Origin of the sequence: Rosettibacter firmus, assembly GCF_036860695.1 — a bacterium.
GTDB lineage: Bacteria > Bacteroidota > Ignavibacteria > Ignavibacteriales > Melioribacteraceae > Rosettibacter > Rosettibacter firmus.
In genome coordinates this window covers 980,416-1,038,086 of sequence record NZ_JAYKGJ010000001.1, presented here as the reverse complement: position 1 = coordinate 1,038,086, position 57,671 = coordinate 980,416, and the positions used below count along the sequence as shown (strand labels likewise).

General features: G+C 30.3%; 39 protein-coding genes, 1 tRNA gene and 1 pseudogene (2 of these 41 only partly in view). 27 read left to right on the top strand and 14 right to left on the bottom strand.

Annotation, left to right across the window (positions count from 1 at the left end; genetic code table 11):
• Nucleotides 1–1,604, bottom strand: partial view of a PD-(D/E)XK nuclease family protein gene (locus VJY38_RS04505; RefSeq protein ID WP_353679474.1) — the 5' portion only. It extends 1,525 nt beyond the left edge of the window; only the first 1,604 of its 3,129 coding nucleotides appear in the window; the start codon lies at nucleotides 1,602–1,604; the stop codon falls past the left edge of the window.
• Nucleotides 1,579–2,094 (bottom strand): CYTH domain-containing protein, encoded by a 516-nt coding sequence (locus VJY38_RS04500; RefSeq protein WP_353679473.1) that lies wholly within the window; start codon nucleotides 2,092–2,094, stop codon nucleotides 1,579–1,581. The genes VJY38_RS04505 and VJY38_RS04500 overlap by 26 nt, the downstream gene beginning before the upstream one ends.
• Nucleotides 2,095–2,202: 108 nt before the next feature.
• Between VJY38_RS04500 and VJY38_RS04495 the strand changes: the two genes are divergently transcribed.
• Nucleotides 2,203–2,844: a porin family protein gene (locus tag VJY38_RS04495; protein ID WP_353679472.1), complete on the top strand. Its 642-nt coding sequence runs from the start codon at nucleotides 2,203–2,205 to the stop codon at nucleotides 2,842–2,844.
• Nucleotides 2,841–3,569, top strand: coding sequence for a DUF2461 family protein (locus VJY38_RS04490; protein ID WP_353679471.1), 729 nt, complete (start codon nucleotides 2,841–2,843; stop codon nucleotides 3,567–3,569). The genes VJY38_RS04495 and VJY38_RS04490 overlap by 4 nt, the downstream gene beginning before the upstream one ends.
• A gap of 59 nt (nucleotides 3,570–3,628) precedes the next feature.
• Here the strand turns inward: VJY38_RS04490 and VJY38_RS04485 are convergent, their stop codons facing one another.
• Complete coding sequence (locus tag VJY38_RS04485) at nucleotides 3,629–4,168, bottom strand: thioredoxin family protein (protein WP_353679470.1); 540 nt, start codon at nucleotides 4,166–4,168, stop codon at nucleotides 3,629–3,631.
• 101 nt (nucleotides 4,169–4,269) lie between these two features.
• Here VJY38_RS04485 and VJY38_RS04480 point away from each other — a divergent pair, with 101 nt between their 5' ends.
• The 4 genes from VJY38_RS04480 to rpsU all read left to right on the top strand — a co-directional run bounded on the left by VJY38_RS04480 (nucleotide 4,270) and on the right by rpsU (nucleotide 7,051).
• Nucleotides 4,270–5,661 carry a M14 family zinc carboxypeptidase gene (locus VJY38_RS04480; RefSeq protein ID WP_353679469.1) on the top strand — a complete coding sequence of 464 codons (1,392 nt, stop codon included), beginning with the start codon at nucleotides 4,270–4,272 and terminating at the stop codon, nucleotides 5,659–5,661.
• 28 nt (nucleotides 5,662–5,689) lie between these two features.
• Nucleotides 5,690–6,310 (top strand): sigma-70 family RNA polymerase sigma factor, encoded by a 621-nt coding sequence (locus VJY38_RS04475; protein ID WP_353679468.1) that lies wholly within the window; start codon nucleotides 5,690–5,692, stop codon nucleotides 6,308–6,310.
• Nucleotides 6,311–6,322: 12 nt separating this feature from the next.
• Entirely contained in the window at nucleotides 6,323–6,784 is a 462-nt protein-coding gene (locus VJY38_RS04470; RefSeq protein WP_353679467.1) for a universal stress protein, read from the top strand.
• 63 nt (nucleotides 6,785–6,847) lie between these two features.
• Nucleotides 6,848–7,051 (top strand): 30S ribosomal protein S21, encoded by a 204-nt coding sequence (gene rpsU / locus VJY38_RS04465; RefSeq protein ID WP_353679466.1) that lies wholly within the window; start codon nucleotides 6,848–6,850, stop codon nucleotides 7,049–7,051.
• Nucleotides 7,052–7,102: 51 nt separating this feature from the next.
• Here the strand turns inward: rpsU and VJY38_RS04460 are convergent, their stop codons facing one another.
• The 3 genes from VJY38_RS04460 to VJY38_RS04450 form a co-directional block, all read right to left on the bottom strand.
• Nucleotides 7,103–7,909 (bottom strand): LOG family protein, encoded by an 807-nt coding sequence (locus VJY38_RS04460; protein WP_353679465.1) that lies wholly within the window; start codon nucleotides 7,907–7,909, stop codon nucleotides 7,103–7,105.
• A gap of 90 nt (nucleotides 7,910–7,999) precedes the next feature.
• Nucleotides 8,000–8,332, bottom strand: a complete 333-nt coding sequence (gene secG / locus VJY38_RS04455; protein ID WP_353679464.1) for a preprotein translocase subunit SecG — start codon at nucleotides 8,330–8,332, stop codon at nucleotides 8,000–8,002.
• Between the two features lie 22 nt (nucleotides 8,333–8,354).
• A tRNA-Met gene (locus tag VJY38_RS04450) sits at nucleotides 8,355–8,428 on the bottom strand.
• A 246-nt stretch (nucleotides 8,429–8,674) separates the two neighbouring features.
• Here VJY38_RS04450 and VJY38_RS04445 point away from each other — a divergent pair.
• Both VJY38_RS04445 and VJY38_RS04440 read left to right on the top strand, forming a co-directional pair.
• The gene (locus VJY38_RS04445) at nucleotides 8,675–9,115 is read left to right on the top strand and encodes a hypothetical protein (protein ID WP_353679463.1); all 441 of its coding nucleotides are present in this window, start codon (nucleotides 8,675–8,677) and stop codon (nucleotides 9,113–9,115) included.
• A gap of 80 nt (nucleotides 9,116–9,195) precedes the next feature.
• Nucleotides 9,196–10,515, top strand: a complete 1,320-nt coding sequence (locus tag VJY38_RS04440) for an MptA/MptB family glycosyltransferase (protein ID WP_353679462.1) — start codon at nucleotides 9,196–9,198, stop codon at nucleotides 10,513–10,515.
• Here the strand turns inward: VJY38_RS04440 and VJY38_RS04435 are convergent.
• The 6 genes from VJY38_RS04435 to VJY38_RS04410 all read right to left on the bottom strand — a co-directional run bounded on the left by VJY38_RS04435 (nucleotide 10,502) and on the right by VJY38_RS04410 (nucleotide 19,534).
• Nucleotides 10,502–11,869 (bottom strand): MBL fold metallo-hydrolase, encoded by a 1,368-nt coding sequence (locus VJY38_RS04435; protein WP_353679461.1) that lies wholly within the window; start codon nucleotides 11,867–11,869, stop codon nucleotides 10,502–10,504. The genes VJY38_RS04440 and VJY38_RS04435 overlap by 14 nt on opposite strands.
• A gap of 3 nt (nucleotides 11,870–11,872) precedes the next feature.
• The gene (locus tag VJY38_RS04430; RefSeq protein WP_353679460.1) at nucleotides 11,873–12,850 is read right to left on the bottom strand and encodes an RHS repeat domain-containing protein; all 978 of its coding nucleotides are present in this window, start codon (nucleotides 12,848–12,850) and stop codon (nucleotides 11,873–11,875) included.
• Nucleotides 12,851–12,882: 32 nt separating this feature from the next.
• Entirely contained in the window at nucleotides 12,883–13,320 is a 438-nt protein-coding gene (locus VJY38_RS04425) for a hemerythrin domain-containing protein (RefSeq protein ID WP_353679459.1), read from the bottom strand.
• Nucleotides 13,307–14,227, bottom strand: coding sequence for a YihY/virulence factor BrkB family protein (locus tag VJY38_RS04420; protein ID WP_353679458.1), 921 nt, complete (start codon nucleotides 14,225–14,227; stop codon nucleotides 13,307–13,309). Before VJY38_RS04420 ends, VJY38_RS04425 begins: the two co-directional genes overlap by 14 nt.
• Nucleotides 14,220–16,448: a phosphoribosylformylglycinamidine synthase subunit PurL gene (gene purL, locus VJY38_RS04415; protein WP_353679457.1), complete on the bottom strand. Its 2,229-nt coding sequence runs from the start codon at nucleotides 16,446–16,448 to the stop codon at nucleotides 14,220–14,222. Before purL ends, VJY38_RS04420 begins: the two co-directional genes overlap by 8 nt.
• A gap of 188 nt (nucleotides 16,449–16,636) precedes the next feature.
• Entirely contained in the window at nucleotides 16,637–19,534 is a 2,898-nt protein-coding gene (locus tag VJY38_RS04410; RefSeq protein ID WP_353679456.1) for a CotH kinase family protein, read from the bottom strand.
• 461 nt (nucleotides 19,535–19,995) lie between these two features.
• On the opposite strand from VJY38_RS04410, the gene VJY38_RS04405 reads away from it, so the two are divergent.
• From VJY38_RS04405 to VJY38_RS04315, 19 genes and pseudogenes are all read left to right on the top strand, one after another.
• Entirely contained in the window at nucleotides 19,996–21,543 is a 1,548-nt protein-coding gene (locus VJY38_RS04405) for a sodium:solute symporter family transporter (RefSeq protein ID WP_353679455.1), read from the top strand.
• A gap of 29 nt (nucleotides 21,544–21,572) precedes the next feature.
• Entirely contained in the window at nucleotides 21,573–24,752 is a 3,180-nt protein-coding gene (locus VJY38_RS04400) for a TonB-dependent receptor (protein ID WP_353679454.1), read from the top strand.
• 19 nt (nucleotides 24,753–24,771) lie between these two features.
• Complete coding sequence (locus tag VJY38_RS04395; RefSeq protein WP_353679453.1) at nucleotides 24,772–26,931, top strand: hypothetical protein; 2,160 nt, start codon at nucleotides 24,772–24,774, stop codon at nucleotides 26,929–26,931.
• Nucleotides 26,932–26,954: 23 nt separating this feature from the next.
• Nucleotides 26,955–27,929 carry a PorV/PorQ family protein gene (locus VJY38_RS04390; RefSeq protein ID WP_353679452.1) on the top strand — a complete coding sequence of 325 codons (975 nt, stop codon included), beginning with the start codon at nucleotides 26,955–26,957 and terminating at the stop codon, nucleotides 27,927–27,929.
• A 14-nt stretch (nucleotides 27,930–27,943) separates the two neighbouring features.
• Nucleotides 27,944–29,167, top strand: a complete 1,224-nt coding sequence (locus VJY38_RS04385; protein ID WP_353679451.1) for an IPT/TIG domain-containing protein — start codon at nucleotides 27,944–27,946, stop codon at nucleotides 29,165–29,167.
• Nucleotides 29,168–29,192: 25 nt separating this feature from the next.
• Nucleotides 29,193–30,827 carry a T9SS type A sorting domain-containing protein gene (locus VJY38_RS04380; RefSeq protein ID WP_353679450.1) on the top strand — a complete coding sequence of 545 codons (1,635 nt, stop codon included), beginning with the start codon at nucleotides 29,193–29,195 and terminating at the stop codon, nucleotides 30,825–30,827.
• A 103-nt stretch (nucleotides 30,828–30,930) separates the two neighbouring features.
• On the top strand, nucleotides 30,931–32,841 hold the full coding sequence (locus tag VJY38_RS04375; protein WP_353679449.1) for an SGNH/GDSL hydrolase family protein: 1,911 nt from the start codon (nucleotides 30,931–30,933) through the stop codon (nucleotides 32,839–32,841).
• 237 nt (nucleotides 32,842–33,078) lie between these two features.
• Nucleotides 33,079–35,034, top strand: a complete 1,956-nt coding sequence (locus VJY38_RS04370; RefSeq protein WP_353679448.1) for a sodium:solute symporter family protein — start codon at nucleotides 33,079–33,081, stop codon at nucleotides 35,032–35,034.
• Nucleotides 35,035–35,136: 102 nt separating this feature from the next.
• A complete protein-coding gene (locus tag VJY38_RS04365; protein WP_353679447.1) occupies nucleotides 35,137–36,171 on the top strand; it encodes a glycoside hydrolase family 5 protein in 1,035 nt (344 codons plus the stop codon).
• Between the two features lie 14 nt (nucleotides 36,172–36,185).
• A complete protein-coding gene (locus VJY38_RS04360) occupies nucleotides 36,186–38,624 on the top strand; it encodes a glycoside hydrolase family 94 protein (RefSeq protein WP_353679446.1) in 2,439 nt (812 codons plus the stop codon).
• 76 nt (nucleotides 38,625–38,700) lie between these two features.
• Nucleotides 38,701–39,540, top strand: a complete 840-nt coding sequence (locus VJY38_RS04355; protein WP_353679445.1) for a hypothetical protein — start codon at nucleotides 38,701–38,703, stop codon at nucleotides 39,538–39,540.
• A 112-nt stretch (nucleotides 39,541–39,652) separates the two neighbouring features.
• A complete protein-coding gene (locus VJY38_RS04350) occupies nucleotides 39,653–41,590 on the top strand; it encodes a glycoside hydrolase family 127 protein (RefSeq protein WP_353679444.1) in 1,938 nt (645 codons plus the stop codon).
• Between the two features lie 140 nt (nucleotides 41,591–41,730).
• A complete protein-coding gene (locus tag VJY38_RS04345; RefSeq protein ID WP_353679443.1) occupies nucleotides 41,731–44,226 on the top strand; it encodes a glycoside hydrolase family 95 protein in 2,496 nt (831 codons plus the stop codon).
• Between the two features lie 104 nt (nucleotides 44,227–44,330).
• A complete protein-coding gene (gene galB / locus VJY38_RS04340) occupies nucleotides 44,331–47,096 on the top strand; it encodes a beta-galactosidase GalB (protein WP_353679442.1) in 2,766 nt (921 codons plus the stop codon).
• Between the two features lie 67 nt (nucleotides 47,097–47,163).
• Nucleotides 47,164–47,958, top strand: a pseudogene (locus VJY38_RS04335) (alpha/beta hydrolase); the annotation flags it as partial.
• A gap of 20 nt (nucleotides 47,959–47,978) precedes the next feature.
• Entirely contained in the window at nucleotides 47,979–50,576 is a 2,598-nt protein-coding gene (gene xyl3A / locus VJY38_RS04330) for a xylan 1,4-beta-xylosidase (RefSeq protein ID WP_353679441.1), read from the top strand.
• Between the two features lie 128 nt (nucleotides 50,577–50,704).
• The gene (locus tag VJY38_RS04325; RefSeq protein WP_353679440.1) at nucleotides 50,705–51,844 is read left to right on the top strand and encodes an AraC family transcriptional regulator; all 1,140 of its coding nucleotides are present in this window, start codon (nucleotides 50,705–50,707) and stop codon (nucleotides 51,842–51,844) included.
• A gap of 194 nt (nucleotides 51,845–52,038) precedes the next feature.
• Nucleotides 52,039–54,285, top strand: a complete 2,247-nt coding sequence (locus tag VJY38_RS04320) for a family 43 glycosylhydrolase (RefSeq protein ID WP_353679439.1) — start codon at nucleotides 52,039–52,041, stop codon at nucleotides 54,283–54,285.
• A gap of 71 nt (nucleotides 54,286–54,356) precedes the next feature.
• The gene (locus VJY38_RS04315; protein WP_353679438.1) at nucleotides 54,357–55,910 is read left to right on the top strand and encodes a glycoside hydrolase family 43 protein; all 1,554 of its coding nucleotides are present in this window, start codon (nucleotides 54,357–54,359) and stop codon (nucleotides 55,908–55,910) included.
• Between the two features lie 150 nt (nucleotides 55,911–56,060).
• On the opposite strand, the gene VJY38_RS04310 is transcribed toward VJY38_RS04315, so the two are convergent.
• Complete coding sequence (locus VJY38_RS04310; RefSeq protein WP_353679437.1) at nucleotides 56,061–57,395, bottom strand: MFS transporter; 1,335 nt, start codon at nucleotides 57,393–57,395, stop codon at nucleotides 56,061–56,063.
• A 52-nt stretch (nucleotides 57,396–57,447) separates the two neighbouring features.
• A protein-coding gene (locus VJY38_RS04305) for a M28 family metallopeptidase (protein WP_353679436.1) crosses the window boundary here: on the bottom strand, nucleotides 57,448–57,671 show its final stretch. 1,363 nt of this gene lie beyond the right edge of the window; 224 of the gene's 1,587 nt are visible here — the last part of the coding sequence; its start codon lies off the right edge, out of view; the stop codon is at nucleotides 57,448–57,450.

Here is a 57,671-nt window from a genome sequence, read left to right as displayed (position 1 = left end):
TGATCCATAAAAAAGTGGAGAGAATATTTTTCATCTTTTCCTTTTTCTTCTTCAAGTAAATCGAAAATTTCATTTATTGTTTCTATGAATTTATTAAAACCTCTAATGTTTTCTTCCTGATTATATTCTAACGATAATAACTTTAGCGGCAATCCTGATTTTATAATTAAATTGAAAAGATTTTCTCTGAATTGATTTATAGTTTGTTTTTGTTCGAAAGGTTCTAATAAAGTTGTAATCAATTTAATATCTTCTAAAGCTTTGGTTAATGCTGCAATTTTATCTTTTCTATTATCATTTTCATCATATGTTTCTATGTTGTTGAGATGATCATTAATAATATTAATCCAGTTTTCTTTTCCAGAAACAATTTTTAATTCCGAAGAAATTTTATACAGATTAAATAAATCGATATTGTTTAGATTTATAAATCCACTGTTTAATGCTCGAAAAATATTTTGATAGTAATAATCATTTTCTGCTATCTCAAGTAAATTGATTATTGCTTTGACTGGATTTGAATTGTCAAGTCTGAGTCTATCAGTAAGATTGAAAGGGATACCATTTTTTGAAAAAACATCTCTTACAATTAATGAATAGTTCTGTATTAAATTAAATGCAACACAAATTTTATCAGGATTTACATTTTCGGTACGTATTAAATTTTTTATTTGTTTTGAAATCAGTTCTACTTCATTTTCTCTATCGAATCCAATTATTTTATAAATATTGTGTCTATAATCGTATTTTTTTTCTTCTGGAAATTGTTTAAATAACTCATTCCGAATTAACATTCTAAATTCAGGCAGGTGCGATTCACTTATATCTTCTACATTTTTAAAACCTAAATCGACAAACTTTCTATAACACTTATCCAGATGAGAAAAAAGAAGTTTATTATTTTCATTGTAATCTAAGTTGATGTAAAGTTTAATCTTACTAAAATGTGAAAGACGATTTATTATTTCTATTTCAGGATTTGTAAATTCATTAAATCCAGTTATGATTACTATTTTTACTTCTCGATATAAAGATGAAAAATGTTTGCAGAACACTTCTTGGTTTATGTTAAGTAGATTTGTATACACATCACCTATATCAAATGAATTGACAGTATAACATTTGTTAATATACTTTTCGTATATATCTGCTATATCGAGAGTTTTAAATTTTTCTGACTTATTAAGTTTTTCTGCTTCTTCCCGTAGATGAGACGGTGTTATTCCATGACGTTTATATTCAGTAATTACATTCTTTATTCTATCAAGTGTACCGAAAGGAACTTCATTTTTGTAGATAGAAAAATATTTTGGTTTTATTTCTGTAAAACATTGTTTGATAAAAACAATAGATGCTGCTTCACTTAATTGTCTAAAAGGTTTTATATGATTTAAAATTTTAGATGAAAAAGTGCCCAATGTTTCTATATTTAATTCTACAGCAGAACGTGAAGGCATTAATGAAATTATATCTTTCTTGAGATTTCTTACTTTTCTATTTGTCGGTACAATAAGTAGAAGCTCAGATACTGTATTATCTGTTATTTTTTCATTAATGAGATAATCAATATCAACTTTTTCAATGTTTAATTTTGTTAGAATCATTTTTTAATAATTCTTTATATGATTTTCTAATTTGATTCGATAAATCAATTTCAAGAAAATTAACTACTTCTTTAAATTCTTTCGAAGCTTCTTTTTTGTTACTATTAACAACTGATTCTAATTCTAAAAACCAGCCCAGATTTTTTACATTATCTATGTGGATTCTTGTATTTTTATAAAGATATAATTTCCTTGTTTTTTCTATTATATTCTCGATACAAAAAATATTCGATAAAAATTTTTCTGGATTTTTCCCTTTTAATTCAAGTATTTCATAATTACTCCATCGTTTACCAATTTCATTTCTTAAGTACTTGATTAAATAATATTTGTTTTTTTCAATGCGTAATTTCAAAAGACTATCATTGTATTTATAATAAATATCTTTTTGTTTTAATGTTTGAATGTGTTTAATTCCATTAGTTTTTAATTTTCTCTCGTAAGGAATTGGCGAATCAATTTTAATTTTTAATTCAAGATTAGTTGCCATCTGAGAACCTGACGAATTATTAGTTTGTAAAACATTTAAAAATTCCTTTATTGATTTTTAATATATAAAATATAATTTTAATAACAAGTTTATGAAAGAGATGAGAATATGAAAAAATTTATTTATTTATTGGCTATAATTACATCGGTGCAAATTAGTGCTCAAAGAATAGGAGAATTAGCACCAGAAAAAGAACCTGAAAAATTTCCAGAACATAGCTGGGGAATTGATTTAATGTTTGGAGAAGGGGGATTTGGATTAGGTGCATTCATTAGAAAGAATTTTACTCCAACAATAACTGGCTTTGCAGATATTTCAATCTCCGAATCAAAAGATGAACGTGAAGTTGAATATGTTGATTGGTATGGTAATACATTTGTACTGGGAAAAGTAAATAATGTTTTTTTAATACCATTAAATTTTGGTGTTCAATATAGATTGTTTTATGATATTCTTACAGATAATTTACGACCATATATTAATGCAGGAATTGGTCCTACTTTTGTAGTTTCAAAACCATATACAACAGATTTTTTCTCGGCATTTAATAAAGCAAAAATGCATTATGCTGTTGGGGGATATATAGGACTTGGTGCTAATTTTGGAATTAGTAAAAAAAATCTTGCTGGTATAAATATCAGATACTACTATGTTCACCTTTTTGACAAAGGTGTTGAAAATATGAAGGATAGATTTAGAAAAAATTTTGGACATTTTTATTTAACATTAAATCTTGGAATAATGTATTGAAAAGCAATACAAAGTTTAATGGATTTAGTGAAGAAGTATTTAAATTTTTCAGAGATCTCGAAAAAAATAATAATATAGAATGGTTTCATAAGAATAAATTACGATATCAAAAATATTTAATTGAACCTGCTAAATCTTTTATTTCTGAAATTGCTCCTTTCTTAAATAGATTAAATCCTGCTATTCGCTCCGAACCAAAGTTTAACGAAACGATAATGCGACTTAATAAAGATATGCGATTTGCAAAAGGGGAGCCGTATAGAACTTTTTTGTTGATTCATTTTGGTAGATTTAAACTTGACAGTGAATTTTATCTTTACTTTGATTCACGAAGTTTTGCTATGGGAATGTTTATTAATCGTAAAAAGGGAAATAATCTTTATTTCGGACAAAATCTTTTAAGGTACAAAAAAGAAATTATTAATATATGCAACAAATACAAAATTGATAACAACTATTCTCTTTCTGATCTTGAGAATAATTCACAATTAATAGTAAAAAAATTCAATTCACAAAATCATCTTCATTTTTTAGAAAATATTGATTTTATCCTTTTAGAAAGGAATAAAAATATTCCTGATAAAATTTTATTCTCTGATGAAATTATACTTGAAACAATAAAAATGATTACTCAATTATATCCACTCTATTGTTTTGCAATTTCACCACAACCATTAAAAGAAATTCAACATTATGAAGATAATTTTGGTGAAATTTTGTTATAAAATTTTATAATCCCTGATTTTTACTTTTTATTTACACTTATTATTTAGACTCTTGAGTTTTAAGTTTTCCACTTGATAGTACAACCAATTGTAAATGTTTCAGGGACTGAAATTGCTTTTCCAGATAGTAATTCATCGATTGCATTTCTAAGATATGGAGTTTTAACTTTTTCTGGTTCCTGCCAGTTATCATCTATCTTTCCGTGAAAAACAAGTTTACGCTCTTTATCGAATAAAAATATTTCAGGAGTGTGTGTTGCACCATAAGCTTTTGCAATTTCCTGAGTCTCGTCTCTCAAATAAGGGAAATTAAATTTTTTTTCTTTTGCTCTTTTTATCATCTCTTCGAAAGAATCTTCTGGATAATTTTTAGTATCATTCGAATTAATAGCTACAATTTGTAGTTTGTCTTTATAATCATTCTGAATTTGAATAATTCTATCTTCGTATGCACGAACATATGGACAATGATTGCAACTAAAAATTACAATTAAAGCTTCCTTGTCTTTAAATGAATTTAGAGAATAGGTATTACCATCGACTGCAGGTAAATTAAAATCAGGTGCTTTTGAGCCTATTTTTAGTGTATCAGTTGACATAATAGCTCCGTATTTTTTATTGTACTTTAATAATTATAACTTGCTAATTAAATTTGCATTAAGTTAGTAACATAAATCAATAAATAAAACATAAATTAAATATGATGAGTTTCAAATCAATTTATGAAAATTACGAAAAGTATATAGAAAAAAAATTATCGCTACCTTTATTAAAACATTCACAAATAAAAAATTTGATTGAAAGTTTAAAAGAGAAAAATAATGTTAGTGTAGAATTAGCTGGTTATTCAATTGAAGGTAGAGAAATTTATTCTATTTCGCTTGGGGAAGGAAATATTTGTGTTCTTGCATGGAGTCAGATGCATGGTGATGAACCTACAGCAACAGCAACTATATTTGACTTGATAAACTTTTTTCTTGAAGATGATGAGTATAAACACGAGAAAGAAATGATTCTTAATAAATTAAAAATATTTTTTATACCAATGTTAAATCCAGATGGAGCAGAAAAATTTCAAAGAGAAAATTCACTTAATATTGATTTGAATCGAGATGCTATAAGATGTGAATCGTATGAATCAAAAATTTTATGGGATATTGCAAATAGAATAAAACCTAAATTTGCTTTTAATCTTCACGACCAGAATAATTATTACACTGCTGGTAGAAGCAATAACTTAGCAGCAATTTCTATGCTTGCACCACCATCAGATTTTGATAAAAGTATTACAGAAACTCGTAAGATAAGTATGAAACTCATCGTTAAAATATCAGAAATATTGAAAGAATTTATTCCATTTAATATTGCAAGATATGATGATGACCACGAACCAAGATCATTTGGAGATAATTTTACAAAAACAGGCATAAGTTCTATATTAATTGAATCAGGTTTCTTAAGAGAAGATCCGACAAAAACAAAAATCAGAAAATTAAATTTTATTTCTTTACTTTCTGCTTTTTATTTTATTGCCACAGAAAAATTTAATGAAAGTAACTATTTAGATTACTTTTCAATTCCAGAAAATAATCAGTTGCTGTTCGATTTGCTTTTAAGAAATTTAAAAATCAAAAAGAATGATAATTCCTTTACAGTAGATATAGGAATTAATAGAGAAAGAAAATATGATAGTGAAACCAATAACTTTTATTTTGTAGGTAAAATAAAAGAGATAGGAGATTTATCAATTAAATTTGGTATCGAAGAATATATACTTGATGGTTATAATGTTGATGTAACAAAAATTTATTCAGCTACAGAACAAATGGATTTTGAAAAACTTCAATATAAATCTTTACTTTCTGCTGGTTATGGATATATTAGATTTAATAATAAATTTACAAAGGACTATATTAATTTACCGATTAATATGTTATGTTATGATAACTACAAACCTCAATTAGCTGTGGATGAATATGCAAATTTGATCATCAGCAAAGGAAAAGATAAAACTTATATTGTTATTAATGGATTTTTTCAAATTCTGAATGATTCAGAAACAAGAATATTAAATAGTCTTATTATTCATTAATTTTACATATATAATTTATGAAATTGAAATGCAAGAACTGGAAAATGAAATATCGAACGATAGGTTAAAAGAGCTTTATGAAGATTTTCAGAAAGAAGCTATTCCTCATATGAATGCGTTGTATAATTTTGCTCTCAGATTAACTGGCGACGAAGAAGATGCCGATGATCTTGTTCAGGAAACTTATTTAAAAGCATTTCGATTTTTTGACAAGTTCGAAAAAGGAACAAACTGTAAAGCCTGGCTTTTTAGAATAATGAAAAATTCCTTCATCAACGATTATAGAAAACATATTAAAGAACCTAACAAAGTTGATTATGAAGATGTTCAGAATTTTTATGAAACAATAAAATCAGATGAAGTTCAATCTAATCATTACGAAGAAGATGCTTTTAGTAAAACACTGGACGATGAAATCTCCGAAGCAATCAACAAATTGCCAGAAGATTTTAGAACTGTAATAATTCTTAGTGATATTGAAGGATTTAGTTACGAAGAAATAGCTGATTTTGTCGATATACCAGTTGGAACAGTAAGATCAAGATTGCACCGTGCACGAAAAATGCTCTATTCTTTATTGTATGATTATGCTAAAGATAAAGGTTATATTTTCTCCAAAAGAAAAAATAAAAGTTTTGATAATAATTAAATAGAGTTAATTATGTTTGACATTAAAAACATAATAATACCAACAGATTTTAGTTCATTATCTTTTTCTGCATTCGATTATGCAGTAGATTTGGCAGAAAAGATAGGAGCTAAGATTCATCTTATTTATGTATTGGAAAAGACTCCACCATTTCTGGCTGTTCATTCTCTTGATGTTTCCGAAGATGAAATAATGAATAATATGGAAGAAGAAGCCAAAAGACAGTTAAATGAAACAGCCCAGAAACTGCAAAATGATTCAAATGTAGAAATAATTCAGGTCTTAAGAAAAGGAATTGATTATGAAGAAATAGTTAAATATTCTAATGAAGTAGAAAAAGGTTTAATTGTAATTGCAACACATGGTAGAACTGGAATTTTGCATACACTACTTGGAAGTGTAGCTGAAAAAGTTATAAGATATGCTAAGTGCCCTGTCCTTGTAATAACACCCCAAAGTAAGGTTGACAATTAAATTCGAAAAGATTAAGTTTGGTGCACAAAATTTTAAAAACTAATAAAAGGAAGGTGATATAGAGTGGTAGGAATTACAGTTCAAGAAAATGAAAGTATCGATAAAGCTCTAAAACGCTTTAAGAAAAAATACGAACGTTCAGGGATATTAAAGGAATTCAAAAAAAGAACCTTTTATGTAAAGCCATCAATTGAAAAAAGAATGGATTTAATTAAAGCAAAACGGAGAGCTTCAAGAGAGCAGGCACTCAAAGAGAAGAAAGGCTGATTTTTTTGGCAATTTGAAAGGAAGACCCGTTTTAAACGGGTTTTTTTATTTTTAGAGAAAGTATTTTTTAAAATGATTAGTTATTTTTTCGAAAGCTTCATCAATTGAATTACAGAAATCGAATAATTTCATATCTTCTTTACTAATTGTTCCATGTTCAATTAAAGCATCAAAATTTATAATTTCTCGCCAGTAAGCTTCGTCGTAAATAATAATCTTCATTTTTTTAACAACTTTTTTAGTTTGAACTAATGTAAGAACTTCCATAAGCTCGTCCATAGTTCCAAAACCGCCTGGAAAGACTATTAATGCTTTTGCCAAATAAACAAACCATAATTTACGCATAAAAAAGTAATGAAATTCGAATGATAATTCGGGATCTACATATTTATTTACAAATTGCTCATAAGGTATACTTATATTTAATCCAATTGATCGGCCACCTGCTAAATATGCACCTTTATTTGCAGCTTCCATTATTCCAGGACCACCACCTGTGCAAATGATAAATCTATTCCCATTCCCATCTAATTTCATTGACCATTCTGTAAGTCTTCTTGATAACTCAACAGCATCTTCATAATATTTTGACATCTCAAGTAATTTGACTGCTCGTTCAAATTTCTTTTTCAGGGAAGGTGTGTTCCCTTTTTTTGTTTCATTGACTAACTTAAGAGCTTCTCTCCTTGAGATAATTCTTGAAGATCCAAAAAAAACAATTGTGTCAATAATTTTATTTTTTTCGAATCTTGCTTTAGGCTCGTAGTATTCAGCTAAAATCCTTATAGTTCTTGCATCTTTTGAGTTAAGAAATTCGATATTATTATATGCTTTTACAGGTTTTACTTGCTTTTTCATTTTGCCCTTGATTTTTCGATGTGATTTTTGGTGTGCTTCATTATCATTTCAATAAATGGTTGATTGGCTTATACCAATCAACCATTAAATTTATTTTGTTGGTTGAGACGATTGTTGTGGTAATACAGGGGTAGTAGGAATAGTTTGTTGTTCCCCTTGAATTACACTCTCTCTTTGTTCTACTGTTGATTTACCTGGTAAGAAAAATAAATTAATTAAAATAGAAAGAACTATTAAAGCACCTGCTAACCACCAGGTTGCTTTGCTTAGAAAATCAGCTGTTCTTCTTGTTCCAAAAACAGTTCCAAACTGGCCACCACCAAATGTACCAGCTAAACCTCCCCCTTTACTTGATTGAAGCAGTACAACTACAATCAGTAAAAATGAAATAAATAATGCTAATAAAACTAATATTGTATACATCCTTTGTCTCCATTATAAAATGTAGCGAGGGAGGGATTCGAACCCCCGACACGTGGATTATGATTCCACTGCTCTAACCTGCTGAGCTACCTCGCCAATAATAAATTTGGGTTGTAAATATAAAGACTATACATTCAAACTTCAAGAATATGTAAATAAACCAAATTTTTTGAAATTAGTGAAAGTATTTCGTAAAAATTTTTATAGCATTTATCACATACTAAATTTATATTTGAACCGTACTAATAAACAAATTTTTTTAAAATAATTTCTTCACTACTTGCAATCCTGTCATTTATTGACAGGATTTTTTTTATTAAATAGAACTAAACGACTTTAGTTATGAAAAACATCTTATTAATAATATTTTATATTACAATAAAATTAAGTGCACAACCAATAATTAATTTTGATAATTACCAGCAGGAGAGAGATTCATTAAAGAAATTTCAATCAATACTTTTAGAAGAGAAAAAATTATTACAAAAAAACATCGATAGCTTGAAAAAAGAATCTTCATTAATTGATGGTAAAATAGATTTATTAAACCAGGAAATAGAAAATCTTTATATTAAAAAATTTGGTAGGGAGATAGGACGAAGAATTTATAATAAACAGGTATGGAAAGGAATGACAGAAAAAATGTTACTTGCCAGCTGGGGTAAACCAGATAAGATTGAAAAGAATGTTCAAAAGTGGGGGACATTTACTCAATATTATTATGGTAAAGTAACTTTTTACTTTCGTGATAGTAAATTAATTGACTTTGAAGAGGGTAAGTAAGCTTTTATATAAATTGTTATTCTTTTTTAAAATTATATAAACTATTTTTTGATGAGGAATTTATTTGTGATAATTTTTTAATGAAAAAATATCATATCATATTTTTAAGTTTTCTTTTTGTCTTCTTTCTAATAATTCTATCAATTCATTTTTTTTATAGAACACCAGTTCAAACATATACTTTTTCTTATATCTGTTCTTCAATAATTTTTTTAATTCTATCAATTATTATTCTGAAATATGAGTTTGGTAAAAATATTATTTTAATTTCAGCATTATCAGGAATAATATTGAGAATTTCTTTTATTACAACCACTCCAATTGGTTCTGATGATATTTATAGATATATGTGGGATGGTAAAGTTCAATCTATGGGAATTAATCCTTATCAATATGCACCGATAGACTCAAACTTAGCTTCTTTACATTCAGATATTTTACCTGCAAAAGTCAATTTCCCAAATCTCAAGACAATTTATTTCCCTTTTAGTCAATGGATTTTTTTTATAGGTTATAATTTAAGTGGCGAGCACGTATGGGGTTATAAATTACTTTTATTAATTTTTGATTTATTTACAATACTAACACTTTACAATGTTTTAAAGCTATCAGAAAAGTCAACAAAATTAATTTTACTTTATATACTGTGTCCACTCCCAACCTTTCAATTTGCAATTGACTCACATCTTGATGGTTATGGATTGTTGTTAATTGTCTTATCAATTTTGTTTTATTACAAAAAGAAATTGTCCTTGTCATTAATATTTCTTGGATTATCTTTTTCAATTAAACCAGTAGGTATTTTATTAATGCCTATTTTGTTTTTTAGAGAAAAGTTAGTCATAGATAAATTAAAAATTATTTTCATTCCATTTATTACTTTTTTTGTTCAATTTATACCTTATATTTTTTCATCAAATCCATTTGAGTCATTGTTTATTTATGCAAAACACTGGTCATTTAATGGAAGTATTTTTTCTCTACTTAATTCATTTATTGAACATAATCAAAAGACTCGGATTGTTTGTGCAATATTGTTTTTATTAACATTAATCCCTGTTTATTTTAAAAAGTTCGATTCAATAAAAAAATTTTATTACTCAATTTTACTATTATTCATTTTTTCACCTGTAGTTCATCCCTGGTATATAAGCTGGTTAACTGTGTTGATACCACTTATTCCTGTATGGAGTGGAATAATGTATTCGTCGTTAAGTAGCTTAACAGCATTTACTATTTTAAGCTATCAATTAAATGGTGTGTGGAAAGAGTATACTTTAGTTTTATTAGTTGAATATATTCCTGTAATATTGTTTATGTTATTAGAGCTCGGATTGTTCGGGAAAATTACGAACTGGAAACAAAATAATTTATTGTTTAGAAATATTATGGAAGATTAATTTCTTTTCTATTTTCTGCAGAATATAGATTAATATCTTTAAACTTTTTTAGTATGTTATAACCAAGCCAATCTTTAGAATTTATATCTCCATGAACCAGAATGACATTTTGTGCACTGGTTAATTCTACAATTTTTAATAAATCTTCTCTTTTTGAATGAGAAGGAAAGTGAAATTTTTCGATTTCAAAGTTAACAAATTTTGGTGAGCTATATTCGTTAAGATTAATATAATCACCTTTGTGCGAATTTAATACTTTATAGCCAGGTGTTTCTGGATCCATATAACCAACACCAAAAATTGCAAAGTCTTTTTGATTTAACCAGAAATCCAGAAGTTTGTAAGAAGTTGTACCTTCAAGCATCATACCACTTGATGCTAAAACAATTCCAGGATTTTTTCTGAATTCATTGTAGTCTTCAATTTCACTTAAGTTTAATTGTGGTATTTCTTTTAAATCAAGTTCTGGATTTTTTCTTCTTACAATGTAGCGATTATTATCATAAATTCTGGAAATTTCTCTTCCTATTCCACCTGTGTATAAATTAGTTTCAATCAATTTTTTGTTTTTCATCATATTAAAAATTAATGCAAGCATTTCCTGAGTTTTACCGAGTGCAAAAACTGGTACTAAAACAGAGCCCCCATTGTGAAGAATCATATTTAATGATTTGACAAATTTTTTAGTTTCTGATTCCCAGGTACCTAAAGTTTTTGAATCAGTTGAGCCATAAGTAGATTCAAGAATTAAGGTATTTATATTTTTTAAATTTTCCTGTTCAGCACCAATCATTAGTGTTTGTTCACTTAAATTAATATCACCTGTGTAAAGCAATCGTTGATTATCATATTCAATTAAAATTGATGCCGAGCCAAGTATATGTCCTGCATCTATAAATGTTATATTTATTGGCTCAGAAGTATTTTGTCTTAATCCTTTTACAGATATTGTTTCATTATAATCGATACTGATTATACTTCGAACAAGTAGATCAATTTCTTCGTGAGTGTAAATTTTAAAGCTGTTCTCAACATAGCTTTCCTGTAAAATGTTTGCAGCATTATGAAGTGTAACTGATGCTATTTCTTTTGTTTGAGTAGTAGTATAGATTATTACATGAGGATATTGCTGAATTAAAAATGGAAGAGAGCCAATATGATCTTGATGTGCATGTGAAATTAAAACAAAGTCAAGTGGTAGTTCTTTGAGTAAATTAAATTCAGGGAGAGCTTCAATCCCTTTTTTGCGAGGATGAATACCACAATCGAGTAATATTCCAGTGCCATTAATATTTATGTAAAAGCAGGAAGCTCCTACTTCGTCAGCACCACCAAGTGGTATAAATTTTATCATCAATTATTTTTTTCGAGAATTATAAAATTCGTATTCGTATTTAGCTATAAAAGCTGGTCTATCATCATTTGAATATCTAATTTCTTCTTTTTGCAATCCGTTTTCGTAATAAGAAAATGTTATTCTAAATTGACGTGTACCATCAGATAAAAATAATTTGTCTTCTATTAAATTTCCATTGACATCATATTTCATAATTCTTCTGGTTTGCTTATCGGATATTTCAATTAAATTTCCTTTAGAATCATATTTATAATTAATAACATTATTTCCTTGAATTCCATTTTGTGTTTCTTTAATTAAAAATCCATTTGAATTATACTGAAAAGTATTTTCCGAAAGTTGTTTTCCTTCGGCATTTTTTATAGTAGATTTTATCAATAGTTCACCATCATATTCATTTTGTTGTATTGATGCTATTTCTCCTTTTTTGGAATAATTAATTATTTGAATTAGTCTTTTTTCTTGATCGTATTTTAATTCTGTTTTTAATTCTCCTGGATCTCGACTATCAATAATTTTTCTTAGAATCTCATTATTATTTTTATCGTATTGCGATACTTTTCGTCCTTTGAGATTTCCATAGCCATCGTATGTATCCATGGAAATTAAATTTCCATTTTGATCATATTTGAATTCATAATTAAGATCTACATCGCCTGTACTTTTGTATCTAATATGTTTTTTTCTATTCCCATTTTCATCAAATAATACTTCTTCAACAAGTACCATATTCTTTGGATAAGAATTATTGCTACCAAAAAATCCAGCATATTTTTTTCGCACTTTTACTTTTAATTCTTTTGCCTTTTTTAACTCTTTTGCATTTTGATCTATAATCTCTCTTTTTTTCTTAAGTGAATTACTATTTTCTACCTGTGCATTACTTTCGGTATTTATAAAATTAACTACAATAGTTAGAGATATTAATGGCAGCAAAAGAAAAAATAGAGTGAAAAATATTTTAAGAATCTTATTCATAAAAACCTTTCCTTTTATGTGTCAAGTATTTTTTAAATTAATTTATCAACAAGATTATTTAATGTTGATTCATCAAATACTTGCTGAATTCTTTCGAAGAGTTCTCTCTCTTCCATTCGAATATGACTTTCTAATGCAAAACCAAATTCATTCAGCAGGTCTTCAAAATTTTCTTCTGTTTTAATTTTATTAATAAGCGATTTTAATTCAATATGTTCTCTAAGCATCTGGTCGAATAATTTATCAAGTTGTTCATCTTTATTTTTTAATGTTGCCATTAAAATATTTTCTTCGTCATCAAAATGTTTAATTAAATAGTTTTCAAAGAAAGTTATTGTATAATCTTTTTTGCCATTTAAATCAGTAGGCATTCCTTTGTAAGGTGGAGCTCCTTTTTTAATAAACTGTGCTAATATAAGTCCATCGTGATGTTCTTTTGATAGGCGAACTAAACTTTTATATCTTTTCATTTTGTTCCTTTCTTAAAATTAATTTTTCTCGAAATAGTTGACCAATCTCAGCACCAACTATAAAAATGCATGAAGAGTAAAATACCCAGAAGAGTATTACAATTATTAATATAAATGCACCATAAAAAGGATTTGTTCCTAAAAAATTCTGAATATAATAACCAAAAAACATTCTGGCTAATTCCCATAAAATTGTGGTTGAAATAGCACTTACAGCAGCAACTCTTTTAGGTATTTTTTCATATGGAATCAAATAGTAAAGAATAAAAAATAAAATTAACATTATTAGCAAAGTACTGAATCGTACTATTGAATCCCAAACTTCACTAAACTTTGAAAGTACCGATAATGGTGAGTTGCGAGCTATTTCAAAGAATAAATTTAGAACAGGGAATATTAAAGTAGAAAGTGAAATGAAGATAATTAAAAGAAAAACCATTCCAACGTCGCGTATAAGACCAATTAAAGCATTCTTTTTAATATTAGTTTGATATATTTGATTTAGTAAAGTTCTCATGCTACTAAAGATCCAGGTAGATGTTAAAAGTAAACCAATAATTCCAACATATCCAGCAATATTTTTATATACTATAACCTGTGGTAATCGAGTTCTTATAATATTTTTTACATAATCTGAATAAGTAGGATAAGGAATTAATGTTTCAATAATATCATTAATGATTTTATTGAGTGTATCTGGTTCAAATATGTTACCTAATAAAGAAAAAATAAAAAGTATTAATGGAATTAAACTAAGAAGAAGTGAATAGGCTATTCCAGCTCCAGATAAAAAAATATTATGTTCATCAATTCTTTTTAAGAGTCCAGTGAAATAATAACTTAGTGAATGAAAGAACGCTTTTAATTTTATTTTTTCAAAAAATTTTTTCATGTTAATATTAAACATGAATACTCATTTTCTCGGCAATGGAATCGTAGTAAAGATGAGACAGAGTTTTTAGTGAAAAATCATATTGGTCATTTACAATAAATCTTTTTGGAATAGTTTCTCCTATTAGCATGTATGGAGTAAAACTTTTCGAGACAATTTTTTCAAAATTGCTTTTGTTTTCGGGACTAACGCTAACAATAACTCTCGACTGACTTTCTGAAAATAAAGAGAAGTCTTCTCGTGTTTTTATATGAATATTTACCTTTGCTCCAATCATATTTTCAGGATTTAAAATACAGCATTCTGCAAGAGCTGTCATTATTCCACCTTCAGAAATATCGTGAGCTGAATTAATGAGTTTTTGATCAATTAATTGTAAAAGCAATGAATGAAGATCTTTTTCTGCCTGTAAATCAATTTTAGGAATTTTGCCTTTAACAAGTCCATGAATCACTTTTAAATATTCACTTCCACCAATTTCTTCATAATCTTCTCCAAGAACATAAATCAGATCACCTTCATTTTTAAATTCTGCTGTTGTAACATTTTCTAATTTTTCAATCAGTCCAACCATTCCAATAACTGGAGTAGGATAAACAGTTGTATCTGGACTTTCGTTATAAAAGCTTACATTTCCACCAGTAACTGGAGTATTGAAAAATCTGCAAGCTTCTCCCATTCCTTCGATTGCCTGTTTAAATGTCCAGTAAACTTCTGGTTTATAAGGATTTCCAAAATTAAGGCAATTTGTAATTGCAAGAGGTATTGCACCTGAGCAGACCACATTTCTTGCAGCTTCGGCAACTGCGATTTTTGTTCCTTCTTTTGGATTGAGGTAAACATATCTACCATTGCAATCTGTAGAAGCTGCAATAGCTTTATTTGTTCCTTTAATCATTATAACTGCTGCATCTGAACCTGGACCAACAATTGTATTTGTTCTTACCATTGAATCATATTGTTCATAAACCCATCGTTTTGAGGCAATGTTTGGTGATGAAAATAATTTTTCAAAAACATCTGCTATACTATCTGGCTCTGGTAATTCATTAAAATTAAAGTTAGAAACTTCTTTTAAGTATTCTGGTTCTTTAGTTTCTCTTATGTAGACTGGAGCTCCGCCGCCAAGTACAAGTTCGTAAGGTGGAATCTCTGCTTTCTTTTCGCCATGATGATAAATTTTGAGTATTTGTTCATCTGTAACTTCACCAATTATTTCGCAATTCAGATCCCATTTTTGAAAAATTTCTTTTACTTTTTCTTCGCATCCTTTTTTTGCAACAACTAACATTCTTTCCTGACTTTCTGAAAGCATTATTTCATAAGCACTCATTTCGGTTTCTCTCAAAGGAACTTTATCTAAATCTATTTTCATACCCGACTTACCTTTTGCACTCATTTCTGAAGTTGAACATGAAATTCCAGCTGCTCCCATATCCTGAATACCAACTACTAAATCCTGTTTTATAATTTCCAGTGTAGCTTCGAGTAAAAGTTTTTCTGTGAATGGATCTCCAACCTGAACAGAAGGTCTTTTTGATTCTGATTTTTCAGATATTTCTTCTGAAGCAAATGTAGCTCCATGAATTCCATCTCTGCCTGTAGCAGAACCAACAATCATAACAGGATTGCCAGAACCTTTTGCTACAGCCGAGACAATTCTTTTTGTATCGACAATTCCAATAGCCATTGCATTTACAAGTGGATTATTTTTGTAGCAGTCATCAAAATATACTTCTCCACCTACCGTAGGAACTCCAAAACAATTTCCATAATCTGCAATTCCCTTTATAACCCCTTCAAAAAGATATCTTGTTCTTGGATCTTCAAGTGAACCAAATCTAAGTGAATTAAGACAGGCAATTGGTCGAGCACCCATTGTAAAGATATCTCTAAGAATTCCACCTACTCCTGTTGCAGCTCCTTGATAAGGTTCAACTGCTGATGGATGATTATGACTTTCAATTTTGAATGCTATTGCCAGACCATCTCCAATATCGACAAGTCCAGCATTTTCTTCGCCAGCACCCACTAATAATTTTCCACCCGACCTTGGAAGAGTTTTTAATAAAGCAATTGAATTTTTATAACTGCAATGCTCACTCCACATTACACTAAAAATACCAAGTTCTGTGAAAGTAGGAGTTCTACCCAATCTTTCACAAATCCAGTTATATTCTTCTTCTGTTAAGCCGTGTTCTATGGCTAATTGTAAATTAACTTCAGGTTCTTTCATTTTTTTATGAAATATTTTTTATTATTAAATCTAATATAACATATTTCATATTTTTAATCTTTAGATAGGGCAGGCTAAATTCGAAGAATTATAGATGAAAATAGTAATGTTACTTTGCTTTAATATTGCAGATAAATTTTTAATTAAATATTTCTATCAGATATTTTAATTCACTCTTAGAAAAGTCTTCATTTTATAAACAACATTTTTTTTGTGTCTATTTTATTTCCTGCTCTTAATTGATAGAAATAAACTCCGCTTGATAATTGATATTTACTTGCAGAGAATTCGATCCTGTAAGTGCCAGGTAATTTGTATTCATTAATTAAAGTTGCAATTTCATTGCCAAGCACATCATAAATTTTTAATTCAACTTTACAAGCATCCGATATTTTATATGTAATAATAGTTTTTGGATTAAAGGGATTTGGATAATTATGAAATAATTTAAAATCATTTTTTATTGTTCTATCTTTAATGGAAACTGGCAAATCGTCTTTTCCTGGTGACCCATGAATTGAATAAGAAATTCTCCAGTAAGATGGATCATTCATGTTGCCAGAGCCGTTTATATCATTTGCAACTAATGAATAACCGGTGCCATCTGCTTCTGCTGGCCAGGGAGTGGTATCATCATATGTAAAACTAAAAATTGTATCGTTTGTGGCAGTAAGTAGATTTAAAGTTTCACCACCATTATCTAACTTTCCTTTATATTCTCCGTAAGGATAAAATCCATAGCGATTATTGAACTCTTTTCTATTCGATGCTAAAATGAGAAATTGTTTTGGGTTAATGATAGTATTGGGAGGAAATGTATATTGAATACCAGAAGAAAAATATGCGTTCGATAAATTGATGGGGGAATCTCCACAATTTTTTAATTCTATAAATTCATATTCATCATTATTAATTGTATCGTTATCTAAAGGATGATAATGAATTTCTGTTAGTTTTAAATTATCATTGTTTCCGGTAAACAAAGTTATTTCGTTTAATGCACTCCAGGTTGTTCCATTTAGAATTCTTGATTTAATTACAGTGGTTGAATTAATAGTTAATTCAACTTCGTTGCCACCATCTTTTGCAGAAATATTTATAGCTCCACCAATTGCTCTCGGATCGGTTCCATCAATTGTATATTTAATGGTTCCTTTTGTTACATCTGGATTCACTAATTTTATTTTAGTCCCGGGCTCAACAGTTATAAATTTATCTGTTATTTCGTTATTGGAAGTTTTGTAAATGGGAGGATTAATATTTGGATAGAGATTTGCATTTTTCAGTTGATTAAGGACAATATCAGTTCTTTGGGGGAAGTAATTATTAACAATATCATCGATTGCCCATTGCCAATCTTTTTGTGTATATGAAATAAAATTATTTGTATTTCCCCATCTTGCAGATTCAGCAATAATTGCTGTATCGATTTCAGCAGCACGTAAAAGAAATAATCTGGTAGCTTTTTGTGATGTCATACATCCATTATTAAAAAAATGTTTGAATATATGATCTGCAAATAATATTCTATATTCAGGATTACTTGTTAGTTTATAATGAAGCCATTGAGGATGAAAACCAAAAACGTTGTTAACATACATGTTAATATTAACACGATTTTCGTTAAGTCCTATACCTGGACCTTCACCTTGAGTTGTTCTTAATGTGTGTTCTGCATCGTGAATAAAGAATTTAAAACCTTCATTACCATTACGATTGTAGATACAGAAAAAGTTATTAGGCAAATTATCATTTCCAAATTTGGAGGTGGGACTATCAAAATTTCCTGTATAAAATATTATTAACATAAAGTCTATTAAATTATCGATATCGACCAGTACTTTGTAATTAGGATTGCGTGTTCCATCAGGATTTTTCCCGAGTAGTTTGAAATAATTTTCGTTTGAAGTAAATCCTTTCAAGCACATATTCCAAATTTCCTGATATGCATTAAGATTTCCATCAGTAGCTTCAATCTGATGATTATTATCTCCAGGTTTAATTACATCATAATCTTCTTCATTGCCGCCAAAATAACTCTGTGCAAAACTTGCTTCGGGTCTTTCTTGTGTCTGATAAATTCCCCAATAAACTCCATTGATAAATAAATGATAATATCTGCTTCTGGTATAAGGTTGACCAGTTTCTCTTTGTAAGTCTCTTGAAAAGACATCTCGATTCATTGTATTATATTTACTGAGATGTCCAGGGTAACTCCAGGAATAATTCTGACTTGTTCTTAAATCAAGTTTATCAAATTCATCTACACCTTCATTTTCAAAAAGTGGATAATTTAATTTTCCTTTACCATATTCATTTCGGAAAAAAAATCTGAATGCATGTTTAGGATTATCTCCATGACGACTCCAGCCTCCACGTATTCTTACACCGCAATTAATCTGAAATCCTTTTTTCCCATCAGGATAAATCAATTCAATTGATGCTGGTCGTTCCCATTCAATACCGTCCATCATAGCATTCATATAAATTCCAGTTTTAAGATCGAATAAATTTTTTAAATCTGTTACTAATGAAATTGTTGGAATTGATAAAAATGCGTCATCAATTAAATCTTTGTACTGAGGATTATTGACTACATCTGCTGCAAGACCATAATCTATAAATTGAGGATTTGGACTTTTTGTGGGTGCAGGCCAATCAGCACCAGGTTTAAATCCTTCAGGAGATAATTCTACAATTTTGTTTATAAAAATATAAGTCCTGCTTACTGATTGACTGAATTGATTATTGTAGAAAGTGCAAGCCCTTAAAACAACACCTGGAGTTTTTCCTCTATTACCTTCTGTACTTTCTGGATCTATTGTTATTAACACAGGAGAATCTTTAATGATTGCTGTTGGTGAGTGTATGGGATCTGAACCATCAAGTGTATATTTAATTTGTGCACCATTTATTGAGCTAATTTCAACTTCAAAATTATTGTAATAAAATCCTGCAGGCATGGATATATCTGGTGTATCTAATGATTGAGCCATCAAGTAATGTAAGGCAAAGAAAAATTTTAATAAAAAAAGTTTGTTTTTTGAAGTAAGTTTTAAAACCATAAAGTTATCAGTTAATTTCATTGTTCAAATTACAAAATAAAATCGCCTGCAGAAAATTTCTACAGGCGAATTTGGAGTGTGTATGAAGGTAGATTCATAAACTTAATTTTTTGTCAATAATTATACCTGATTCATTTTGTAAATTTTTTTGAATAAATAATTATTATTTGAATATCGTTATATATTTTTGATAAAAGATTGGATAAAATTTTTATCATGCAAATAAAAGCATAAGCAATTTTTCTAAAATTTAATTAAGTAGTTTAATAGAAAATTTTGTATTAAGATTACAACCACTATAGACTCACATAAATTTATTTTATCATTTTGATTTAGCCTGCACATCATCCTTTTATCAATTTGAAATAACCAGCTCATTACTTAAGCGTTTTAATAAGATTTTCTTTTGCTTTTATCTCTTGGTATAATCATTGATTTAAGGCTATTAAACAATACTTCGAGGCAGAGTAAAAGGAGTTAATTTGTTTGAGATATCCATAATAGAATTCATTTTATTTTTTTGTTATCCACTGTTGATGATAGCAGTAAGTATATATTTATCGATTATTAAAGAAATGAATTCGGAAAGATATTTCTTTGCAGATAAAAGTATTCACTGGATAACTCATGGAATCTCTCTAACAGCTGCCACTTTCATCAGTCCTTATATTCTGGGATTAACAAGATCCGGATATCTTGGAGGGTTTCCTGTAATTTATGGAATAATCACAGCATTTTTATTTTATATCTATGGCTGGATATTAATTCCTTATTATTCAAAAATAAATATTAAGACAATCCCACAATACTTTGAAATCAGATATAATAAAACTTTTCGACATATAATTTCTTCAACATACATATTCATAAATATTGGTATTCGACTTGTTTTAGTACTTGCAGCCGGAAATATATTAATTAATTTATTTACCAATCTCGATTCTTACTTTACACTTTTATTCTTTCTCATTATATCATGCATATCACTAATCATCTCTGGATTAAAAGCAGAACTCTACATCAACGCATTTAATATGTTGTTTATTGCACTTTTTACTATTGGATTTGCTTTCTGGTTTTTTCATCAATATCAAGCAGACAAATTCGGGACAAATGAATTTTTATATCTGCCGTTATTGAGTTCTAATTTAAACGTATCAATTATAAAATCATTACTGGCTTTTTTGATATTAGGATTCTGGTTTGTATGTGCCGATCAAATTATGATTCAGAGAACTATTACTGTAAAGAATATTGATTATCTGAAAAGGTCTTCGATAGTTTCGATGTTATATCAAATAATTCCTGTTTTGTTTTTTACTCTTATTGCTGTTATCATTTTTAATTTATTCCCACAAAAAACTTCAGAAGAGATTAAGAATATATTTTCAGGAGAAGGCTTTTTACCAGAGTTCATGAAAGGAGCATTTATAATTACCTTAATGTTTGTGTTAACATCTTTATTATTAAGCTGCTTCAATAATACAGCCTATCTTTTAACATTTGATTTTTATAGTGCTTTAAAACCAAATGTATCAGAACGTGAACTGGTACTGGTTGGAAGAATTACAGTAATAGTATTGTTGTTTATATCGATACTATTACTATCAGTTGTAAGTTATGGCGAAGTTAGATTTTATTTTAATCTATTCAATCTATTTTTCTATGTAATTTCAATTATAGCTGCATTTTTGTTAGGGGGATTATTATTTAATTCTATCCCGAATAGTGCGGCAATTTCAATTTTTCTTTCCGGTTTAATTCTAATAGCCTTTAAAGTTATTTGCGAAATATTTTTCAGCAAATATCAATTTAGTTTTATTGTATTGAAATGGTTGATAAATCTGGATTTTCTTGAGTATTCAATTTTTATCTTCTCATTTTCATTCATTTTATTGCTTCTATTAAGCAAAGCACGATTAGTATTACCTTCAAAATCGGTTTCAAAAAAAAGCATTGAAGAAAAATTATTATTTGTATTCCCGGTTTATATGTTGGTTGTAGATATAACAAATCTACTTAATATATAGAAAAAATTATAAATGAAAAGGAGATGAACATGAGGGAAAAGAAATACAGAATAATTTTAATGATGTTCATTTGCGTAGTTGTTTATGTTGGTATATCGATAGCAGGTACAACAGGAAAAATTGCCGGTCGAATTGTTGATAAACAAACAAAAGAACCTTTAATCGGTGTAAATGTTGTTGTAAAAGGGACAACATTGGGTGCTACTACAGATGTAGATGGTTATTATGTAATACTTCATGTTCCACCAGGGTTACAGACAATTGTTGCCAGTATGGTTGGTTATGCTACTGTTACTGTAAATGATGTTGAAGTAAGAATTGATCAGACATCTACAGTAAATATTGAAATGGTTCCAGAAGCTATTGAATTAGGAAGTATAGTTATAACAGCCGAAAGAGAAATAGTTAAAAAAGATGTTTCGACAAGTGTTGCTACAGTTAGATCAGAAGAAATTACAACTTTGCCTATAACAAGGATTGATAGAATTGCAAGTCTACAAGCAGGAGTGGAAGAAGGTTTTGTAATTAGAGGTGGCAGTGCAACACAATTATTATTTCAGGTTGATGGAGTAACATTAAGAGATCCGAGAAATAATTCACCAATTACAACTTTAGCATTAAGTTCAATACAGGAAATTTCAATTGAACGAGGAGGCTTTAATGCAGAGTATGGTCAGGTTAGATCTGGAATTGTCAACATAATCCAGAAAGAAGGAAGTATCAATAATTATTACGGTGCAGTGAATGTGAAGTATAGCCCACCCACACCAAAGCATTTTGGGATTTCTGTATTTGATCCTAATTCAATGTGGAATAGACCTTATTTAGATCCTGCAGTAGCATGGACAGGAACGGAAAATGGAGCCTGGGATATATATACTCAAAGACAATATCCACGTTTTGAAGGATGGAATGCTATATCGCAGAAATTATTAAGTGATAACGATCCAAATAATGATCTTTCTCCTGCTGCAGCTCAAAAAGTGTGGATGTGGGAAAGAAGAAGAAGGCCTACAATTGAACCAGATTATATTATCGATGCAAGCTTTGGAGGTCCAATACCAGTAATTAGTAAAAGTTTAGGTAATCTAAGATTCTTTACAAGTTTCTGGTATAATCGCGAAGCACTCCTTATTCCTTTAAGTCGTCCGGATTACCTGGAGTATAATTACTCCTTAAAGTTGAACTCTGATATAAGCAATAAACTAAAATTAGTAATAAGTGCAAATACAGGAAAATCCTTTAATGTAGCAATGAATAGAGATGATAGCCAGTTTAATAATCCTGCGTGGGGAATAAATGGTGTTCAGTTCTGGAGTCCTACTGCGTTTATGCGAACACCATATACAATTGCAGAGATAACAAATGAACAAAGACCGAGTCGTATATTTACAGATTCATGGTATAGTCAGGCAATACTTAATCATGCTACATTTGCTGGTAAACTAACAAATTTTCTAAGTGATAAGTCGTTATTAGAAGTAAGTTTTGAACATGTATTAAGAGCTTATAAAACAGGACCAATCAGACAAAGAGATACAACAAAAAAATATGAAATTGTGCCAGGATATTTTGTTGACGAAGCGCCATTTGGATTTGATCCTCGCCCTCTAACTGGTTTAACAGGAATGTTTTTTGGTGGACATTCTTCAACTATAAGAGACACGAGCAGATTAAGTTCAACTCTAATCAAAGCTAATTATACAAATCAAATTACTCATATTCATTTAATTAAAGCAGGAGTTGAGTTTGCTTACTATGATCTTAATCTTAATTATGGAGCTGTTAATACTTACTTTAACGATTTGAATTATGTAAAAGAACGCTGGAATCCTTATCGAATTTCGGCATATATACAAGATAAAATTGAAGCTTTTGGATTTGTTGCTAATGTTGGTGTGAGGATGGATTTAAGTAATCCAAATACCGATTGGTATGATGTTGATCCATTCGATAAAACATTTTTCTCTTCAAGTTATAATCCCAACAAAGAATATCCAAAAAAGAGAGCCAAAATTGATCTTGCTTTTAGTCCACGACTTGGTATCTCACATCCTATTACAGAGAATTCAAAATTGTACTTTAATTTTGGTCACTTCAAACAATTACCAGCTTACGAAGAAATATTTAGATTGGGAAGAGCATCAAATGGAACACTATTGAATTATGGAGATCCGAATTTACAACAAGCAAAAACAATTTCTTATGAATTGGGTTACGACCATTTGCTGTTTAATACATTTTTAATTCAAATCTCAGCTTTTTATAATGATATTTCCAATCAACTTTCATTTACACAATATCTGAGCGATAGAAAAGGGATAGGCTATTTCAGAGCTAATAATAACAGCTATGAAGATATTCGAGGACTTGAAATTACATTAAAGAAAACTGGCGGCAATTGGATAAGAGGATTTTTAACTTATACATATCAGGTTAATACAAGAGGTGCATTTGGTAAGCAGGTTATTAATGAAGATCCAAGTCAACAAAAATTAATAGATCAAAATACAATTACATTATATCAACAAAAACCTGTTCCTCAACCGAGAGCAAATTTAAACCTCACATTCTTTACACCTTCACAATATGGTCCAAGTTTTGGCGGTTTATATCCATTTGGTAACTGGACATTAAATATTCTTGGTGAATGGAGAGCAGGAGAATATATAACTTATAATCCTAATGGTATTAGAGAAATAATTAATAATGTTCAGGTTACAGACTACTGGAATGTTGATTTATTATTAAGTAAGACTGTTGATCTTAAGCCTTTCCAGATTACATTTTTAATTGATGTTAGAAACTTGTTTAATTTCAAGAGATTATCCGGTGCCGGCTTTTATGATAATTTTGATCAATTATTCTATTTGCAATCCTTACATCTACCTCCAAGTCCAGCATATGATAATATACCAGGTAACGATAGAGTTGGTGATTATAGAAAAGAAGGAGTTCCATACCAGCCTATAGAACAGGTTGTAAATGTTTATGAAGTATCCAATCCGAATCCTATAGTAATCTATTATGATAAGACTACAAAGAAATACATGAATTATGTTAATAATGAATGGTCTGAAGTTGATAATGCTAAGATGCAAAAAATTCTTGAAGATAAAGCATATATCGATATGCCAAACAATACTTCGTTTAATTTCTTAAATCCGAGACAGGTGTTCTTTGGTATTAATATTTCGTTTAATCTGTAAACGATAAGGAGCTATAAATATGAAGAAAATTTATTTAATGCTATTGCTTATAATGATAATTGTGACATATAAATCATCTAATGCACAGGTATATGGTACTCAACAGCAAGAAGTCAAATGGATTTCTGTTGGGTCATTACGAAATTGGTTTTCGAGCGCAGGAGCAGAAATTGAATTTGGGCGCAGAGGTAGAAGTGGGTTTGTAAATGTTGATCAATTAGATGGTTTAATCTGGCCTTCTGAATATATTAACAATAAAGGTGTAAGTGCTTCTAAGGCACTCTGGATAGGTACAACAAATTATGTAGAAGAAACAGGAACGCTGAAAGGAAAAACATTTCCATATAAAGTAATTTGTATTGGACCAAGAGAAGTTTACTTAGGAAGCGATGTATATCAGGAGAAACTTAAATTAATTGGAAAATTTGAACATCCACAAGTAATAGTAGATGATATAAATGCATCGAACAGAGATTATGATGATGAAGTAGATGAAGTTGATCCAAATTTACCTGCCGATAGAGTTCTTGAAAATGTTGTTCATACAAATATAGGTATAACAATAAAAAGACGAGTTTTAGCATTTTCTCAACAGTATCACGATAATTATTATATATATGAATATACATTTAAGAATACGGGACTTATAATTGATAACTCTGAGGGGAAACCAAAATTAATAAGCAAACCCAAAAAATTAACAGGTGTAATTTTTTTCTGGGAATATAGATATGGATTTGCAGGCGAAGCATACACAAGAGGATGGTTTCCACAGGGTGCAAGTTGGGGTAGAAATACTATTAATGATGTAATGGGTACACCATATCATCCGGGTCCATTCAGGGCAATATGGGCTTATTATGGTCCTCATTCTAATGGACCTGGAGGAGGGCTTGCAGAAGATATTGGTGAACCGAGACCAGATGGTGCTATAATGGCCGGGACAAATTTTGCAGGTGTTGTTGTATTGCATGCTGACAAATCTGCAAAAGATAAATCAGATGACCCCAATCAACCAATTACTACAATATTTACTGGATCAGATAGCCCTGTTCAACCAGTAGACCAGTATAACGAAAATTTAATGACAAGAAAATACACTGAATTTATGATGGGAGGTCATCTACGCCAGAGTCATGCTGAACAAATTGGTAAAGATCCAGTAACTGGTTTACCTACTGCTTTTGCTAATACTTGGGGAGATGATGCTGGAGGTTATTCTGCAACTCAAGGTTTTGGTCCATATGACTTAGAACCAGGAGATAGTATTCGTATTGTTGTTGCCGAGGCTGTAGCTGGTATAGATAGAACTAAAAATAGAGAGGTTGTAAATAAATGGTTTAATAGAATCCCACCTTATGTTTTACCTGATGGCTCTACAACGAATGACAGAAATTTATATAAAAATTTATGGGTTTTCAGCGGTAAGGATTCACTCTTCCAAGCTTTTAGAAGGGCTATGGATAACTTTAATAGGAATTTTAATATTCCTCAACCACCACCACCACCCGAAAGATTTATTGTAAGATCTGCAGGTGGAGGTATATTATTGGAATGGTCTGATAATGCAAGATCATGGCCAAATTTCAATGGTTATAGAATTTATAGAGCCGAAGGAAGAACTGATACTGTCTTTACATTAATATTCGAGACTGATAAGAATAATACAAATACTACTTTTTTGGATACAACCGCTAAACGAGGTTTCAATTATTACTATTACATTCAATCTAAAGATGATGGTTCAACAAATGACATTGAACCTGGTGTTCCGTTAGTAAGTAGTAAATATTATACAATGACAAACAGAGAAGCATTTCTTACACGTTCACCGGGTAATAATCTTTCAAACATTAGAATAGTTCCTAATCCTTACAATATTAGAGCAAGAGATTTGCAATTTGGCATCGATGCACCAGACAGAATTGCATTTTATGGATTACCTCCCGTTTGCAAAATTAGAATATTTACTGAATCTGGAGAACTGATCGAAACAATTGATCATAAAAATTACAGCGGAGATGAACTCTGGCATTCATTAACATCATCTCGACAGGTGATTGTTAGCGGGTTATACATAATTCATATTGAAGTTACAGAAGATTATAAAGATAGTAATGGCAATTTGATATTTAAGAAAGGTGATAGCGTTTACAAAAAGTTGATTGTTATAAGATGAAAAAAATTGTAGGAGATAATAAAGTGAAAACTTTAATGTTAATTTTTTTATTCATAATTGTTACTAATATAAATGCACAACAGAAGTTAGCTCAAACAGGTTTTAATTTCCTGAGTGTTTCAAATGATGCAAGAGCAAGTGCAATTGGAGAAGCTGTAACATCATTCCAGAATTATTCAGGTGCTCTATTTTATAACCCTGCAAGTATGGCACAAATGGATAAATTCTTTAATGCAAATTTTAGTATAAATCAGTGGATTGCAGATATAAAACACATTACTGCAAGCATGATTATATCTCCATTTAATGGTGATATGGGAGTTATTGGTTTTAGTATCCAATCAGTTGATTACGGCGAAGTTGAAGGTACTATGGTTGCTAATAATGAAAAAGGTTATGTAGATACTAAAATAATGAAACCTACAGCCTTAGCTGTTGGAATTGGTTATGCAAAAATGTTGAATGATAAATTTGGTGTGGGTGGACAGGTTAGATATGTTTATCAAAAATTAGGAGAAAGTATAGTTCCAACAAAAGACGGTACAGTAGAAAAAGAAAACAAAGCAAATGCATTAGCATTCGACTTTGGTACAGTTTATAAAACTGGATTTAAGAGCATTACCTTCGGAATGTCTGTAAGAAATTTTTCTAAAGAAGTTAAATATGAAGAAGAAGGATTTCAACTCCCCTTGAATTTTGTAATAGGCATTTCTGCAAATCTCTTTGATTTTGTTAATGTAGGATTGAACAATCAAACATTACTGGTTTCTATTGATTACACACACCCAAGATCAAGACCAGAACAATTAAAGATAGGAACGGAATATCAATTTATGAATATCATTTATTTAAGAGGAGGCTATATTATTGGTAATTACGAAGATAATATAACATTTGGGGTTGGAATTACTTATTCAGGGTTTAATATCGATTATTCATACACTCCTTATGGAATTTTTAATAATGTTCAAAGAATAACTGCAAGAATTTCATTTTAAAAAAAGGTGAAACCATGAAAGGAAGAAAGTTTGTTATTTTTATTGTAGTTATAACAATTGCTGGTTTGATAAAATGTACAAAGTATGAGGAACCACCATTAATTTTTAATCCAGAAAGTCTGCAATTAGCCCCATCTCCAAAAGTAAGTTCAATAATTCCAAAAGATTCTGCCCGTGCAGGTGTACGAGAAATTATAATTAATGGAGAAAATTTTGGAGTTACTCCAGATAACAATACAATCGTTTTTGTAGGAGGTAAAATAACAGAAATAAAAAGTTTATCACCAAATCAAATAGTAATTTATAGACCTCAACTTGAACTCTCAAAATACAACAAACCTCTTGATGTTGTTATCTCAGTTCAGAAAGCTCTTGAACTGGCTAAAATTAAAAACTATAAGATAAACATTCCTTATGAACAATACGGCGACTTTAATAATTATACATATAATTTGTTTGCAATAGAAGTTGATAAACAGGAAAATTTATATATAGCCACAAGAAGAGCATTGTTAAAATATGATGGGAAAGAAATTGTTAGAGTTGGGGGTCAACTGCCAAGCGACTTTTCAAGAGTTAGTGATTTAAAATTTGGACCGGGTGGATTCTTATATGCATTGGTGAGCAAAAATGTTTTGTACAGATTGGATCCAAATACTGGTGCCGAAGAAAAATATCTTACGCTTCCTAAAGAATGTGATAGATTAGATTTTGATCAATATAATAATCTATACACAGCAAAAAAAGATGGTTTATTTATTGTTAAACCAGATAAATCAATAATCACAACTAATCTTTATCAGAGTGTAATAATTACAGATATAAGAGTTTTTAATAATTATTTATATGTAACAAGTGCAGAAAATATCTGGAAACATAGAATACTCGACAATAATGGCACACTTGGAGATCAAGAACCAGTATTAAATGTAAAAAATCAAGGGGCAGATTTTAGTAGAGCTACAATTAGTTCGATAACTTTTGATAAAGATGGGATGATGCTGGTAGTTCTTAAAAATCATCCTAATTATTCGTTGTTTGTTTTAGAAAGTGATGGAACTTTATCACCTTATTACAAGGCAAATATACTTCCCAAATTTATAGATCAAATTGTCTGGGGCAACTCATTTTATCTCTACTTAAATAGAGGAATTACTTTAACCAGAGATTCTGTTCGTGTTTACAGAATGGGTATGGTGAATACAAGTGCACCGTATTACGGAAGAGATAATTTATAATAACTAACTAAAATCAGGAGGTAATATGAAAAAATTCACTGTGTTGTTAACCACGTTTTTGTTACTGGCAGTAGCTTTTACTCTAAATGCTGGACCTAAAAGGGTTATTAATTTAAAATCAATTGTGAATGATGTTCTAATAATTCCAAAAACAGCAGTTCCACCAGTTATAGATGGTGAGTTAGATAATATCTGGCTTCTTACAACAGCAATTCCATTACAAAAATTTGAAAGTGGCAGTTCAGATACAGATAAAGTATATGATGATCATTCCTCGTTTTTCCGTGTATTGTGGGATGATAATAACTTTTACCTGTTTGTGCAGGTAATTGATGATGAATTAGATGCATCAAACAGGGGAGAGCCATGGATGAATGATTGTGTCGAATTATTCCTCGATGGCGATAATTCAAAAGGAAGTACATACGATGGAGTAAATGATGTCCAGTGGAGATGGGTATATGGTGATGATAAATTAGAACAAAGTCAACGAATTAGCAGTGGTCCTGGAGATTTTGTTTTCAAACAAACCGAGGAGGGTTATAATCTTGAAGTTGCAATTCCAAAAGCTCAGGTAGAACCATATATGCCATTAACAGATGAACAAGAAATTGGATTTGAAATTTCGAATGCTGATAGAGACCAGGGAAATAGAGATCATGTAATTCACTGGTGGACAACAGATGGCAATACCTGGCAAAATGCATCTTTATTTGGTACTGCAGTTCTTGACCCCAATGAAGTTGATGAAGTATTGAAAATTAATTACACTGAGTCGGCCCCAATTATTGATGGTGATTTTGATGATACATGGAATAATTCGCTTGAATACAGTTTAACAAGATTAGAAGGTGCACCACTAAGTGATACAATATATACATCATGGAATGACCATTTGTCTTCATTCTGGTGCTTGTGGGATGACAATAACTTTTATTTGTTTGTTAAAGTTACTGATGAAGAATTAGATGCCTCAAATAGGGGAGAACCATGGATGAATGATTGTGTTGAATTATTCCTAGATGGCGATAATTCAAAAGGGACTACATACGATGGAGTAAATGATGTCCAGTGGAGATGGGTATATGGTGATGATAAATTAGAAGAAAGCCAGCGAATTAGTAGTGGACCTGGGACTTATGTATTTAAGAAAACAGATGATGGTTATAATCTTGAAGTTGCAATTCCAAAAGCTCAGGTAGAACCATATATGCCTTTAAAAGATGATCAAGAAATTGGATTTGAAATTTCAAATGCCGATAGAGATAAAGGTAGTAGAAATGATGTTAGACACTGGTGGACAACAGATGGTAACACATGGCAAAATGCATCTTTATTTGGTACAGCAATTCTAACTGGTAAAAAGACTAGTGTAAGATATGAACCTGTTTTGGTTCAGAATTATAGATTAGAACAAAATTATCCAAATCCTTTTAACCCTACAACTAAAATTACATATGCATTGCCAAATGATGGTTATGTAAAACTTGCTGTATATGATATTCTTGGAAATGAAATTAAAACTTTGATAAATCAGTATCAAAAAGCAGGAGTTTACACCGTTGATTTCAATGCTAATAATATGTCAAGCGGCGTATACTTCTATAAACTTATAACAAATAATGTTAACTTAACACGCAAAATGATGCTGATAAAATAATAATTATTTATAAGCGTCTACTAAATTTAGTAGACGCTCTTTTATGAAAAATTAATTTTATAATTTAATATAAACTGTATCTCTTTTGTTAATTTACCATGCGATGAAAAGATCTAACCAAAATGTTTATAATGAAAATAACTTATCTCCACTAAAACGTAAAGTATTTTGGTTAATAACTCTTTCGATACCAATTATTTTTTTAATTGTGCTAGAAATTTTTTTACAATTGATTAACTATGGTGGTAATCTTGATTTGTTTATTGAAGGTCCTGAAGGTTACGAAAATTATTTAAGATGTAATCCAAATGTTGCAAGACGATATTTTACATATCAGTCAATTGTTCCTACTCCACCAAAACAATTAATGCTTAAGATAAAACCTTCAAATGGATTTAGAATTTTTGTAATCGGTGAATCTTCAACTGCTGGATTCCCTTATGGTAATAATGCTTCTTTCCCGATGTACTTGAGAAGGATATTAAAAAAAACATTTCCTGATAAAGAAATAGAAGTAATTAACATATCTATGGCTGCTATTAATTCATATGCATTGTTGGATCTGGTAGATGAAATTGTTGAGTATCAACCTGATGCTCTTCTAATTTATACTGGTCACAATGAATATTATGGTGCACTTGGAGTTGGTTCAACTCAATCTATAGGTAATTTAAGATGGCTTGTAAGAACTTATCTTGAAATGGAAAAGTTTAGAACATTTTTATTTATTAAAGATATTATCGCATGGCTTAAAATTAAATTCGATGCAATTCTGAATAAGAATAATATTCAAAATCAATCTGCTACTTTAATGGAAGAAGTTGTTGCCGAACAAATTATTCCATATAAAAGCTCAATGTATGAAGAAGGGAAAATTCAATTTAAAGAAAATATTGAACGTATTATTAAAATTGCTAAAGCAAGAAATGTTAAGATTATCTTGAGTGAACTTGTAAGTAATTTAAGAGATCAAAAGCCATTTATTTCAATAAATGATAGGTATGGTAACGCAGATAGTTTTTATCAAAAGGCAAAGTATTATGAAAGTATTGGTGATTATATTAAAGCGAAAGAATTTTATATAAAATCAAAAGATCTGGATGCATTAAGATTTAGAGCACCAGAAGAATTTAATTCTATTCTTCATTCATTGGCAAATAAGTATAACGTTCCTATCGTTCCTTTGGTTGATTATTTCGAAAAAGAATCTCCACATGAATTAATTGGAAATAATTTAATGCTCGAACATCTTCATCCAAATAAAGATGGTTATTTCTTAATTGCAAAAGCTTTTTACAACACTTTGAAAGCTTATAAAATAATTGACACTTTATGGAACGATATAAATCTGGACGAAGAAAAAAATGTTGGCATAACAGAGTTGGACAGTGTCTATGCCGATCTATCTGTTAAGCGACTTAAAAGTAGCTGGCCTTTTGTACCAAAAAACAAACCAAATAGTTTTTTTACAGATTTTGTGCCTTCGAATATTTTAGAAGAATTGTCTATAAAAATATTGAAGGATCCCGAATATAGTATTGAAACTGCTCATATGGACTTGGGCAAGTATTACGAAGAAAAAAATCAATTTGATAAAGCATTACTTGAATATAATGCTTTGATTAATTCTATACCTCAGGAAGTTGAATTCCAGATTAATGCTGCTACTGTATTAATTAAAATGAAAAAATATGATGAAGCATTTAATATTCTTAAAAATTCACTTACATATAGAAGTACTTCTTTTGCTTATAAATGGTTGGGACAGATTGAATTATTAAGAAATAATTTCTCTCAAGCAATTTTTTACTTAAAGAAAGCAAATTTACAGGATCCACAGGTGGTCTTTAATTTGTGTCGAGCTTATTATTATAAAAAACAAGTAATAGAAGGAGATAATTACTTTTATATACTTCAAAATATTGCTCCAAGATCTAAATACTACTTTTACTTGTCAAGATTAAGAACATTAGTTAAAAATAATTATGAAATACCTAAGATAGAAATTAATTGATATTGATTGTATATAAAACTCTTTGTAATGAGATTTATGATCTGGTAAATGAAGTAAGAGAATAGATTTAGTAAAATATAATGCACAAAATCTTTTGAGTGAAGTTTATTTTTATCATTTGTGTGCTGTTGATACAATTAATGCTTAAAAAGAAGATTCTAATAAAAATCTTCGATGCTACTTTATTTGCCTTCACAAAAAGTGAAGGCAAAATTTTATCACTTTTAGGAGTTTAAAATGTACCTTCATATAATCGATATCATTATAATTTTGTTATACCTAACAACAACAATAATTATAGGATTTGTAATTTCAAAAAGGGCTTCTAAGGATATTCATAATTATTTCCTTGGTGGAAATCGTCTTCCATGGTGGATGCTTGGAGTTTCAGATGCATCTGGCATGTTCGATATTGCTGGAACAATGCTCATTGTTTACTGGCTTACAGTATATGGAATGAAAAGTATGTGGATTCCATGGATATGGCCAGTTTTTAATCAAATATTTTTGATGGTTTATTTATCACCATGGCTTAGAAGATCAAATGTTATGACAGGAGCTGAATGGATTAAAACAAGATTTGGAACAGATAAAGGTGCAACACTTTCTCACTTTATTGTAGTTATATTTGCATTAATAAGTGTAATTGGTTTTCTATCATATGGATTTAAAGGAATAGGTAAATTTGCTGCGGCATTCTTACCACCATTAGTAACCGATCCTGAAGTTTTGATGCAATATCCTCAAATTAATGCTAATCTGTATGCATTAATTTTAATGGGCATAACAACTCTTTATGTAGTAAAAGGTGGTATGATGAGTGTTGTTGCTACAGAAGTTTTGCAATATTGTATTTTATCGGTTTCTGCAATTGCACTGGGAATAATTGCAATGTATAATATTTCACCTGAAATGATTAACAATGTTGTACCTGAAGGATGGAAAAGTTTATCATTTGGCTGGAGTTTGAATCTGGATTGGTCTACAGTTACTTCAGAAGCTGCTACTAAAGTAAAAGCATTTAATAACTGGATTCTTAATGATGGCTATTCAATGTTTGGATTATTTTTTGGTATGATGATATTTAAAGGAATATTTGTAGCAGCTGCTGGTCCTGCTCCTAATTATGATATGCAAAGAATTCTATCTACAAGAAATCCTAAAGAAGCTGCTAAGATGAATTCTCTTGTTAATGTTGTTCTTAATCCAACAAGATATTTTATGGCTGCTGGATTAACTGTATTGGCTCTTACAAATTTTGATAACTTATATAAAAGTTCTATAACCAGTCCGGATTTTGAAGCAATTTTACCAGAAGTGCTGGCTCATTATGTCCCGGCAGGTTTACTTGGACTTTTAATGGCAGGTTTTATTGCAGCATTTATGAGTAATTTTGCAGCTACCGTTAATGCAGCTCCTGCTTATATTGTTAATGATATTTATAAACGTTATATAAATCCCGATGCACATCCTAAAAAATATGTTAGAATGAGTTATCTGGCTTCCCTTGGTGTCGTAATTGTTGGTATTAGTATTGGCTTTTTTGTTGAATCAATTAATCAAATAGCATTATGGATTGTCTCTTCTCTCTGGGGTGGTTATACTGCAGCAAATGTTTTGAAATGGTATTGGTGGCGTTTTAATGGTTATGGTTATTTCTGGGGAATGGTTGCCGGTATGTCAACTTCTTTAATTTTACTCATGCTTGAAAAAATTGGGATAATAACTTTTATAAATAATTGGCCATTACTTGCCAATCCCAGTATGAACTCTTTTCCTATTATATTTATTAATTCTATTATTGGATGTTTATTAGGTACTTTTCTTACTAAACCAGTAAACGAAAATGTATTGATGAAATTTTATCATAATGTTCGCCCATGGGGCTTCTGGAAACCAATTCATGAAAAAGTTATCAAGTTAGATCCAGAATTTAAAGCAAATAAAAATTTTAAAAGAGACATGTTTAATATTGTAATAGGAATGGCCTGGCAAATTACTTTAATGTCTTCACCTGTATTTCTGGTTTTAAGAGAATATAAGTCATTAATAATTAGCGTTTCTGTTTTAATTATAACTTCATTGATACTGAAATTTAACTGGTGGGATAAACTTGAAGAAAATTATGGTGGTCAACCTTCAGAATTAGATTTATCTTCAATTGAAAAACCAGCTTTGGTTGAAGAAAAGTAAATTGCCATATAAACAAATATAGTAATAATTACTTTGCATTAATATAAATTCTTCATCTCATAAACAAAGTGAGTAATTTGAAAATTAATTATAGGGGTAGAAATGAGTAAATTACTAAAACCTAAGAGTACGTTTTTATTTTTGTTTTTTTCAATATTCATTTTATTATCAAAAACCTTTTGCATACAAATGGATAGTTCTAAAAGCGTAGTTGAGAAGTTTGGTAATTTGCAAGTAAAAGGAACAAAAATTTTAGACAAAAATGGAAATCCAGTTGTTTTAAGAGGGATGAGTCTCTTCTGGAGTCAATTAATGGGGAAATATTATAATTATGATTGCATTAAATGGCTGCGAGATGATTGGAACTGTACAGTAGTTCGTGCTTCTATGGGAATTGAAGAAGCTGATGGAAAATATGGTTATATAAAAAATCCTGATGAAGAGTTTAATAAAATAAAAACAGTTATCGAAGCTTGTATTGATTTAGGAATTTATGTTATTGTCGATTGGCATGATCATAATGCTCATAAACATCCTGAACTTGCAATAGATTTTTTTAAAAGAATAGCTAAACTTTATGGCGATAAACCAAATCTTATTTATGAAATTTATAATGAACCAATGCAGATTTCCTGGGAAAATGATATTAAACCTTATGCAGAAGCTGTAATTAAAAGCATTCGTGAAATTGATCCAGATAATTTAATTATTGTAGGAACATCCACATGGTCTCAAGATGTTGATATAGCAGCAGATGATCCATTAAAATTTGATAACATCGTTTATGCTCTTCACTTTTATGCTGCAAGTCATAAGCAAGCATTAAGAGATAAAGCAATTAAAGCATTAGAAAAAGGGATAGCAATTTTTGTAAGTGAATTTGGAACTTGTGAATACACAGGGAGTGGTTATCTTGATTACGAAGAAACTGATAAGTGGATTAAATTTATGGAAGATAATCATATTAGCTGGTGCAATTGGTCTATTGCAGATAAAAAAGAAACATCTGCTGCTCTTAAGGTTGATAACAAACCAGATGGTAACTGGCAGGATGATGAACTTACAGATTCAGGAAAATTTATTAGAGGAAAAATTAAATCATTTAATAAAACTATTTTTGAATCACTCAAAGACTAAATAAAGAGGTTAAAATGAAATACGGGTATTTTGATGATGCACAAAAAGAATATGTAATAACAAAACCAGATACACCACTACCATGGATTAATTATTTGGGTACAGAAGATTTTTTTGGAATAATATCAAATACTGCTGGAGGTTATTGTTTTTATAGAGATGCACGTAAGTTACGTTTAACTCGTTATCGCTACAATAATATTCCAATGGATAGCAATGGTCGTTATCTTTATATCAAAGATGGCGATACAATCTGGAATCCAATGTGGAAACCAATGCGAGTTAATCTGGATAAATATGAATGTCGACATGGTCTTACATATACTAAAATAACAGGCGAGAAAAATGGTCTTGAAGTTTCGGTATTATATTTTATTCCTTTAGGATATCGAAATGAAGTATGGCATGTAACATTAAAAAATAATTCTAATGAAAATAAAAAAGTTAGAATGTGGAGTTTCATTGAATGGTGTTTGTGGGAAGCTTATGATGATATGACAAATTTCCAGAGAAATTATTCAACTGGACAGGTTGAAATAGAAGAAGGTACTATCTTTCATATCACTGAATATCGTGAACGAAGAAATCATTACGGATATTTTGCCTGTAGTGAAAAAGTTAGTGGATATGATAGTAGCAGAGATGCATTTGTTGGTGTTCATTATGGATTGGATGCACCAAAGGCTATTCTTGATGGAAATTGTAAAAATAGTACTGCTTATGGCTGGCTTCCAATTGGAGTTCATCAAATAGATCTGGAATTAAAAGCTGGAGAAACAAAATTTGTGAACTTTATTTTAGGTTATGCAGAAAATCCTGATGACAAAAAGTATCTTGATAATGGTAAAATAAGAAAAGATGAATTTGAAAAAGTAAAATCAAAGCTTCTTGATACTTCCAATATCCTTGCCGCTTTTGATGAATTAAAAAATTACTGGAGTAATTTATTATCAATCTATAAAACTGAAACACCAGATACTATTGTCAATCGTATGGTTAATATCTGGAATCAATATCAATGTATGGTAACTTTTAATATGTCACGTTCTGCTTCTTTATATGAATCAGGTATTGGTAGAGGAATGGGTTATCGTGATAGCAATCAGGATATACTTGGATTTGTGCATATGATTCCATCAAGAGCACGGCAGAGAATTCTTGATCTGGCTTCTACTCAACTTTCCGATGGAACCTGCTATCATCAATATCAACCTTTAACTAAAAAAGGGAATACTGAAATTGGTGGTGGATTTAATGATGATCCTCTCTGGTTAATTTTATCAACTTCAGCTTATATAAAAGAAACAGGAGATATTAGCATTTTAAATGAAAAGTGTGGCTATGCAGATAATCCAGATTCCGATTCGACTTTGTTAGATCATTTACATTTATCACTTAATTATACCTTAAAAAATAGAGGTCCACATGGTCTGCCTTTAATTGGTCATGCAGATTGGAATGATTGTCTTAATCTTAATTGTTTTTCTACAACTCCTGGTGAAAGTTTTCAAACAGCGGGACATATTGAAAATGATAAAGTTGCCGAATCTGTGATGATTGCCGGATTATTTTGTAAAGCATGTGAAGAAATGGCTGGTATATTGAAATTTATTGGAAAAGAAAATGAATCAAAAGAATATTTGAATCATGCAGAAAATATGCGAAGAACAATTTATGAGTACGGCTGGGATGGTGAATGGTTTTTAAGAGCATATGATGCATTCGGTAGAAAAATTGGATCATCAGAAAATGAAGAAGGAAAAATTTTTATCGAAAGCCAGGGCTGGTGTGTACTGGGAAAAGTTGGTCTTGATAATGGATATGCAGTAAAAGCTCTCGATAGTGTAAAAAAATATCTTGCAACACCAAATGGAATAATACTTCAGCAACCTGCATATTCAAAATATTATGTTCATCTTGGTGAAATTAGTTCTTATCCACCAGGCTATAAAGAAAATGCTGGAATATTTACACACAATAATACATGGATTCAAATAGCCGAAACAATTATTGGTAGAGGTAATCAGGCATTTGAATATTATAAAAGTATTTGTCCACCAACTAAAGAAGAACAAATTGATATATATCGTTCTGAACCTTATGTCTATAGTCAAATGACAGCTGGTAGAGATGCTCCTACGGCAGGAGAAGGAAAAAATTCATGGCTTACTGGAACTGCAGCATGGTCTTTTGTAGCAATATCGCAATATATTCTGGGAATTCGCCCGGATTTTGATGGTTTAATTGTTGATCCATGTATCCCAGATAACTGGGAAAAGTTTACAGTAACAAGAAAATTTAGAAATTGTACTTACGTTATCACGATTATTAATCAAGAAAAAATAAGTAAAGGAGTAAAATCAATATTACTTGATGGTAAACCAATTTCTGGTAATAAAATCCCACCATTAAATGATGGTAAGATTCATAATGTCGAAGTTGTGATGGGATAAAATTTTAGTGTGGATGCTTGTTTTACATCCACACTTTTCTTTATTTGTTCATTATAATTATTAAATTGAGGTTATAATGAACAAAGAGGGATTTTCAAGAGGAGGGCAAATTTCATTTTTGTTATCACTCCTTTTAATTATTCTTGTTCTGGTTGCAAGTTCATCGGGTGTTTTTATTAAAGAAACTTACATTAGAGAAGTAAAATATTTTGCATATCAGGGTATTGGACAGGACATTGTCAACTTAATAATCGTTATACCTGCAATGATAGTCACATTAATTCTTTCCTATAGAAAAAATGATAATGCACTTACTATTTGGAGTGGCATTTTATTGTATTTGTTATACTCATACGCAATTTATTGCTTTTCGATGCATTTTAATTTTTTGTTCCTTGTCTATTGTGCAATATTTGGTCTCTCATTTTATTTATTTGTTTTCAATTTAATATCACTATCGAATATTAGCAGTAATTATTCAATAAATAATAAATTAATAAAACTTACCAGCATATTTTTAATATTTCTCTCATTGTTGTTTTATATGTTGTGGTTATCTGAGATAATTACTGCATTAATTAAAAATGAACTTCCGAAAAGTGTAATTGAAAATGGTATTCTTACCAATCCTGTCCATGTACTGGATCTATCTATAATACTTCCAGCCTTTATTATTACTGCAATTTTATTGATGAAAAGAAAGCCTATCGCTTTTATATTAACTCCCATTCTTTTAAGCTTTAGTTTATTTATGGAATTAGCAATTATTGGAATGATGATCGTGCTCTACTTGAGTGGATTTGAAAATGATATATCAATAGCAATAATATTCACTTTCATTACAATAATATCTTCTACTTTGTTATTGATCTTTATGAGAAATTTAAAAGTAGAAATCATAGTTCAAGAAAAATAGTTTATGATGAACTTTTTGAAGTCATAAAATTTATATTAGATAATTAAATTAATGTGAAGTACCTAATACTTTTTTTCAATAAATTATTTATCAAAATTAAAAGGTGTTATAAATGAAAAGAATTATATTTTTTTCATTGTTGTTTTACATTACAATCCACACACAAGAAATTTCAAACTACTCAAGTTATCCAATTTCTTCTGTAAGTATAAGAAATGTAAAACTCAACGATAATTTCTGGTTACCAAAGATTAATAAAATTCAGAATGTAACAATCCCACACGCATTTGATAAATGCGAAAAAGAAGGGAGAATGGATAATTTTCTGGTTGCAGGTGGAAAGAAAAAAGGAACATACAAAGGTAAAATGCCTTTCGATGATACGGATCTTTACAAGATAATTGAAGGAGCGTCTTATTCATTAATAAGTAATTATTCATCAGATTTAGATAAGTATCTTGATTCAATAATTTCAATCATTAAAATTGGTCAGGAACCTGATGGTTATATTACAACATGGTTTACAATAGACAGAGAAAAACCACCAGCCTGGTGGGTTAAGCCTTCTAAGAATAGATGGGAAAATGAAATAAGCAGTCATGAACTTTATAATAGTGGTCATCTATTTGAAGCTGCTGCAGCTCATTATTATGCAACAGGCAAAAGAAATTTTCTGGATATTGCAATTAAAAATGCTGATTTACTTGTTGAGAATTTTGGTCCAGAAAAGTTACATGCTCCGCCCGGGCATCAGATAGTTGAAACAGGGTTAATTAAACTTTATCAGATTACTGGTAACAATAAATATCTACAACTTGCAAAATATTTTCTTGATATAAGAGGTGATTCAACTACTCATAAATTATATGGTGAATACAGTCAGGATCATCTTCCAGTTATAAAACAAACTGAAGCAGTGGGTCATGCTGTAAGAGCACTTTATATGTATGCAGGTATGACAGATATTGCAGTGATATTTAAAGATACAAATTATCTTAATGCAGTAAATAAAATCTGGGAAAATATTACAACAAAAAAAATGTATATCACTGGTGGATTGGGTTCTAAACATGAAGGAGAAGCTTTTGGTAGTAACTACGAACTTCCAAACCTGACAGCATATAACGAAACATGTGCTGCAATTGCAAGTGTTTACTGGAATCATCGCCTGTTTCTTCTTACTGGCAATTCAAAATATTTTGATATAATTGAACGGACTCTTTATAATGGTTTGATTTCTGGTATTTCACTGGATGGCAAAAATTTTTTCTATCCAAATCCTTTAGAAAGTGATGGTAAGTTTCAATTCAATATGGGTGCATGTACAAGACAACCATGGTTCGATTGTTCATGTTGTCCAACTAATTTAATTAGATTTATTCCTTCAATTCCTTCTTTAATATATGCTACAAATAAAGACACTGTTTATGTGAATTTATTTATTGCAAGCAATACTCAAATGACAATTAATGGAAATCAAATACAATTAAATCAAGTTACTGATTATCCGTGGGATGGAAAAATCACAATTAATATCAAAACAGAAAAGGAAACTAATTTTACTTTGAAGATACGAATTCCATACTGGGCTAAAAACCAGGCAGTTCCTGGTGATTTATATTCTTACGTAAATAAAATTGAAGATAAAATTGTATTAATGATCAATAACAGAACACAAAATCTAAATTTTGAAAAAGGATATGCAGTGATTTCTAAAAAGTGGTTAGATGGTGATAAAGTCGAATTAATTTTACCTATGGAAATACGCAAAGTTATTGCGAATGAGAAAGTTGAAGAAGATAAAAATAAAATTGCTTTTGAGTATGGTCCTTTTGTTTATTGTGCAGAAGAAATTGATAATGAAAATATTTCTGAAATAATTATTCCAGAAGAATTGAACCTTAAACCTGAATTAAAAAATATTTCATCAGAAAAATTTATTTCACTATCTGGAAAAATTAATGAGAAAGATTTTATCTTGATTCCATATTACTTATGGTCGAATAGAGGAATTGGTAAGATGAAAGTATGGTTTCCCGAAAAACAATAGAAAGTAAAAATAGAATTAAAAATTTATTACCTAATTAGTCAATGACGCTATCTGGCTATTTTTTATCGATGTTTGGCTACATTACATAAACTAATTTTAATTAAATTAATTATATAATTAACATATGTGATAAGAAAAAAGTGTTTAAGCTTCCAACCTATAAGTACGTGATAAGATCTACATTAATTTATTTATTATTCTTGATTGCAGAATTAAATTCATTTGCACAAAGTACAACACTTTTAAAATTATGGTACAATAAACCTGCTACAGATTGGATTGAAGCTTTACCAATTGGGAACGGACGTTTGGGTGCAATGATTTTTGGAAGACCTGATATAGAAAAAATTCAATTGAATGAAAATACAATTTGGGCTGGACAACCACATTGTAATGATAATCCCGATGCTAAAGATGCATTACCACTTGTAAGAAAACTTATTTTCGAGGGGAAATATAGAGAGGCTCAGGATCTGGTGAATCAAAAATTCATAAGTAAAAATTCACATGGAATGCCTTATCAAACAGCAGGAGAACTTTTAATTTCTTTTCCTGGACACGAAGTTTATACTGATTATTATCGCGAATTAAATCTCGAAACTGCAGTTGCAACAACCATTTATAATGTGAATGGAATAACTTATAAGCGAGAAGTATTTTCATCTTATCCAGATCAAATAATTATTTGTAGAATTACTGCGAGTAAAAGTAATAGCATTAATTTCAGTGCTGCATTTAGTTATCCTTCGCCTGTTGATATATCATCAGAAGATAATAATAGATTAATTATGTCCGGGGTTACAGGTGATTGTGATTCAATTAAAGGTGCAGTAAAGTTTCAGGTAATCCTTCAGGTTGTTGTGAATGGAGGTTCGATTTATGCAGAAGATAATAATTTAAGTGTTATAAATGCAGATACAGCAACTTTGTATATCTCAATTGCAACCAGTTTTAATAATTATAATGACATAAGTGGAAATGCTTCTGAAAAAGCAAAATCTTTTTTGCAAAATGCTTTTAGAAAAAATTATAAAGAAATTTTAAGAGATCATATTGCTGACTATCAGAAATATTTTAAAAGAGTTGATATTAATCTTGGAGTAACTGATGCAGTAAAGAATCCAACCGATATTCGTATAAAAGAATTTGCAAATACAGATGACCCTCAACTTGTAGCTCTCTATTTTCAGTTTGGTAGATATTTACTCATTTCATCATCGAGACCAGGTGGACAACCTGCAAATCTTCAAGGAATCTGGAATTATCAATTGTATCCACCATGGGATAGCAAGTATACAGTCAATATAAATACTGAAATGAATTACTGGCCATCTGAACCAGCAAATCTATCTGAAATGAATGAGCCATTAATTCAAATGATTCGTGAATTATCTATTACAGGAAAACATACTGCAAAAGTTATGTATGGAGCTAATGGCTGGGTACTTCATCATAATACAGATATATGGAGAATTACTGGACCTGTAGATGGAGCTTTCTGGGGAATGTGGCCAATGGGGAGTGCATGGTTATGTCAGCATCTCTGGGAAAAGTATGAATACAATGGTAATAAGGAATATTTGAAATCAGTCTATCCTGTAATGAAAAGTGCAGTTGAATTTTATCTTGATTTTTTAATCGAAGAACCTGAACATGGCTGGCTTGTTGTTTGTCCTTCAATATCACCAGAAAATGCTCCTTCAATTCATCCTAAAGTTTCTATTGCAGCTGGAACAACGATGGATAATCAATTACTATTCGATTTATTTACAAAAACAATTAGAGCTGCAGAAATTTTAAATGTAGATAAACAATTCAGAAAAAAAATAAAAAATATACTCGATCGTTTACCACCAATGCAAATTGGTAGCTGGGGACAATTACAGGAATGGATGCAAGACTGGGATAATCCCGGTGACAAACATCGTCATGTTTCACATTTATATGGACTTTTTCCATCAAATCAAATTTCACCTTATAGTACACCTGAACTTTTTTCTGCTGCTAAGACTTCTTTGATTGCAAGAGGCGATGAATCAACAGGCTGGTCAATGGGCTGGAAAATTAATCTATGGGCACGACTTCTTGATGGTAATCATGCTTTTAAATTAATCAAAGATCAATTATCCCCAGCTATTCTACCTGATGGAAAACATAAAGGTGGTACATACCCAAATATGTTTGATTCTCATCCACCATTTCAAATTGATGGGAATTTTGGATTTACATCTGGTGTAATTGAAATGCTTGTGCAATCTCATGATGGATTTGTTTTTCTTTTGCCTGCTCTACCAGATAACTGGAATGACGGCTTCATTAAAGGTATTCGTTTACGTGGAGGTTTTGAAATTGAATTGATGGAATGGAAGAATGGTGAATTATCCAGATTGATATTAAAATCAAATTTTGGAGGGAATTGCAGAATTCGTTCTTATTCAAAATTAAAAGCTGAAGGAAAAATTCTACATAAAGCAACTGGCGAAAATAAAAATCCATTTTACTTTACTCCGCAGGTAAAACAACCATTAATTTCAAATCAAGCTGAAATTAAAAACATAAGTTTGAAAAATACATTTGTCTACGATATTGAAACTAAACCAGGTGAAAAAATTATAGTCGTTAATGATAATAACTGAAATCTCATTTATTAAATAAAAATATTACATGTTTTGAAGATAATTTTTTAGATAACCTGGAATAATTGTAAAAAATTTGTAATCAAAAAATGTTTGAGTTGAATATGAAAAAATATTTTTACTCCATAGTTATCAACATAGTAAGATTTATTGTTCTACTTTTTTTCTTTATAGTTAATGCTGAATTATTTGGCAAATTAGATGATGCAGAAAAAGAGAACAAAGTAAGACAAAGAATTTTAATTAATGAGGGATGGCGATTTTTTAGATATTCATCTTTAGAACAAGCCGATAGTCTTATTTATGATATTCGTCCAGAAGTAAATGATAAAAGAGACGATAAACCAGCAGATGCAATGCCTACTGAAGCAGTAAGAATTAAATCGAACAAAAAAATATTGAAACCATGGATTCTTCCAACCGGCAACGATTTTATTAAAGATTCTTCAAAGAGATTTATTAGACCGGAAGGAAATCCCGGAAAAGATTTTCCTTTTACGCAATTAAATTTTGATGATGACTCTTGGGAAGTTGTTAATCTACCGCACGATTGGGCAATTAAAGGTCCTTTTCTTCAAGGATGGGATTCTGAAATTGGAGGAAGCATGGGGCGTCTTCCAGTTCATGGAGTTGCCTGGTATCGTAAAAAAATTTTTATTCCAGTATCTGATAGTGGTAAAACAATTTATCTTGATATAGATGGAGCTATGTCTTATGCAATGGTCTGGATTAATGGGAACCTTGCAGGAGGATGGCCATATGGATATGCATCATGGAGATTAAATATTACACCTTACATAAATTTTGGAAAAGATAATCAAATAGCAATTAGACTTGATAACCCACCAAATTCATCACGATGGTATCCAGGTGCTGGAATTTATAGAAATGTGTGGCTCGTTAAAGTAAATCCTGTTCATGTTGCACAATGGGGAACATATGTAATAACAAATCACATCTCTAAAGACAAAGCAGATATTAATTTAGAAATAACAGTAAAGAATAATTCAATTAGCGAGTATTCAATAAAAATCAAAACAGAAATATTTAATCTAGATGAACATTATAATAAATCTTCAAACCCTGTTGCTACATCTTTACCTGTAGATGTCGTAATTAAACAAAATAGTACAATAAAAATTAATAACTTAGTTGAAGTAAAAAATCCAAAGCTCTGGGGTCCTCCACCCAATCAAATTCCAAATCTTTATGTTGCTTTAACAAGCATCTGGCACAATAATAAATTACTCGATCAATATGAAACACGTTTTGGTATTCGTTCATTAAAGTTTGATCCTGATTCTGGAATTTTTGTAAATGGCGAAAGAATTAAAATTAAAGGAGCAAACTTACATCACGATTTAGGTCCACTTGGTGCAGCTTTTAATATTCATGCAGCAGAGCGTCAACTAAAAATGTTACGAGAAATGGGATGTAATGCAATACGAACTGCTCATAATCCACCAGCACCTGAATTTCTTGAATTGACAGATAAAATGGGCTTTCTTGTTATGGATGAAATTTTTGATGTATGGGAAAGAAAAAAAACACCACTCGATTTTCATCTAATTTTCCCTGATTGGTATGAACAGGATTTACGAGCATTTATTCGAAGAGATCGAAATTGTCCATCTGTAATTATCTGGAGTTTTGGTAATGAAGTCGGTGAACAATATACTGGTGAAGAAGGTGCTGCAATAGCAAGAAAATTAAATGATATTATTAAAGAAGAAGATCCAACAAGACCAACTACTACTGCAATGAATTATGCCAAACCTGATATGCCTTTGCCTGAAGTTGTAGATTTGATTAGCTTAAATTATCAGGGAGAAGGAATAAGAATTGACCCACCTTATAAAGATTTAAAAGGCATAGTTACTCCTCCATTATATTTAGAATTCCACAAAAAATTTCCAGATAAAGTAGTATTAAGCAGTGAAAATGCTGCTGCTTTAAGTACACGTGGTGAATATCTTTTTCCTGTTACAAATTTTATTAGTGCACCAGTAAAAGAAGGAGATGGTGGTGATTCTAAGAATATGTTTGTAAGTTCTTACGAATTATATACAGCAGATTTTGGTTCTTCTGCCGATAAAGTATTTGCTGCACTGGATAAAAATCCTTTTGTTGCAGGTGGCTTTGTATGGAGTGGCTGGGATTATCTCGGTGAGCCAACACCTTATTATTTAGCAAGAAGTTCATATTTCGGTGTGATTGATCTTGCTGGATTTAAGAAAGATAGATTTTATCTTTATCAATCTTACTGGCGTCCGGATCTGCCTATCGTTCATATTCTTCCACACTGGAACTGGAAAGATCGAATTGGTAAAATTACTCCAGTTCATGTTTTTACTTCGGGTGACGAAGCAGAATTATTTCTAAATGGTAAATCACTGGGTAGAAAGAAAAAAGGAGAATTTCAATATCGATTAAGATGGGATGATGTAATATATGAACCAGGCGAATTAAAAGTTATTGCATATAAAAATGGAAAAAAATGGGCTGAGAACTCTGTTCGAACAATTGATAAGCCAACTCAATTGTTAATGGAAACAGATAATAAAACAATTAAAGCAGATGGAATTGATCTTGCCTTTATTACTGTGAAAATAACTGATGACAAAGGAAATGTTTTTCCAACTGCAAAGAACTTAATTAAATTCACAATTGAAGGACCTGGAGAAATTGTAGCAACAGATAATGGTAATCCTGCTGACTTTACACCATTCCCATCAAAAGAAAGAAATGCTTTTAATGGATACTGTCTTGTAATTGTGCGAGGGAAAAAAGGTGAAGATGGTGAAATTCATATTAAAGCAGAATCTGAAGATCTAAGAAGTACAATTCTAACAATAAAAAGTATGATGTGAATTAAATGGGGGGCAATTAATTATGATTAAGCTTATTAAAGTAAATTTATATTTTTTTATTTTCCTGATGTTATCAACAGAAACTTTTTCTCAAATAAATATTACTAAAGCACCAGATGGTTTTGATAGTTTTAATGAAAATATACTGCATGGAAGAATTGATACAATTATTTATTTTTCAAAGACAGTTGACACAACTCGTAAAGCTTTAATTTATTTTCCACCCAATTATTCTGTAAATAAAAAATATCCTGTTTTATATTTACTTCATGGTATTGGGGGCGATGAAACAGAATGGCTTAAAGGTGGTAGTCCACAAAATATCTTAGATAATCTCTATGCTGAAAATAAAATTGTTCCTATGATTGTAGTAATGCCTAATGGTAGAGCAATGAAAAACGATAGGGCTATTGGGAATATTTTTGACAGTACTAAGATTCAAGCTTTTGCAAATTTTGAAAAAGATTTTTTAAATGATCTAATTCCATTTATAGAAAAAATATATCCAGTTTACACCGATCGTGAACATAGAGCTGTTGCAGGTCTTTCTATGGGAGGTGGACAGGCATTAAATTTTGGGTTAGGTCATCTCGATAAATTTGCATGGATAGGAGGATTTTCACCTGCACCGAATACAAAAAAGCCTGAAGAATTAATTCCCAATCCTGAAGAAGCAAGGAAGAATTTAAAGTTACTCTGGATTTCCTGTGGGGATAAAGATAATCTTATTTTTATCAGTCGCCGCACACATGAATATTTAGATAAAAACAACATTAAACATATTTATTACATTGAGCAGGGTGGACACGATTTTAATGTATGGAAAAATGACTTATACAATTTTACTCAATTTTTATTCAAATGAAATTTTGAGGTATAATTATGAATAATATTACAACACTGGTATTTTTATTTTTTATTTCATTATCAATAAATGCGCAAAAATATCTTTTTCAAAATCCAGATCTTGGTTTTGAAGAAAGAGCTAAAGATTTAATATCACGACTTACACTTGATGAAAAAGCATTATTGTTATGTGATCAATCTGAAGCGATTCCCCGTCTTGGTATTAAAAAATTCAACTGGTGGAGTGAAGCATTACATGGACTGGCAAATAATGATAGTGTGACAGTCTTTCCACAACCAATTGGAATGGCAGCTTCGTTTAATGATGAACTTGTTTATAAAATTTTTAATGCTGTTTCTGATGAAGTCCGTGCTAAATATCATGAACATTTAAGACGCGGTGGTGAAAATAAACGCTTTTTAAGTTTATCAGTCTGGACTCCAAATATTAACATATTCAGAGATCCTCGATGGGGACGTGGACAGGAGACTTATGGTGAAGATCCATATTTAATGACTCGAATGGGAGTAGCAGTTGTAAAAGGTTTACAAGGTCCAGATACATCAAAGTATCGTAAATTATATGCTTGTGCAAAACATTTTGCTGTTCATTCTGGACCCGAATGGAAAAGACATGAAATTAATATTAATGATGTTGACCCGCGTGATCTATATGAAACATATCTTCCAGCTTTTAAAGCTCTGGTTAAAGATGCAAATGTACGAGAAGTTATGTGTGCATATCATAGATTGGATGATGAACCATGCTGTGGTAATACAAGATTACTCGAACGTATATTACGTGATGAATGGGGATTTAAATATATAGTTGTTTCCGATTGCGGAGCAATTGCAGATTTTTACACTAACCACAAAGTTTCTTCTGATGCACTCCACGCTGCATCAAAAGCTATAATCTCTGGTACAGATCTCGAATGTTACTGGAATAATTATACTTATAAAAATTTACCACTTGCAGTCAAAAGAAACTTAATAAAAGAAGAAGATATTGATAAAAGCTTAATGAGAGTTTTAATGGGTCGTTTTGAACTTGGAGAAATGGACCCCGATTCAATTGTTCCGTGGTCTAAAATTCCAGTTTCAATTGTTAATAATAAAGAGCATCGTGAACTTGCATTAGAAATGGCAAGACAATCTATAGTCTTATTGCAAAACAAAAATAATATTCTTCCATTAAATAAATCATCAATTAAAAAGATTGCTGTTATTGGTCCTAATGCAATTGATTCAGTTATGCAATGGGGAAATTATAATGGTAAACCTATTAAAACAATTACAACTTTAGAAGGAATTATTTCTAAATTATCACCAGATAAAGTTTTTTATGATAAAGGTTGTGATCTTGTAGAAGATAAAGTTACAAAAAGCTACATTCAGCAATGCGAGTTTGAAAGTCAAAAAGGATTCAAAGCTACTTACTGGAATACCAGAGATTTTTCTGGTGATATTGTTGCAGTACAATATATTTCTCATCCAATAAAACTTACAACTGCCGGTTTACATGAATTTGCACCTGGAGTAAAACTGGAAGGTTTTTCTGCAAAATATCAAACAGAGTTTGTTGCATCAAAAAATGAAGAAATTGTATTTAAGTGTGGTGCAACCGGATTTTTTGAATTGTTGGTCAATGGTGAATCTCTAATTAAATATGAAAATTGGAGAACACTTCCTTCCAGAATTCCATTCAAAGTAGAAGCAGGAAAAAAATATTTTATTGAAATTCGATATGCTCAGTTATACAACTGGCAAGCTAATATTGAGTTTGATTTTGGTAGCGAAGTTGATATCGATTATTCTGATTTAATCAAAAAATTGAAAGACATAGATTTAGTTGTATTTGTAGGTGGACTTTCTGGTAGACTTGAAGGCGAAGAAATGCCTGTGTCTTATCCAGGATTTAAAGGTGGAGATAGAACAAACATTGAACTCCCATCTGTACAAAGGAATTTATTAAAAGCATTAAAACAGGCAGGTAAGAAAATTATTTTTGTTAATTGTTCTGGCTCAGCTATTGCATTAACTCCCGAAACTGAAACTTGTGATGCAATTATTCAAGCCTGGTATCCTGGAGAATCAGGTGGCTTGGCTATTGCTGATGTAATATTTGGTGATTATAATCCTTCTGGCAAGTTACCAGTTACATTTTATAAAAGCTCTGATCAATTACCAGATTTTGAGAATTATTCGATGAAAGGAAGAACTTATCGATATTTTAATGATGCACTATTTCCTTTTGGATATGGCTTAAGCTATACAACTTTTAAAATAGGTGAAGCAAAAGTTGATAAAACAGAAATAAATGCAAATGAACAGCTGAATATTTCCATCCCTGTTACTAATATGGGTAAATATAAAGGTGCTGAAGTTTTGCAGATATATGTTAAAAAAGTAAATGACCATGATGGACCCATAAAAACACTGCGTGATTTTAAAAGGATTGAACTTGAAGCAGGCAAATCAACTGTAGTACAATTTACTCTTAATAGTAATGCATTTGAATTTTATGATTGGAATAGTGGTAAAATGATGATAACCAGTGGGGATTATGAAATTTTTTATGGAAATAGTTCCAGAAAAGAAGATTTGAAAGCTCTAAGGATAAAAATTAATTAGGTTATTTAAGTTACTGATAACTAATGTAATTAATCTTTATGGGAATTTTATTTTTTGGAGAGAAACTTTTAATTAAAGATGATTTTTACTTTGATTAAATTACAAAGAGTTCATTAAAAAAAATTTTTATGAAAAGAATAATATTGCTACTTGAAACATCAAGAGCATTTGGTAGACAATTAATTATCGGGATTATTCGTTACTCAAAACTTTATGGTCCTTGGATTTTTTATAAAGAGCCGATTGATTTAAAATCTTCAATTCCACATTTAACTAACTGGAAGCCTGATGGCATAATAATGCGAGATTCACTTATAACAAATGAATTACTGAAACTAAAAAAGCCAACAATACTTGCAATTCACGATTCAAGATATCCAAAGAATTTGCCAGTAATTAAAACTGATTCCTGTGCAATTGCAAAAATGGCAAGCGAACATTTTTTAGAAAAAGGATTAAAGAATTTTGCTTTCTGTGGATTTGATGATTATGATTGGTCAGAAGGACGAAAATATTATTTTAATAAATTTATAAACGAAGCGGGATATTGTGTTTATAATTATGCCCAGCCATTAATTAAATTAAAAAGTTACTGGAAAGGAGAACAACAACATTTAATCAGGTGGATTAAATCTTTGCCAAAACCAATAGGAATATTTGCTTGTAATGATGATCGAGGTCAACATATACTTGAAGCATGTAAATTAATAAATCTTAAAGTCCCCGATGATGTTGCAGTAATTGGAGTTGATAACGATCCAATGGTATGCGAGTTAAGTGATCCACCACTTACAAGTATAGCTTTGGATGTAGAAGCTGCAGGTTTCGAAGCAGCTAAATTAATGGATTATATGATTGAAAAGAAAATTCGAAGTAATGAACAAATTCTGGTTTCACCAACACACATAGTTCAAAGACAATCTTCCGATATTCTTGCAATTGAAGATAAAGAAGTTGAAAAAGCATTGAGATATATAAAAGAAAATATTAAAGAAAAAATTCTTATAGACGATGTTGTAAAAGCAACGTGTTTAAGCAGAAGAACTCTTGAAAGAAGATTTAAGAAAGCAGTATGTCGAACAATTTATAACCAGATTCAGCATGAAAGAATAGAACTACTGGCAAAGCTTCTTATCGAAACAGACCTGTCAATTTCTGAAATTACTTCCCAGTTTAATTTTACTGATGCAGAACATATCTCAAGATATTTTAAGAGAGAAAAAGGAATTGGACTGAGAGAATTTCGTAAGCTACACAAACCTAATTAATCTTTGTCGATTTCTGGTTAATTTTTGTCTGATAGTGGCTAATCTTATACTTTCATAATTATTACATTAAATTGCTCTCATCAATAGAAAATTGAGTGATTCTTTAAGAGTATTTCCAGTTATGGTTAATTACAATTTCAGTAATGAAATAATAATTGCGCCAAAATGTTAGAAGATATATAGGAGATTTTCAAATGAGAAGGATATTTATAATATTGATTGTATTTGCGAGTAGTTTTTATAGTCAATCTATATCATTTAAGACTTATATGAACCCGATTATACCTGGTGATCATCCTGATCCAACATTAACAAAAGTTGGTAAGTATTTTTATACTTCGGGTTCTTCTTTTAATCCTACACCAAAAATCTACAGGTCAACAGATCTTGTTCACTGGGAAGTAATTGCACAACCTGTATCAGCCTCATGGTCGGGGTATGGAGATAGCCCTGGTGGAGGAATCTGGGGTGGTCATATGGTTTATTATAAAGGAAAATATTGGCATTTCTTTGGAAGAGGTGGGGGTAGCATGTACTTTGTTACTGCAGATAACCCTGAAGGACCCTGGAGTTCACCAACTCAAATGAGAGTGCCATCAAATATGCCTTCAGGATTAGGAGTTGATAATTCAATTTTTATTGACGAAGATACTGGCAAATGGTATTTGCTTACAAAAGCTGGTCAACCTAATAATCATATTGTTGAATTGGGAGATGATGGACAACCAACAGGAAAAGTTCTTGATTTAACCTGGTTAAATCCTCAACCTTATCCATTTGGTTGGGCTGAGGGACCTGTTATGTGGAAATATAAAGGTTTTTACTATTATAGTTTTGCTCAGCATCTTGCTGGTGCTCAGTATGTAATGAGAAGTGATACATTAACAGATGATAAATCTAAATGGACTATAATAAGTAGTAATATTTTTAATGGAACAAGATATTTTTATAATACACCAAATCATATTTCACCAGCTGTTATGCTTAATGATAGTACAAGCTGGGTAATTGCACATAGTTATCATGGAAATTCTCTTTGGTATGCACAGGGGAGACAGGGTTTGCTCTGTCAGGTTAAATATAATGAACAAGGTTTTCCATATATTCAATATCCATCTAATGATGGAGTTCCAGCACCAAATTTGCCAAGTAGTGGAATACCATGGACAGTTCCTAAATCAGATTTTTTTGAATCAAGCAAATTAAATCCTGAATGGTCATTTTTGGGTTATACATCTAATGCTACTTATTCTCTTACAGAACGACCAGGCTGGCTTAGATTATCTCCCAAAACCAGTACTAAACCTAATACTCTTATTAAAAACGATGGTGAACATAATTATTCTTTAATTACAAAATTAGATTTTAATCCTGAATCAGTAAACCACGAAGCTGGATTGTGGATTATTAATGGTCCTCAAACTCTTACTGTTAAAGTATACAGTACTGTGAATAGCAGTGGTAAAAAAGTTTTTGCTTTTAGTTTTGATAAAACCTATTACGAAGTTGAAAATACAATTGGAAATATTGTATGGCTAAAATTAATTCGTGATGAACATTTGATGTCTGGTTATTACAGTGCTGATGGATGTAAATGGTATCAAATCGGTCAAACTATTGATGCATCGGCTATTGATAAAGAACAAACTCAATTCAATAATTTTACTGGAAATCGTCAGGGAATTTACGTAAAAGGTAAATTAGCTTATTTTGATCTTTATATTTATCGAGATGCATACACAAAAATAACAGCACAAAATCCAGCTAATAAACTAGGAGTTAGTCCAGCAGGAAATTATTTAGAAAGTATTAATAATAATGACTGGGCTATGTATGCAGGTGTTGAGTTTGGGCATGATGATTATAAAAACATTCCTGATTCTATTGAAATCTCTGCATCGAGTAATACAACAGGTGGAATTGTTGAAGTCTGGCTCGATTCAATTGATACAGGTAGAAAAATTTCAGAATGCAAAATTGAAAATACAGGAGGATGGACTAAATACAATATTTTCAAAGCGGCAGTTGTTGATTCGGTAACTGGAAGTCACGATGTTTATTTTAGATTTATTGGTACAGGTACTGATCAGCTTTTCCGTATAAATTGGTTTAGATTTATTAGTAAGATTGATACTCTAACTTCTATCAAAGATACTTATGGTGAATTAAATTATCAAAAAACTTATCAACTTTATCAGAATTATCCTAATCCATTTAATAGTACTACGAGAATTAGTTTTTCAATTTCAGAAGATTCATTTGTTTCATTAAAAATTTACGATTTACTCGGGCGAGAAGTTGTAACTCTTATCTCTGATAAATTATTAGCTGGTAATCACATTCTAAATTGGGAAGTTAATAATCTGACGAGCGGAATTTATTTATGTCAATTGAAAGCAGGAAATTTTATTGATACAAAAAAGCTTGTGTTGTTAAAATGAAGATTTTCATAATAGAATTATTATAAAATAAATTTAATCTGATTATTTATTGCAATAGGAGAAAAAATACTTTGATAAAAAAATTAATAATATTTTACTGCTTATTACAATTAATAAATCTTAATGCACAAAAGCTACACAGCGATAACGGTGATGGTACTTATACTAATCCTGTTATTTATTCTGATTTTCCAGATCCTGATGTTATAAGAGTCGATTCTGTTTATTATATGGTATCAACAACTATGTTTATTTTCCCTGGTGTTACTATTCTTAAATCATATGATCTTGTTAACTGGGAATATTGTACTAATGCAATTGAAAGATTTGATTTCAGTCCTTGCTATAATCTTGAAGGATGTAATCGTTATTCGAGAGGTCAGTGGGCAACAAGTTTTAGATATCATAAAGGGAAATATTATTTATTATTTATGACACTTGATGAAGGTGGATTTCTTTGTACTGCTGAAAAACCAGAAGGTCCCTGGCATATTAAAAAATTATCAAGAGGATTTTATGATCCTGGATTATTTTTTGATGACGATGGTAAAATTTATGTTGCTCATGGTTATAATAAAATTTATATAACTGAACTTGATACTAATTTTAATGCGATTAGTGAAGATGTTTTAGTTTATACTGGCGATATACGTCCAGGTCTCGAAGGAACTCATGTTTATAAAATTAATGGTTATTATTATTTGTACTGTACTTATGGTGGACCTGATGGTTTTCAGGTTGCTTTCCGGTCAAAAAATATTTATGGACCTTATGAACAAAAAGTTGTTATAAGGGATGATTCATATTTGGGAACAGGTTTACATCAAGGTGCTTTAATACAAACTCAAACTGGTGAATGGTGGACAATAATATTTCAAGATGGAGGAGCATTTGGCCGATTTCCTTCTTTGCAACCAGTTACCTGGGTTGATGATTGGCCTATGGTTGGAATTGATGGGAAAGGAGTAATTACATATAGAAAGCCGAATGTTGGCAAACAATATCCGATTAAAATATTACCAACATCTGATGAATTCGATAGTACAAAATTAGGATTACAATGGGGCTGGAATCACAATCCTGTGCCTGATAAATGGTCTCTTACTGAAAATCCAGGTAATCTGAGATTAAGAACAGTAAAGGTGGTTTCTAACTTACGTGAAGCACGTAACACTTTGACACAAAGAATTTTTGCTTACTATTCAAAGTCTTTTGCAACTACAGCAACAATTAAAATGAATATTGATAGTATGAAAATTGGTGATGTTGCTGGACTTGCTGTTTTTCAAGATCCATATGCATTCATTGCCGTTAAAGCCATTAATAATAAAAAGTATGTTGTAATGGTAAATAATGGTGTCCAAATGGATTCTGTAGAAATAAATTCATCTGTAGTTTATTTTAGAGCAATGGCAGAGTATGGTACAGGTCGTGCTTATTTTGCTTATAGTACAGATAATGCTTTGTTTCTAAAAATTGGAAATAATTTAAATATGCAGTTTAATCTCTCAGTTTTTACTGGAAATAAATTTTGTATTTTTAATTATCCTACAAAAACTCTTGGTGGATTTGTTGATATAGATTGGTTCAGAATAAATGTATTACCAATAAGTGACATGAATTAAAATCAAAATCATTTTTAATGTATGATGTATGTTAGAATAAACTATGCTTTGCTCTTTAGTTATTCCACCAAAATGAGATTTAAAATTTTTTCTTAACTCTTTCTAAGTTTATTTAATTGAAGCAGGGCCCAATATTATTTATTAACTTCATTAAGAATTTTTCTTTTTATCAATATTTTCTGTTATAATTTTATAAATAAATAATGCGATTGCAGCGGTTAAACCAATTGCAAGAAAATAATACCAGATAACATGAGCATTTGAATAATAAGCTGCTTTTTGAACTTCAGTTAATCCAGCAGGTAATGTATTGGGGTCTGGACAGTAACTATCGAGTAAAAAGCCAGACATAATAAATCCAGTTAAAGCCGAAAAGAATGAATGGAGATGACTGAATCCCAGATAAAGTCCTTCTTCTCCTTTTGGTGCCTGTAATGAAAAATATTCTAAATATCTTGGAGATATAAAACACTCTGCAAGTCCTTGAATTCCAATTCCGATAATCATCATAATAGTTAGTGGATGCATTGCAAACCATCCCATAATTGAAACTGAAGGACCGGTTAAAGATTCGAGAGCTTGACTTCCTGCCATAGCTAAAGCAGAGAAAGGCATTAATATCATTCCAATTAACATCGATGTTATAGCTTTTTTGTTTTTCATAAGTTGTGTTATAAGAACAACAAAGATGACCACTACAGCAGGATTTACATTTGCAAGCCATTCGGGTTTTGCTTCTTCTCCAAGAAGACGAATAACATACTTGGGCATTGTTGCATAAAGTTGATGTTGAATTATCCAGAAACCTGTTACAATTAATATTAAAATGATTAATCGTGGAGTAGAAAAAATTTTTATAAGTGATTTCCAGATATCATCAAAAGATTTTTGTTGATAGTTTTTATCAATATCTTTGAAAAAGAGAAGAGCAAATAATAAAGCGATAAACGACATTGCAGCAGAAAAAAAGTTTACATACTCCAGTCCAATACCTTGACGAATATAAGGCACAAATGTTTTTCCACTGAATGCACCAATATTTACGATCCAGTAAAAAAGAGAATATCCCCTTGCACGATTATCTTCGTTTGTTGTTTTGGCAACAGTTCCAGTAATTAATGGTTTTATAAAAGAACCACCAACTAAAACAATGAATAAAAAAATTATTACAAGAATTTTTGTATGAAATAAACCAAGCAAAAAATATCCAATTGTTAATAAAGAGAATGCAAGTAGAAGTCCATTTTTAAATCCAATTTTATCTGAAATTGCTCCTACAAAAGGTGGAGCGAAGTATAATCCAGCAAAGAAAATTCCAGCAACAATTCCAGTTTCTTTATCGTTGAAACCCACAATGTCTGTAAGATATAAAGTGAGAACTATGAAAAATCCATAATAAGCAGCACGCTCAAGAAGTTCCATTACATTAGCAATCCAGAATTCTTTGGGAAATTTCCAGCTTGTAGTATAAATTTTTGTTGTCATAAATTTATTCCGATCGATTTTTAATTGTGAGTTAATTACTAGTAAAAATCTGTTATTTAATTTTTGGGTATGTTTTTTCGTTGCTTAATTTATATCCAATATCAAATAACATTTGAACTTCTTCAACCATTCCACTTAAATCCCATTGAGAATTATATTCATCAGTAACTTTGTGATAATGATTTTTATTCCATTCTCTTGATAGTTTCTGAATATTTTTACCATCAACAGATTCAACTCCATGACGAATATAAATTGCAGGTATTCCTGCTTTAA

Bases quoted from the DNA above. Each gene is read 5' to 3' on its own strand.
- VJY38_RS04500 (WP_353679473.1), bottom strand. From the start codon at position 2,094: ATGGCAACTAATCTTGAATTAAAAATTAAAATTGATTCGCCAATTCCT.
- VJY38_RS04495 (WP_353679472.1), top strand. From the start codon at position 2,203: ATGAAAAAATTTATTTATTTATTGGCTATAATTACATCGGTGCAAATT.
- VJY38_RS04485 (WP_353679470.1), bottom strand. From the start codon at position 4,168: ATGTCAACTGATACACTAAAAATAGGCTCAAAAGCACCTGATTTTAAT.
- VJY38_RS04480 (WP_353679469.1), top strand. From the start codon at position 4,270: ATGATGAGTTTCAAATCAATTTATGAAAATTACGAAAAGTATATAGAA.
- VJY38_RS04475 (WP_353679468.1), top strand. From the start codon at position 5,690: ATGCAAGAACTGGAAAATGAAATATCGAACGATAGGTTAAAAGAGCTT.
- VJY38_RS04470 (WP_353679467.1), top strand. From the start codon at position 6,323: ATGTTTGACATTAAAAACATAATAATACCAACAGATTTTAGTTCATTA.
- VJY38_RS04460 (WP_353679465.1), bottom strand. From the start codon at position 7,909: ATGAAAAAGCAAGTAAAACCTGTAAAAGCATATAATAATATCGAATTT.
- secG (WP_353679464.1), bottom strand. From the start codon at position 8,332: ATGTATACAATATTAGTTTTATTAGCATTATTTATTTCATTTTTACTG.
- VJY38_RS04445 (WP_353679463.1), top strand. From the start codon at position 8,675: ATGAAAAACATCTTATTAATAATATTTTATATTACAATAAAATTAAGT.
- VJY38_RS04440 (WP_353679462.1), top strand. From the start codon at position 9,196: ATGAAAAAATATCATATCATATTTTTAAGTTTTCTTTTTGTCTTCTTT.
- VJY38_RS04435 (WP_353679461.1), bottom strand. From the start codon at position 11,869: ATGATAAAATTTATACCACTTGGTGGTGCTGACGAAGTAGGAGCTTCC.
- VJY38_RS04430 (WP_353679460.1), bottom strand. From the start codon at position 12,850: ATGAATAAGATTCTTAAAATATTTTTCACTCTATTTTTTCTTTTGCTG.
- VJY38_RS04425 (WP_353679459.1), bottom strand. From the start codon at position 13,320: ATGAAAAGATATAAAAGTTTAGTTCGCCTATCAAAAGAACATCACGAT.
- VJY38_RS04420 (WP_353679458.1), bottom strand. From the start codon at position 14,227: ATGTTTAATATTAACATGAAAAAATTTTTTGAAAAAATAAAATTAAAA.
- purL (WP_353679457.1), bottom strand. From the start codon at position 16,448: ATGAAAGAACCTGAAGTTAATTTACAATTAGCCATAGAACACGGCTTA.
- VJY38_RS04410 (WP_353679456.1), bottom strand. From the start codon at position 19,534: ATGAAATTAACTGATAACTTTATGGTTTTAAAACTTACTTCAAAAAAC.
- VJY38_RS04400 (WP_353679454.1), top strand. From the start codon at position 21,573: ATGAGGGAAAAGAAATACAGAATAATTTTAATGATGTTCATTTGCGTA.
- VJY38_RS04395 (WP_353679453.1), top strand. From the start codon at position 24,772: ATGAAGAAAATTTATTTAATGCTATTGCTTATAATGATAATTGTGACA.
- VJY38_RS04385 (WP_353679451.1), top strand. From the start codon at position 27,944: ATGAAAGGAAGAAAGTTTGTTATTTTTATTGTAGTTATAACAATTGCT.
- VJY38_RS04380 (WP_353679450.1), top strand. From the start codon at position 29,193: ATGAAAAAATTCACTGTGTTGTTAACCACGTTTTTGTTACTGGCAGTA.
- VJY38_RS04375 (WP_353679449.1), top strand. From the start codon at position 30,931: ATGAAAAGATCTAACCAAAATGTTTATAATGAAAATAACTTATCTCCA.
- VJY38_RS04370 (WP_353679448.1), top strand. From the start codon at position 33,079: ATGTACCTTCATATAATCGATATCATTATAATTTTGTTATACCTAACA.
- VJY38_RS04365 (WP_353679447.1), top strand. From the start codon at position 35,137: ATGAGTAAATTACTAAAACCTAAGAGTACGTTTTTATTTTTGTTTTTT.
- VJY38_RS04360 (WP_353679446.1), top strand. From the start codon at position 36,186: ATGAAATACGGGTATTTTGATGATGCACAAAAAGAATATGTAATAACA.
- VJY38_RS04355 (WP_353679445.1), top strand. From the start codon at position 38,701: ATGAACAAAGAGGGATTTTCAAGAGGAGGGCAAATTTCATTTTTGTTA.
- VJY38_RS04350 (WP_353679444.1), top strand. From the start codon at position 39,653: ATGAAAAGAATTATATTTTTTTCATTGTTGTTTTACATTACAATCCAC.
- galB (WP_353679442.1), top strand. From the start codon at position 44,331: ATGAAAAAATATTTTTACTCCATAGTTATCAACATAGTAAGATTTATT.
- xyl3A (WP_353679441.1), top strand. From the start codon at position 47,979: ATGAATAATATTACAACACTGGTATTTTTATTTTTTATTTCATTATCA.
- VJY38_RS04325 (WP_353679440.1), top strand. From the start codon at position 50,705: ATGAAAAGAATAATATTGCTACTTGAAACATCAAGAGCATTTGGTAGA.
- VJY38_RS04320 (WP_353679439.1), top strand. From the start codon at position 52,039: ATGAGAAGGATATTTATAATATTGATTGTATTTGCGAGTAGTTTTTAT.
- VJY38_RS04310 (WP_353679437.1), bottom strand. From the start codon at position 57,395: ATGACAACAAAAATTTATACTACAAGCTGGAAATTTCCCAAAGAATTC.